General features: G+C 69.6%; 61 protein-coding genes, 2 tRNA genes and 1 pseudogene (1 of these 64 running past the window's edge). 17 read left to right on the top strand and 47 right to left on the bottom strand.

Translation table 11 applies throughout. From position 1 onward, the window contains the following. Positions 1–149 precede the first annotated feature (149 nt). Positions 150–557, bottom strand: a complete 408-nt coding sequence (locus RB628_RS07235; RefSeq protein WP_318319458.1) for a BlaI/MecI/CopY family transcriptional regulator — start codon at positions 555–557, stop codon at positions 150–152. A gap of 442 nt (positions 558–999) precedes the next feature. On the opposite strand from RB628_RS07235, the gene RB628_RS07230 reads away from it, so the two are divergent. The 4 genes from RB628_RS07230 (at position 1,000) to RB628_RS07215 (ending at position 3,947) form a co-directional block, all read left to right on the top strand. After that, entirely contained in the window at positions 1,000–1,575 is a 576-nt protein-coding gene (locus tag RB628_RS07230; protein ID WP_318319457.1) for a TerD family protein, read from the top strand. Positions 1,576–1,722: 147 nt separating this feature from the next. Beyond that, the gene (locus RB628_RS07225) at positions 1,723–2,469 is read left to right on the top strand and encodes a hypothetical protein (protein WP_318319456.1); all 747 of its coding nucleotides are present in this window, start codon (positions 1,723–1,725) and stop codon (positions 2,467–2,469) included. 172 nt (positions 2,470–2,641) lie between these two features. Further along, positions 2,642–3,223: a TerD family protein gene (locus tag RB628_RS07220; protein WP_318319455.1), complete on the top strand. Its 582-nt coding sequence runs from the start codon at positions 2,642–2,644 to the stop codon at positions 3,221–3,223. 259 nt (positions 3,224–3,482) lie between these two features. Further along, positions 3,483–3,947 (top strand): hypothetical protein, encoded by a 465-nt coding sequence (locus RB628_RS07215; protein WP_318319454.1) that lies wholly within the window; start codon positions 3,483–3,485, stop codon positions 3,945–3,947. 582 nt (positions 3,948–4,529) lie between these two features. Here RB628_RS07215 and RB628_RS07210 read toward each other — a convergent pair. The 8 genes from RB628_RS07210 to RB628_RS07175 all read right to left on the bottom strand — a co-directional run bounded on the left by RB628_RS07210 (position 4,530) and on the right by RB628_RS07175 (position 11,771). Further along, positions 4,530–4,955, bottom strand: coding sequence for a PIN domain-containing protein (locus RB628_RS07210; protein WP_318319453.1), 426 nt, complete (start codon positions 4,953–4,955; stop codon positions 4,530–4,532). Continuing rightward, positions 4,952–5,230 (bottom strand): CopG family transcriptional regulator, encoded by a 279-nt coding sequence (locus RB628_RS07205; protein ID WP_318319452.1) that lies wholly within the window; start codon positions 5,228–5,230, stop codon positions 4,952–4,954. The genes RB628_RS07210 and RB628_RS07205 overlap by 4 nt, the downstream gene beginning before the upstream one ends. A 62-nt stretch (positions 5,231–5,292) precedes the next feature. Beyond that, positions 5,293–6,189: a phosphorothioated DNA-binding restriction endonuclease gene (locus tag RB628_RS07200; RefSeq protein WP_318319472.1), complete on the bottom strand. Its 897-nt coding sequence runs from the start codon at positions 6,187–6,189 to the stop codon at positions 5,293–5,295. Between the two features lie 64 nt (positions 6,190–6,253). Continuing rightward, complete coding sequence (locus RB628_RS07195) at positions 6,254–8,926, bottom strand: ATP/GTP-binding protein (protein WP_318319451.1); 2,673 nt, start codon at positions 8,924–8,926, stop codon at positions 6,254–6,256. A 165-nt stretch (positions 8,927–9,091) separates the two neighbouring features. Then, complete coding sequence (locus RB628_RS07190) at positions 9,092–9,895, bottom strand: hypothetical protein (RefSeq protein WP_318319450.1); 804 nt, start codon at positions 9,893–9,895, stop codon at positions 9,092–9,094. 2 nt (positions 9,896–9,897) lie between these two features. Next, a tRNA-Pro gene (locus RB628_RS07185) sits at positions 9,898–9,971 on the bottom strand. A gap of 42 nt (positions 9,972–10,013) precedes the next feature. Further along, positions 10,014–10,790 carry a Pr6Pr family membrane protein gene (locus RB628_RS07180; RefSeq protein WP_318319449.1) on the bottom strand — a complete coding sequence of 259 codons (777 nt, stop codon included), beginning with the start codon at positions 10,788–10,790 and terminating at the stop codon, positions 10,014–10,016. Between the two features lie 54 nt (positions 10,791–10,844). Beyond that, entirely contained in the window at positions 10,845–11,771 is a 927-nt protein-coding gene (locus tag RB628_RS07175) for a metallophosphoesterase (protein ID WP_318319448.1), read from the bottom strand. A gap of 78 nt (positions 11,772–11,849) precedes the next feature. Here RB628_RS07175 and RB628_RS07170 point away from each other — a divergent pair, with 78 nt between their 5' ends. After that, positions 11,850–12,314 (top strand): GatB/YqeY domain-containing protein, encoded by a 465-nt coding sequence (locus RB628_RS07170; protein WP_318319447.1) that lies wholly within the window; start codon positions 11,850–11,852, stop codon positions 12,312–12,314. A 117-nt stretch (positions 12,315–12,431) separates the two neighbouring features. On the opposite strand, the gene RB628_RS07165 is transcribed toward RB628_RS07170, so the two are convergent. Further along, on the bottom strand, positions 12,432–14,711 hold the full coding sequence (locus RB628_RS07165) for a transglycosylase domain-containing protein (RefSeq protein ID WP_318319446.1): 2,280 nt from the start codon (positions 14,709–14,711) through the stop codon (positions 12,432–12,434). A 408-nt stretch (positions 14,712–15,119) separates the two neighbouring features. Here RB628_RS07165 and wblA point away from each other — a divergent pair, with 408 nt between their 5' ends. Next, positions 15,120–15,458 carry a transcriptional regulator WblA gene (gene wblA, locus RB628_RS07160; protein ID WP_318319445.1) on the top strand — a complete coding sequence of 113 codons (339 nt, stop codon included), beginning with the start codon at positions 15,120–15,122 and terminating at the stop codon, positions 15,456–15,458. A gap of 10 nt (positions 15,459–15,468) precedes the next feature. Here wblA and RB628_RS07155 read toward each other — a convergent pair whose 3' ends face one another. The 3 genes from RB628_RS07155 to RB628_RS07145 are packed head-to-tail and all read right to left on the bottom strand — an operon-like array spanning position 15,469 to position 18,260. Continuing rightward, complete coding sequence (locus tag RB628_RS07155; RefSeq protein WP_318319444.1) at positions 15,469–16,881, bottom strand: ArsA family ATPase; 1,413 nt, start codon at positions 16,879–16,881, stop codon at positions 15,469–15,471. Next, entirely contained in the window at positions 16,878–17,855 is a 978-nt protein-coding gene (locus tag RB628_RS07150) for an ArsA-related P-loop ATPase (RefSeq protein WP_318319443.1), read from the bottom strand. The genes RB628_RS07155 and RB628_RS07150 overlap by 4 nt, the downstream gene beginning before the upstream one ends. Positions 17,856–17,885: 30 nt before the next feature. Then, positions 17,886–18,260, bottom strand: a complete 375-nt coding sequence (locus RB628_RS07145; RefSeq protein WP_318319442.1) for a hypothetical protein — start codon at positions 18,258–18,260, stop codon at positions 17,886–17,888. Positions 18,261–18,481: 221 nt separating this feature from the next. Between RB628_RS07145 and RB628_RS07140 the strand changes: the two genes are divergently transcribed. The 3 genes from RB628_RS07140 (at position 18,482) to RB628_RS07130 (ending at position 20,394) form a co-directional block, all read left to right on the top strand. Then, positions 18,482–18,655 (top strand): DUF4177 domain-containing protein, encoded by a 174-nt coding sequence (locus RB628_RS07140; protein ID WP_318319471.1) that lies wholly within the window; start codon positions 18,482–18,484, stop codon positions 18,653–18,655. After that, on the top strand, positions 18,652–19,119 hold the full coding sequence (locus tag RB628_RS07135; protein WP_318319441.1) for a RidA family protein: 468 nt from the start codon (positions 18,652–18,654) through the stop codon (positions 19,117–19,119). The genes RB628_RS07140 and RB628_RS07135 overlap by 4 nt, the downstream gene beginning before the upstream one ends. 399 nt (positions 19,120–19,518) lie before the next feature. Then, the gene (locus RB628_RS07130) at positions 19,519–20,394 is read left to right on the top strand and encodes an NUDIX hydrolase (protein ID WP_318319440.1); all 876 of its coding nucleotides are present in this window, start codon (positions 19,519–19,521) and stop codon (positions 20,392–20,394) included. Here the strand turns inward: RB628_RS07130 and RB628_RS07125 are convergent. Further along, positions 20,357–20,608: a hypothetical protein gene (locus RB628_RS07125; protein ID WP_318319439.1), complete on the bottom strand. Its 252-nt coding sequence runs from the start codon at positions 20,606–20,608 to the stop codon at positions 20,357–20,359. The two genes, RB628_RS07130 and RB628_RS07125, sit on opposite strands and share 38 nt — an antisense overlap. Before the next feature lie 51 nt (positions 20,609–20,659). Between RB628_RS07125 and RB628_RS07120 the strand changes: the two genes are divergently transcribed. Further along, positions 20,660–21,490 (top strand): MBL fold metallo-hydrolase, encoded by an 831-nt coding sequence (locus RB628_RS07120; protein ID WP_318319438.1) that lies wholly within the window; start codon positions 20,660–20,662, stop codon positions 21,488–21,490. A gap of 77 nt (positions 21,491–21,567) precedes the next feature. On the opposite strand, the pseudogene RB628_RS07115 reads toward RB628_RS07120, so the two are convergent. The 3 genes and pseudogenes from RB628_RS07115 to RB628_RS07105 all read right to left on the bottom strand — a co-directional run. After that, a pseudogene (locus RB628_RS07115) lies at positions 21,568–21,826 on the bottom strand (nucleotidyltransferase); the annotation flags it as partial. 75 nt (positions 21,827–21,901) lie between these two features. Beyond that, positions 21,902–23,005, bottom strand: coding sequence for a PQQ-binding-like beta-propeller repeat protein (locus tag RB628_RS07110; protein ID WP_318319437.1), 1,104 nt, complete (start codon positions 23,003–23,005; stop codon positions 21,902–21,904). Positions 23,006–23,128: 123 nt separating this feature from the next. Next, positions 23,129–23,803, bottom strand: a complete 675-nt coding sequence (locus RB628_RS07105) for a Crp/Fnr family transcriptional regulator (RefSeq protein WP_006382668.1) — start codon at positions 23,801–23,803, stop codon at positions 23,129–23,131. 327 nt (positions 23,804–24,130) lie between these two features. Between RB628_RS07105 and nth the strand changes: the two genes are divergently transcribed. From nth to RB628_RS07090, 3 genes are all read left to right on the top strand, one after another. Next, a complete protein-coding gene (gene nth / locus RB628_RS07100; protein WP_412180604.1) occupies positions 24,131–25,321 on the top strand; it encodes an endonuclease III in 1,191 nt (396 codons plus the stop codon). Positions 25,322–25,415: 94 nt separating this feature from the next. Beyond that, positions 25,416–26,138, top strand: a complete 723-nt coding sequence (locus RB628_RS07095) for a CoA pyrophosphatase (RefSeq protein WP_318319435.1) — start codon at positions 25,416–25,418, stop codon at positions 26,136–26,138. A 94-nt stretch (positions 26,139–26,232) separates the two neighbouring features. Beyond that, positions 26,233–27,432: a MarP family serine protease gene (locus tag RB628_RS07090; RefSeq protein ID WP_318319434.1), complete on the top strand. Its 1,200-nt coding sequence runs from the start codon at positions 26,233–26,235 to the stop codon at positions 27,430–27,432. A 51-nt stretch (positions 27,433–27,483) separates the two neighbouring features. Here RB628_RS07090 and RB628_RS07085 read toward each other — a convergent pair whose 3' ends face one another. From RB628_RS07085 to acs, 5 genes are all read right to left on the bottom strand, one after another. Continuing rightward, a complete protein-coding gene (locus RB628_RS07085) occupies positions 27,484–27,663 on the bottom strand; it encodes a hypothetical protein (RefSeq protein WP_318319433.1) in 180 nt (59 codons plus the stop codon). 127 nt (positions 27,664–27,790) lie between these two features. Then, positions 27,791–28,756, bottom strand: a complete 966-nt coding sequence (locus RB628_RS07080) for an alpha/beta hydrolase (protein WP_318319432.1) — start codon at positions 28,754–28,756, stop codon at positions 27,791–27,793. Continuing rightward, positions 28,753–29,229: a phage holin family protein gene (locus RB628_RS07075; RefSeq protein ID WP_318319431.1), complete on the bottom strand. Its 477-nt coding sequence runs from the start codon at positions 29,227–29,229 to the stop codon at positions 28,753–28,755. The genes RB628_RS07080 and RB628_RS07075 overlap by 4 nt, the downstream gene beginning before the upstream one ends. Before the next feature lie 75 nt (positions 29,230–29,304). Beyond that, a complete protein-coding gene (gene nhaA / locus RB628_RS07070; RefSeq protein WP_318319430.1) occupies positions 29,305–30,756 on the bottom strand; it encodes a Na+/H+ antiporter NhaA in 1,452 nt (483 codons plus the stop codon). 177 nt (positions 30,757–30,933) lie between these two features. Next, entirely contained in the window at positions 30,934–32,898 is a 1,965-nt protein-coding gene (acs, locus tag RB628_RS07065) for an acetate--CoA ligase (RefSeq protein WP_318319429.1), read from the bottom strand. Between the two features lie 606 nt (positions 32,899–33,504). Here acs and RB628_RS07060 point away from each other — a divergent pair. Then, a complete protein-coding gene (locus RB628_RS07060; protein ID WP_318319428.1) occupies positions 33,505–33,909 on the top strand; it encodes a hypothetical protein in 405 nt (134 codons plus the stop codon). 3 nt (positions 33,910–33,912) lie between these two features. On the opposite strand, the gene RB628_RS07055 is transcribed toward RB628_RS07060, so the two are convergent. From RB628_RS07055 to RB628_RS07040, 3 genes are all read right to left on the bottom strand, one after another. Continuing rightward, the gene (locus tag RB628_RS07055) at positions 33,913–34,494 is read right to left on the bottom strand and encodes a hypothetical protein (protein ID WP_318319427.1); all 582 of its coding nucleotides are present in this window, start codon (positions 34,492–34,494) and stop codon (positions 33,913–33,915) included. Between the two features lie 77 nt (positions 34,495–34,571). Then, positions 34,572–34,672, bottom strand: a tRNA-OTHER gene (locus RB628_RS07050). Between the two features lie 937 nt (positions 34,673–35,609). Further along, positions 35,610–35,792, bottom strand: a complete 183-nt coding sequence (locus RB628_RS07040) for a hypothetical protein (RefSeq protein WP_318319425.1) — start codon at positions 35,790–35,792, stop codon at positions 35,610–35,612. A 132-nt stretch (positions 35,793–35,924) separates the two neighbouring features. Here RB628_RS07040 and RB628_RS07035 point away from each other — a divergent pair, with 132 nt between their 5' ends. After that, positions 35,925–36,746 (top strand): helix-turn-helix transcriptional regulator, encoded by an 822-nt coding sequence (locus RB628_RS07035; protein WP_318319424.1) that lies wholly within the window; start codon positions 35,925–35,927, stop codon positions 36,744–36,746. Beyond that, positions 36,743–36,955 carry a DUF397 domain-containing protein gene (locus RB628_RS07030; RefSeq protein ID WP_318319423.1) on the top strand — a complete coding sequence of 71 codons (213 nt, stop codon included), beginning with the start codon at positions 36,743–36,745 and terminating at the stop codon, positions 36,953–36,955. Before RB628_RS07035 ends, RB628_RS07030 begins: the two co-directional genes overlap by 4 nt. Positions 36,956–37,112: 157 nt before the next feature. On the opposite strand, the gene RB628_RS07025 is transcribed toward RB628_RS07030, so the two are convergent. From RB628_RS07025 to RB628_RS06925, 21 genes are all read right to left on the bottom strand, one after another. Beyond that, a complete protein-coding gene (locus tag RB628_RS07025; RefSeq protein ID WP_318319422.1) occupies positions 37,113–37,379 on the bottom strand; it encodes a hypothetical protein in 267 nt (88 codons plus the stop codon). After that, positions 37,376–37,633, bottom strand: coding sequence for a hypothetical protein (locus tag RB628_RS07020; RefSeq protein WP_318319421.1), 258 nt, complete (start codon positions 37,631–37,633; stop codon positions 37,376–37,378). Before RB628_RS07020 ends, RB628_RS07025 begins: the two co-directional genes overlap by 4 nt. A 66-nt stretch (positions 37,634–37,699) precedes the next feature. Beyond that, complete coding sequence (locus RB628_RS07015; RefSeq protein WP_318319420.1) at positions 37,700–38,776, bottom strand: peptidoglycan-binding protein; 1,077 nt, start codon at positions 38,774–38,776, stop codon at positions 37,700–37,702. Between the two features lie 77 nt (positions 38,777–38,853). Next, complete coding sequence (locus RB628_RS07010; protein ID WP_318319419.1) at positions 38,854–40,494, bottom strand: hypothetical protein; 1,641 nt, start codon at positions 40,492–40,494, stop codon at positions 38,854–38,856. Positions 40,495–40,497: 3 nt separating this feature from the next. Continuing rightward, positions 40,498–41,322, bottom strand: coding sequence for a hypothetical protein (locus RB628_RS07005; RefSeq protein WP_318319418.1), 825 nt, complete (start codon positions 41,320–41,322; stop codon positions 40,498–40,500). Continuing rightward, positions 41,322–42,419, bottom strand: a complete 1,098-nt coding sequence (locus tag RB628_RS07000) for a hypothetical protein (RefSeq protein WP_318319417.1) — start codon at positions 42,417–42,419, stop codon at positions 41,322–41,324. The genes RB628_RS07005 and RB628_RS07000 overlap by 1 nt, the downstream gene beginning before the upstream one ends. A gap of 11 nt (positions 42,420–42,430) precedes the next feature. Continuing rightward, a complete protein-coding gene (locus RB628_RS06995) occupies positions 42,431–43,438 on the bottom strand; it encodes a hypothetical protein (protein ID WP_318319416.1) in 1,008 nt (335 codons plus the stop codon). A gap of 14 nt (positions 43,439–43,452) precedes the next feature. Continuing rightward, positions 43,453–44,790 carry a phage distal tail protein gene (locus tag RB628_RS06990; protein ID WP_318319415.1) on the bottom strand — a complete coding sequence of 446 codons (1,338 nt, stop codon included), beginning with the start codon at positions 44,788–44,790 and terminating at the stop codon, positions 43,453–43,455. A gap of 2 nt (positions 44,791–44,792) precedes the next feature. After that, positions 44,793–47,021 carry a phage tail tape measure protein gene (locus RB628_RS06985; RefSeq protein ID WP_318319414.1) on the bottom strand — a complete coding sequence of 743 codons (2,229 nt, stop codon included), beginning with the start codon at positions 47,019–47,021 and terminating at the stop codon, positions 44,793–44,795. Between the two features lie 49 nt (positions 47,022–47,070). Beyond that, positions 47,071–47,208: a hypothetical protein gene (locus RB628_RS06980; protein WP_318319413.1), complete on the bottom strand. Its 138-nt coding sequence runs from the start codon at positions 47,206–47,208 to the stop codon at positions 47,071–47,073. Between the two features lie 71 nt (positions 47,209–47,279). Then, the gene (locus RB628_RS06975; RefSeq protein ID WP_318319412.1) at positions 47,280–47,765 is read right to left on the bottom strand and encodes a hypothetical protein; all 486 of its coding nucleotides are present in this window, start codon (positions 47,763–47,765) and stop codon (positions 47,280–47,282) included. Continuing rightward, a complete protein-coding gene (locus tag RB628_RS06970) occupies positions 47,765–48,235 on the bottom strand; it encodes a phage tail tube protein (RefSeq protein ID WP_318319411.1) in 471 nt (156 codons plus the stop codon). Before RB628_RS06970 ends, RB628_RS06975 begins: the two co-directional genes overlap by 1 nt. Before the next feature lie 12 nt (positions 48,236–48,247). Continuing rightward, positions 48,248–48,664, bottom strand: coding sequence for a minor capsid protein (locus RB628_RS06965; RefSeq protein ID WP_318319410.1), 417 nt, complete (start codon positions 48,662–48,664; stop codon positions 48,248–48,250). Beyond that, positions 48,657–49,010 carry a hypothetical protein gene (locus RB628_RS06960; protein WP_318319409.1) on the bottom strand — a complete coding sequence of 118 codons (354 nt, stop codon included), beginning with the start codon at positions 49,008–49,010 and terminating at the stop codon, positions 48,657–48,659. The genes RB628_RS06965 and RB628_RS06960 overlap by 8 nt, the downstream gene beginning before the upstream one ends. Next, positions 49,007–49,324: a hypothetical protein gene (locus tag RB628_RS06955; RefSeq protein WP_318319408.1), complete on the bottom strand. Its 318-nt coding sequence runs from the start codon at positions 49,322–49,324 to the stop codon at positions 49,007–49,009. The genes RB628_RS06960 and RB628_RS06955 overlap by 4 nt, the downstream gene beginning before the upstream one ends. After that, positions 49,321–49,710, bottom strand: coding sequence for a hypothetical protein (locus RB628_RS06950; protein WP_318319407.1), 390 nt, complete (start codon positions 49,708–49,710; stop codon positions 49,321–49,323). The genes RB628_RS06955 and RB628_RS06950 overlap by 4 nt, the downstream gene beginning before the upstream one ends. Positions 49,711–49,714: 4 nt before the next feature. Beyond that, positions 49,715–49,837, bottom strand: coding sequence for a hypothetical protein (locus RB628_RS06945; protein WP_318319406.1), 123 nt, complete (start codon positions 49,835–49,837; stop codon positions 49,715–49,717). A 20-nt stretch (positions 49,838–49,857) separates the two neighbouring features. After that, a complete protein-coding gene (locus RB628_RS06940; protein WP_318319405.1) occupies positions 49,858–50,715 on the bottom strand; it encodes a phage head protein in 858 nt (285 codons plus the stop codon). A 40-nt stretch (positions 50,716–50,755) separates the two neighbouring features. After that, on the bottom strand, positions 50,756–51,472 hold the full coding sequence (locus RB628_RS06935; protein ID WP_318319404.1) for a hypothetical protein: 717 nt from the start codon (positions 51,470–51,472) through the stop codon (positions 50,756–50,758). A 118-nt stretch (positions 51,473–51,590) separates the two neighbouring features. Then, complete coding sequence (locus RB628_RS06930) at positions 51,591–51,770, bottom strand: Rmf/CrpP fold protein (RefSeq protein ID WP_318319403.1); 180 nt, start codon at positions 51,768–51,770, stop codon at positions 51,591–51,593. A gap of 4 nt (positions 51,771–51,774) precedes the next feature. Next, positions 51,775–54,000: a phage minor capsid protein gene (locus RB628_RS06925; protein ID WP_412180605.1), complete on the bottom strand. Its 2,226-nt coding sequence runs from the start codon at positions 53,998–54,000 to the stop codon at positions 51,775–51,777. A gap of 282 nt (positions 54,001–54,282) precedes the next feature. Between RB628_RS06925 and RB628_RS06920 the strand changes: the two genes are divergently transcribed. Continuing rightward, on the top strand, positions 54,283–54,405 hold the full coding sequence (locus RB628_RS06920) for a hypothetical protein (protein ID WP_318319401.1): 123 nt from the start codon (positions 54,283–54,285) through the stop codon (positions 54,403–54,405). Between the two features lie 270 nt (positions 54,406–54,675). On the opposite strand, the gene RB628_RS06915 is transcribed toward RB628_RS06920, so the two are convergent. Then, positions 54,676–54,713, bottom strand: the 3' end of a protein-coding gene (locus RB628_RS06915) for a phage portal protein (RefSeq protein ID WP_318319400.1). The gene runs 1,432 nt beyond the window's last position; 38 of the gene's 1,470 nt are visible here — the last part of the coding sequence; its start codon lies off the right edge, out of view — the gene reads right to left on this strand; its stop codon occupies positions 54,676–54,678.

Below are 54,713 nucleotides of genomic sequence, written 5' to 3'. Positions count from 1 at the left end.
GCCAACCTCCCGTCTGTCGGCCCCGCCTGCCGCCGCGGGAGCGGTTCATCGTACTGAGCTCTGTCACCCGCCGGCCCGCCGCCGTTTCCACGATGTCCACGTCCCCGCGCCGGCCCCGGGGCCGGCCCGCCCCGACTGGGCGGGTCGGATCAACTGCCCGTGTCCGCCCTTGTGGTGGTGTTGAGTCTCAGGCACAGCGACCGTTCGTCGTCCGGAGACAGTCCGGCGACGAACCGGCTGAGCACGGCGCCCCGGTCGCTCTCTCCGTCGAGGATCTGGCGCATGCGCCGGGCGGCCAGCCCTGCTGCATCGAAGACGGCCCTCCAGACATAAGAGCGCCCCTCGCGGTGGCGCACGACGGCCTGCTTGCCGTGCAGCCGCGTCAGCGTCGTCACCACCGTGGTGTAGGCGAGAGAAGGGTCGATCTGCTCGCGCACCCAGCCGGCCGTCACCGGCCCCGGCGCGCTGCCCAGGGAGGTCAGCACACTGGCCTCCAGTTCGCCCGGCCCTCTGCGGGGGCGTGCGCGCGGCGGCGGCTCGTCCTGCTTGTCATCCACCTGCCACTCCTCTCCGTCGCTGCCGGGCACGAGGCGATGAAGCATGCCGTCGCACATGCTCAGGATGCCCTCTGCGTCCGTTATCTTCTACGCCGTTGTAGATTCTTGACTCCGTCGGCACGGAAGCAGGGCGCCGCAGGGTGGGACGTGACACGCCGCAGCGAACCGCCACGCCGGGCGGCGCGGGGAGGCGGACGTGTGGACAGGCGGTCTGGCGCATCCCGCGAACGCCGAGGGCCCCCGCGCGGTGACCCTTGCCGTCGGCCGCGGCTGCCCCGGGCTGCGAGGCTGACCGGCCACCTGCGTCACCGCGCTCCAGATCCGGTTGCGGTACGGACGGCCCCGGCAACCCCCAGTAATTTCTACAGTGCTGTAGATTTCGGATCATTCAACGGACCGGGCGCACTCGTCCGGTCCATGTGGCACGAGAGAGGGATGCGACATGGGTGTAAGCCTCGCCAAGGGCGGCAACGTCTCGCTCAGCAAGGAAGTTCCGGGGCTGACCGCGGTCCTGGTCGGCCTGGGCTGGGACATCCGGACCACGACCGGCACCGACTACGACCTCGACGCCTCCGCGCTGCTCGTCGACGCCGCCGGCAAGGTGCCCTCCGACCAGCACTTCATCTTCTACAACAACCTCAAAAGCCCCGACGGCTCCGTCGAGCACACCGGCGACAACCTTACCGGCGAGGGCGAGGGCGACGACGAGGTGGTCAAGGTGAACCTCACCACCGTGCCCGCCGAGATCGACCGCATCGTCTTCCCGGTCTCCATCCACGACGCCGAGAACCGCGGCCAGAGCTTCGGCCAGGTCCGCGGCGCCTTCATCCGCGTCGTCAACCAGGCCGGCGGCGCCGAGATCGCCCGCTACGACCTGTCCGAGGACGCCGCCACCGAGACCGCGATGGTCTTCGGCGAGCTGTACCGCAACGGCGCCGAGTGGAAGTTCCGCGCGGTCGGCCAGGGCTACGCCGCAGGCCTGGCGGGCATCGCCGCCGACTTCGGCGTCGGCGTCTGACCCGCCGCCACGCGTCTTCCGGCGGGCCGGACCCCGTATATGTCCGGCCCGCCCACGACGAGCACGTCCACTGCCGGACTCCCGACGCGGGTCCGTGCCACCGGAACGCCGGTGCCGACCCGCACCACACGATCCGGGGGGATCTTCATGAATGAGCCGGGCCGCCTCGAAACGGTCGACCGAGCCGACTTCGCACACACGCTTCACGAGGCGCTGGGCGCCCCTGACATCCGCGAAGCCCTGCAGCAGCCGACCGCGCGGGTCACCGAAGATCAGTTACGCGCCCGGGCGCTGACCGTGACCGACACCATCGCCGCCGAAGCCTCAGCCGAGTACGCCGCGCTGCTCCGGCTGCGGACCGCAGCCGCCACAGCCCGCACCGGCCGGCCCCGGCCGCCCGTACCCGCGACCGTCGGCGACGGGTTGCTGGCGGCACTGGCCGTACTCGCGCCGGTCCTGTCCGCCACGGCGGCGGCCATCTTCCTGCTCCTCGGCCACGGACTCCAGCTGGCCGGCGTCCAGCAGCCCCTCGCCATCACGCTGATCCGGGCCGGCTGGACCGCCGGGGCCACAGCGATGCTCGCCGCCGTGGCGGCGGGCACCGGACTCGTGATCACCGCAGCGCGGCACCGCACCCCACCCCACCGCCCGCAGCCGGACGCCGCCTCCCTCGCCCAGGCGCATGCGGTGTGGCGCCAGGCCCTGCTGGAGCGCGGACTGCTCCCGTTCCTGCGCCGCCAGCTGCACCAGCCGTCCACCCCCGCACCGCAGCCCCACCCCGCCTCACCTCCCGCACCGCAGCCCCACCCCGCCTCACCTCCCGTACAGCGGCGCACCCGCCCCGGCTACAGCAGCCCGGACTTCACCAGTCCCGCCCTCCCTTCCCGGGACTGACACTGTCCCCACGGGCGGGCGCGCACGCCGAGCGGGTGTCCCCGGACCGTGCCGCCCGCCGGGGCCGGGCGCGCCCCTGCCCACTTTCTCTACAGTGCTGTAGATTCATGGGGGCTGCTCCAACACGCCGCTGGGGCACCGCACTTCGCCCCCGAGCAACAGGAGGAATCCGGTGGGAGTCACGCTGACCAAGGGCCAGCAGATCAGCCTGGAGAAGACCGGCGGGCAACCGCTCAGCGTCGTACGGATGGGACTGGGCTGGCAGGCCGCCCCGCGCAAGGGCTTCCTCGCCAAACTGACCGCCCGCGAGATCGACCTCGACGCCTCCGCGGTGCTCTTCGCCGCCAACGAGCCGATCGATGTCGTCTTCTTCCAGCACCTGAGCAGCGACGACGGCTCGGTCCGCCACACCGGCGACAACCTCGTCGGCGGCGCCGGCCAGGGCGGCGACGACGAGTCGATCCTCGTGGACCTGCTGCGCCTGCCCGCACACGTCGACCAGATCGTCTTCACCGTCAACTCCTTCACCGGCCAGACCTTCGCCGAGGTGCAGAACGCCTTCTGCCGCCTCGTCGACGAGAACACCGGCGAGGAACTGGCCCGCTTCACCCTCTCCGGCGGCGGCCCCTACACCGCCCAGATCATGGCCAAGGTCCACCGCTCCGGCGGCACCTGGCACATGTCCGCCATCGGGGAGCCGGCCAACGGCCGCACCTTCCAGGACCTGATGCCCGCCATCGCCAGCCACCTCTAGCCCAGGCCTGGCGCGCGACGTGTGCGGCTCGGTGGTCCTGGTCCTGGTCCTGGTATGGCGTCGGCGGATCTCCCCGAATTGCCGGGACGGGGCTGGGCTGGGGCATATGCTGTGCATGGCAGATCGCGCCTGCCCGCTCCGAGTCATGGTGGCCCACGTCCATCGTGGCGGCGAAGACAAGGTTCCCCGAATCGCGCAGCAGCGTTCCGCCAGGTCATCCAAGTATCCGCGGCGGGGTGGACGTGGGGTGTCCCGTCCGATGGAGCACACGATGACCAGGAACCGTCGCAACAAGGCTGAGGTTCACGCCCACCAGGCAGCCACAGGAATGGCGTATCTGGTGGCCCGCCGACAGATCGCTGCCTTGGCCGAGGTGATGCAGCAGCATCCGCGGCTCACCTCCTTCGGCATCGGCGTCTTCGATCCCCTTCGCAAGACGGCCGAGCAGCGCCGGACCGACCTCGCCGTCGGCCGCGAGGAGTTGGCCGGAGGCGTGGCCATGGTGATGGAGACGGCCGAGTGGCTGCGCGAGAACGTCACGCCGATCAAGATCCCTGCCGCCAGCAGCTACAGCGTGAAACACGTGATGGAGCGGGCAACCGGCAGGTACGTCACCAATGGCGAGTTCATTGCCGCCGCTCTCGTCGCTGGCTACACCTTCAAGTACGCGCAGCCGAATGTGCTGTTCGGAATGAGCGCCCGGGACCTGAAGCGGATGAACTGAGCGCCCCGGCAGGGATCCCTCCGGCCGTCTGAACGGGCCTCAAAGGGGCTTGGTCTTCCATGGGGGCGTCGTTGTGTGCGCAGGACCTTCGAGATCCTGCGCACACGACAGCTTCAGCCAGGGCGCCGGTAGTAACGGCCGAAAGACCAACGGCATCTGACGGATGGTCCTCGGCCGTGCCGCGGCTCCCGTTCCCGGTGCCGGCTGGCGTACGGAGGCGGAAACAGATCACCAGGTTGTCCAGCAGGGAGATGAGCGCCTCGACCACCCGGCCGAACCTGCGACACGCCGGCGTGGTCGCCCTCTGGGCTCATAACGGTGCAGTCATCGCTGGTGTCTTGGCGGCGCTCTTCGGTTTCCTGGCCGTGAGCAGAAGGGCAGCAGACTGTGCGCAGGACGTACGGGAGCGCGCCGAGTCCGAGGTTGCGAAGGCTGTCGCGGCACCGCGTGATGAGAGCCCGGTCAGGTAGGGCGATTGGTGCGTCTGTCCTGGCCAGGATCCGGGGCTTGAAGCCGTGCGGGATGTCCCACTCCCGGGCTGGTGCCATCCCAGCTGCGGGCCCTTGAGGGGCGCGGGTCGGGTCACACCTTCTTGACGACGACCGTGTCCGGGACCAGTTTCTCCAGGTCGTCGACGTCCGAGGTGAAGACGGTGACCTGTCCCTTCTGCCGTCGTGCGATCACGGCGAGCACGGCGTCGATCGCGTACTTGTGGCCGTGCAACTTGGCGTCGGCCAGGAGCCGGCGTGCCTGGCGGGCCTCGTCCTTCCCGATGTCGGCGACCTGGAGCCGGGACAGTACCCAGTCCCAGCGCTGTTCGGTCGTTCTGCCGTCGTACGCCTCGACCAGGGTCATCGGCGACGTCACCACTTCGGCCTCCCCCCGCGCCGCGAGGTCGAGCCAGGCGATCATCTTCCGATCACCGCGCACGGCCAGGGACAGGGCTTCACAGTCCAGGACGAAGACACGGAGCGGCCTCTGCCCGTGCTCACCGACTAGCTTCTTCACGCAGCCTCTCCGGCGTTGTGCTGTCCGGAGGCGCGGCGCCGCTCGTGTTCGGCGTCGAGATCCTCCAGCTCGTCGAGCGCCGCCGAACGCTCGTCCTCAGTCACGGGGCCGTGCTCTTCCTGCAGCCAGTCGGCCAGTTCCCGGAGCCGGTCCCGGTCGCGTTTGGAGCGCAGCGCCTCGGCGACGTACGCCGACAGGCCCCGCTCTGCCGCGTCCGCGCGGATCTCGTCCAGGAGATCCTCGGGGATCGTCACGGTTACCTTCTTCGTCGCCATACAAGAGACCATACTCTTGGTATCGCACTCCTTACCAGCGGGGCACAGCCGACAATGCGAGGTCAGGCGGCCGTGGCAGGGCGCGGGCTGCCGTGGAAGACCTGGCTGGTGTGCCAGGAGCGGTGGATGGCGGCGACGGGGTGGGCGCCGGGCTGAGGTCCGATGAGTGGTCGGTCGGCGAGCGCGAGGACGTGTTCGCGGGCGGCGGGGCTGTGGCCGACGAAGCGCTGGGAGACCAGGATGCGGTGGCTCTCGCCGACACCGAGGACGCCCTTGTCGAAGAGCTTGTGGTGCAGGGAGCACAGGCACAACCCGTTGTCGACGTCGTCCGGTCCGTCGAACGCCCACCAGCGCACGTGTGCGGCCTCCAGCCCGACCGGCACCGCGCCGATCCTGCCGTCGTAGCCGCAGAAGGCACACCGATACTCGTAGGCCGTCAGGACCTGCTCCCGCATCCGCGGATCCCGCCGCCTCCGCACGGCGGCCGAGAGCTGTCCGGTCTGTGCCGGCTCCAGCTCCAGGCCGACGGCTTCGCACAGGTCGCCGTGGAGCGAAGGCGGGAAGTGCAGGTCGAGCAGGACGCGTGCCATCCGGCCGAGCAGCGCTGGTTCACGCCGCAGAGCCGCCCGCAGTTCCGGCGCCAGCCGCCCCGCGGCCCCCTCGGCCCGCAACTCCCGCACCCCGCTGCCGGGGCTGGCCGGTCCGCGATCGGTACGCACCTCCCACACGCCGTCGCTCACCAGGTGGTGGAACGGGTAGGCCGGAGTCGTCCTGTTCGGCGGACCGTACTCGGTCAGCAGCCGCTGCAGATCCTCCTCCACCGCGCTGTACCGTAGTTCGCTGGCGGCATCCTGCTGGAACCGACCGAGCGCGTACAGCAACAGCAACGGCTTGTGCGGAGCGCGGATCCCGCTTCTGGTCCACTGCCTCAGTTGCGCGGTGCGCTCCAGCCAGTCCATGACCGGCGATCGTAGTCGCGCCTCGTTGACCAGCGATCTGCGCATGTGTGGAAATGTGGAAAGCCTAACGAGTCGTGGCGCGGTGATTGCGACGTGTCGTAACCAGGTGGCGCCATTGTTCGCGGGTCTGTTGTTCGCCGTCGATCCACCGTGCTCGCGCGGTGTGCTCGGGAAGCGGAAGGCCGGCCATGAAGTGGGCGATTTCGACGTAGTAGGAGTAGTCGCCGCTCTGCGTGAGTTCGCGCAGGCGGGTGATCGCGGTGGCGAGGTCGTCCTGGGTGTCGAGGACGGCGTGGTGGAAGCACAGGGCCAGTTGCAGTTTCGCCGCGGCGTAGGCAATGCCGGAGACACCGATTTCGGCGAGCAGTACGGCCGCCCGGCCGGGCAGGTCGGCGGCGAACCCGGCGTCGCGTACGAGCACGGCGATGCGAGCGGTCATCTCGCTGGAGCGCAGGCTGAGGTGGGACAACAGCCGTTCCGCCAGATCGAGTTCGTCATCGGCCCGAAGCGGATCGGAGAAGGAGACGGCGAAGGCGAGATGCGCCTGCACCATGGCGGTCTCGCCGACCCCACCGTGCTCCTCGGCTTCGCTCCGGCCTGCCAGGTAGGCGGCTACCGCCCTCTCCATGTCGCCCTGCACCCACCACACGTCTCCCAGCACCCGATGGTGCCGCCCCTCCCAACCCAGCATCCCCGCGGCTTCGACCGCGGTCGGGAAGTCTCCGGACAGTCGGCTCAGGTGTGCCAGGCCGCGCCGAGCCGCGGAAGCGAGCCGACCGTCGGCGGAGGCGACGCGCTGCATCCCGCGACGCGAATCACCGGTCAGACCGAGGTCTCGCTGCACCTTCGCCAGGTAGTACGTGGCCAGTTCGACCAGGTCATCGGGGAGCAGCTCCGAGGCGAGGACGGCCGAGAGTCGACTGGCCGTGCGTTCACGGTGCTCGTGCTGGCGCCGGGCGATGGCGCTGAGCGTTTCCACCAGGGCGTCCGCCGCAGTCTGCAGGCCGCCCGACGACATGGCATCGGCGGCGGGAAGTGCCAGCGGTTCCCAGATGGAGTCCCCTACGTACTGGAATGCGGCATCGGCGAGCCAGCCGAGACCGAGACGGAAGTCCCGTGCGAGGAGCAGCCCTTGCTGGAGACAGCCGACCAGCACGGCGCGGTCGCGTCGCAGGTCCTGGCGCCACTGCGATTCCAGGGCGCCGAAGGCGCGCTGGGCCGCGCGCTGCCAGTCCTGCTCCGACCAGCGGTCGTCACTGCCGTCGTCCGCGTTGCGAATAGCGGCGCGGATCAAGTCGTGGACATGGAAGGGCCACACACCGGAGGAGGACTCCCGGATGAAGGGGCGCTCGGTCAGGCGTAGGGCGGGCGCGTCGTGGTCCATGCCGGCGACCTGGGTGGCCAGAGGAACAGAGAACGCGTTGAGCAGGCTGACCGAGCGGAGCACGTGGCGTTCCTCGGCGGTCAGGTCGCTGAGGGTACGGGCGATCAGGGCGGGGAAGTCGTGGTCGAAGTCGGTGACCTGTGGCTGCCTGCCACTGCGCCGAAGTTCCAGGTAGCGCATGACCGACAGGTCCAGGTACAGGGGTAGCCCGTGGGAGCGCTCGGCGATGATCCGGCGGACTGGCTCGTCGATCAGCGGGTGCCCGTCGCGGCTGAGCCTGCGGGCCAGATAGTCCTCGCAGTCTTCGAAGGAGAAGTCGCCGATCAGGATCTGGCGGCCGGACACGCCTGACCCGCTATTTGCCGTGTCGGAGACGAGGCTGGGCCAGGCGTTCGGCCCGGTCCAGTCGAGTTGCCCTTCCAGGCTCGTTTCCGCCCACTGGAGGCGGTTGCGCCCGGTGACGACGAAGAACGCGTTCGGCATCAGCCACACGATGCGCTGGAGCAGGCGCTCGAAGTCACGGTGGGTACGGTCGCCGGTGTCCTCGAAGGTGTCCAGCAGGATCACGGGTAGCGCGCTCTTGTCGGCCGGAAGTTGGGCCAGGTCCCAGGCGAGCAAGTGCGGGTAGAAGCTGAGGGCTTCCAGGTCGGGCTCGGCCTCCAGGAGGTCGGCCAGGCGCGAACAGCCGGCGAGGGCACGTACGGACTGACGCCGCTCGCGTAACGCCTTGATGAGCGCTCCGGCCCCATGGCCGAGTGCGCCCCCGACGGTGCCGGGCAGGAGCAGCGCCTGGGCCACGTCGCTGAGGGCGGACTGCATCTGCTGCGGCAGGGCGGCAGCGGCGCTGAAGCGGCTCAGCAGCCCGCCCCGGCGCAGGTAGTCCTCGATCGTTTCGCCCGGGTGGTTGTGCTCCCAGAAGCGGCGCAGGGCAAGGTCGAAGGCGGGCATCGGCCGGCCGAGCGCGGCGACGGCAAGACGGACGGTGAGGATGACGCGTTCGAAGTCCATGCCCGCAGCGCGCGCGAGATCGATACGGACCGGCAGAGTCCGCTCCTCGGGGTGGGACGGCGACTCCCATTGCGCCGGGCGGTGCTCGCTGCGGGCTAGCGACGCCTCGATCTTGCGGGAGAGCGTGGACTTGCCGATCCCGCCCACACCGTGGAACACCAGGATGTTGCGGCGGGGAGCCTCCAGGTCCTCCACGTCGAAGTCCGCACGGGTCACGTGCCGTATGCGCTCAGCGAGGCCGGCGGTCACCGCTTGCCACTGTGCCTGCCGGTTCGTGAACGCCTCACTGGCGGCGATGCTCCGGTCGTTCGAGCTGAACAGCGTTCGAAGGTCCCGCCCTGCCACAGCTCCCCCTGACGGTCAACTGGAGCCAAGCCAAGCTCCGTTGACGACAGCATGGCACGCCCGCATTCAGGCAGGTCCGCAGACCGCATCCGGCACGCGGCAGTTCAGCCGACGGCCTCGGTCAGGGGACGGTGGCCACGGGTTCCCCGTCCTGCGTACTCACCCTCACAGGTCGAACAGGCTCTCCTGGAAGTTCTCGACGACATCCCGTCGTGGGTAGAACAGGCCCAGCAGCAGGAATGTTCTGGGGCGGGCCGCGACGTTCCCGACGAAGCAGTGCACGGCCTTCTCCGGAGTGACCATCCGATCGAACCAGCGCTCGCGAAGCTTCTCCTCCACGCAGTCCTTCCCGTAGTGGCGAACGAACTTGCGGTACGACATGCCCGCCTCCCAGTCCCTCAGCCCCATGTCGTGACCACCGCACTCCTGGTCCGCGCATCGGAAGCTGTACCGGAACTCAAGTGGCACCCACTCCAGTTGGCGAAGATCCTGCGCGAGTAGATCCAACTGATCTGCCAGGGCCGCCTTCGAAGCTGGCCAGGGCTCGGCAGGGGCGAAGCGGAAGCCAGTGAACTCCGCTGGTCGGAAGATGCCGAGCGACGTACCCCGCACCTCTTGGTCGCGCTTGATGGCGCATAGGGACGGAGCCACGAGGGGCCGGACATGTGAGAAGCGTTCGCGCCAGCCGTCCGCTGACCCGAGGCGCTCGATGACCTTGAGCGTCTCCATGTTGGGGCGCAAGCTCTCGGGGCGACGGTCCCCGTGGTGCCGGTACACGTGGACCTCAACGATCGAGTACTTGGCGAACTGGCTCTCTTCATTCAGCGGCCGGAAAGGGACCGGGAAGAGCCGGACTGCTCTGGGAGAAGCCGACCAAGATCTTCTCTCAGACTTCTCCCAAGCGATCTCCAGGAACCACTCAGGGGCCTGATCCATCAACTGGATCAGGCCCCTGACCTGGTACTTCACTGTCGGGGTGGCGGGATTTGAACCCACGACCTCTTCGTCCCGAACGAAGCGCGCTGCCAAGCTGCGCTACACCCCGATGTCGCTGCTTGACCTGCTTGTCGCGGCGACGTCGTTTACTTTAGCCCACCGTCGGCCCCAGGCGAAATCCGGTTTTCGCGCGGTGGCGGACCGGGTTCGGGCGGATGTGGTCGAGGGTTACGAGGAGGACGGCGAGGGCGTAGAAGGCGAGGCCGAGGAGGAGGGCGTTGCCCAGGACGCTCTTGTAGCCGTGCTCGGCCACGTCGAGGAAGCCGTACAGGTAGCGGTTCGGTGTGCCCGGGAGGATCAGTTCGCCTCGGGCCAGAGTGAAGGTCAGATAGGCCAGCGGGTACAGGAGCCAGGGCGCCGCTTGGCGCAGGTGCAGTTGGCCGGAGGCGGTCAGGAACAGCCAGTTGACGAGTGCCGCGATCGGGATCGCCGTATGCAGGACCAGGTTCGTCGTGGCGTGCCAGCCGGTTGGTGGGGTGGGCGTGGCGAACGGGCTCGACGGGTTTGCCAGCAGTCCGTGGTGGACCAGGGCCGCGATCACCACGTACAGGAGCGCGGCGCCCGTCAGGCCGCTGGGCAGGGGCCGGCGGGCCGTCCAGGCGCGGCGGGCCGAGACGGTCATGACCAGGGTCAGCAGGATGCCGCTCTGGATCGTGAACTGGCTCAGGACCTGGAACGGGCTGCCCAGGAGCAGTTCGCCCGTCACGGCCGTGGCCGCCGTGGCGGCGGTGAGGAGGCGGAAGATCGCCGTCATGGGGCGGCGTACCGGAGTCACCACCGCCGTGGCGGGGACGGGGGAGGGGAAGAGTGCCGGTCCGCCCGGGAGCGCGGGGAGGTCCGGTAGGTCGCTGGGTATCGGGGCGGTCATGCCCTCACGCTAGGGCGAGCGGGCATATCGGGCGATCCGGGCGGGCTGTGTGGGTTACGCCCGCTCGGTCAACGTCAGCAGTGTCGCCTCCGGCGGGCAGGCGAACCGTACCGGCGTGTAGCGGTTCGCGCCGCAGCCCGCCGAGACGTGGAGGTACGACGTCCGGCCCTCCGCCGTGTGTGTCGACAGGCCCTTCACGCGGTCCGTGTCCAGGTCGCAGTTGGTGACCAGCGCGCCGTAGAAGGGGATGCACAGCTGGCCGCCGTGCGTGTGGCCCGCCAGGGTCAGCGGGTACGCGTCCGCCGTGAACGCGTCCAGGACCCGGAGGTAGGGGGCGTGGACCACGGCCATCGAGAAGTCCGCCGTCTTCGAGGGGCCGCCGGCCACGTGGGCGTACCGGTCCCGCTTGATGTGCGGGTCGTCCAGGCCCGTCAGTTCCACCGACATGCCGTCGATCTTCAGCGTGCCGCGCGTGTTCGTGAGGTTGAGCCAGCCCGCCGTGTCGAAGCCGTCGCGCAGTTCCTCCCACGGGTTGTGGACCACGTCGACCGCCGGCGCGTTGCCGTTGAGCCCGTGCTTGCCCTGGGCCTTCTCGACCAGGTAGCGGGCGGGGTTACGGGGTTTGGGGCCGTAGTAGTCGTTCGAGCCGAAGACGTACGCGCCAGGGAACCGCATCAGCGGGCCGAGCGCGTCCAGCACCTCGGGCACGCCCTCCGGGTCGGACAGGTTGTCGCCCGTGTTGATCACGAAGTCGGGGCGCAGAGCGGCCAGGGAGCGGAGCCAGCGCTGCTTCTTGTACTGCCCGCCGACCATGTGGATGTCGGAGACCTGGAGTACGCGCAAGGGGCGCATACCGGCGGGCAGCACCGGCACCGTCACTCGTCGAAGGCGGAAGGAGCGGGTCTCGAAACCCGCCGAGTAGACGAGGCCGGCGGCGGCAACCGCCGTGATTCCCAGGGGTACTGCGTATCGCGCGCGCATGCTCCCATGGTGTCAGGCGGGGAGGGACGGTGGAAATCCACGGGCGTTCCGCTTCCCGCACCTGCGACAATCGATCCCATGACCACGCTCAAGTCGAAGCTCAGGGAAGACCTCAACGCCGCCATCAAGGAGCGCGACGAGCTCCGCTCCTCGACGCTCCGGCTGACCCTCACCGCGATCACTCAGGAAGAGGTCTCCGGCAAGGAGAAGCGCGAGCTCTCCGACGAGGAGGTCACCAAGGTGATCACCCGCGAGGCGAAGAAACGCCGCGAGGCGGCCGAGGCCTTCGCCCAGGGCGACCGCCCCGAGCAGGCCGAGCGCGAGAAGGCGGAGGGCGAGATCCTCGCCGCCTACCTGCCCAAGCAGCTCGACGACGACGAACTGAACCGGATCGTCGCCCAGGCCGTCGAGGAGGCGAAGGCGGCCGGCGCCGAGGGACCGCGCGCCATGGGCCAGGTCATGAAGATCGTGAACCCGAAGGTCGCCGGCCTCGCCGAGGGCGGCCGGGTCGCCGCCGCGGTCAGGAAGCTCCTCGCCGGCTGACCCGCCACAGACACCGACGCGCCTGTACGTCGATGGGGGCGCCCTTCTCAAGAAGGGCGCCCCCATCGACGTCCTGCGGACTACCAGGACCACTGCTCACCTCGACGCGCGGACCCTCTACGGGAATCCTCCGTTGTTGTTCCCGTTGTTCCCGTTGTTGCCGCCGTTGTCGTTGCCCTGGATGAAGCCCTCGGGGAGGGAGAAGGACGGCGTCGGGAACGTCGTGTTCCCGTCCGTGGTGCTGCCGTCCGTCGTGCCGCCGTTGTTGCCGTTGTTGTCCCCGTTGTCTCCGTCCTCGTCACCGTTGTCCGGCTGCTGGACGGGCGGTTCGACGATGGGGACGAGGTTGAACTGCCCGGATTCCTTGCCTTCGAGGGCGCCGGTCATGGCGTCCTTCCAGATGGGGCCCGGGACCGCGCCGCCGAAGACGAGTTCGTGGTACTCGCCGCCGATCCTGATGTTGCGCATCTTCACGTTCTGCATGGCGCTGCCGACCCAGACGGCACCGGACAGCGTCGGCGTGTAGCCGACGAACCAGGCGTTCCTGCGCTCGTCCGTCGTACCCGTCTTACCGGCGTTGTCGCGGCCGTCGGTGAGGCCGGCCTCCTGGCCGGTGCCGGAGTCGACCACGCCCCGGAGCAGGGTGTTGACGGTGTCCGCGGTCGTCTCCGACATCGCGCGCGAGCACGTCGACTTCGGGACCTCCAGCGACTTCTCCTGGCCGTTGGCCTTCTGCGTGATCGACTCGATGGCGACCGGCGTGCAGTACATGCCCCGGGAGGCGAAGGCCGCGTACGCGCTCGCCATCGTCAGCGGGGAGATGCCCTTGGAACCGAGGGCGATGGCGGGAACCTCGGGCAGCTTGTCGCCGTTGCCCTGTGTCACGTGCAGCGCGTCGGTCATCTTGACCACCGGGCAGAGGCCGATGTCGGAGATCATCTGCACGAAGTAGGTGTTGACCGACAGTTCCATCGCCTTTCGCAGGCGGTACGGGCCCTTCTCCGACTCGCTCTCGTTCTCGAGCTTCTCGCCCTTCAGGTTGACCCACGGCTTGCCACTGCAGGTCTGGACCGGGCTCGGGTACTCCATCTCGTACGGCGACGAGTACTCCTGGATCGCCGGGCGCCCCTCCTCAAGGGCCGCCGCCGCCACGAACGGCTTGAACGTCGAACCGGTCGGGAAGCCGAAGTTGGAGCCGCCCCTGTCGTTGCCGACCGAGTAGTTGATCTCGGTCTCGTTCTTGCCGTAGCCGTACGGCTTCGACTGGCCCATGCCGAGGATCTTGCCGGTGCCCGGCTCGACCAGCGTGACCGCCGTCGCGACCGAGTCCGACTTGTACACATGCTCCTTGATCGACGCCTGCACGGACGCCTGCGACTGCGGGTCCAGCGTCGTACGGATGGTCAGTCCGCCCTGGTTCCAGATCTTCGTGCGGGCCTCGCGGGTCTTGCCGAAGACCGGGTTGCCGAGGAACTCCTGCTCGACGTACTTGCAGAAGAAGCCCGCGCCCTTGACCGCCGCGATGCAGCCGTTCTTCGGCTGGCTGACCTTCAGGCCGAGCGGTTTCTCCTGGGCGGCGTCGGCCTCCTGCGGGGAGATGTCACCGACCTCCGCCATGCGCTGGAGCACGGTGTTGCGGCGCTTGGTGGCCTCCGCCGGGTCGTTCACCGGGTCGTACCGGGTCGGCGACTGGACGATGCCGGCCAGGAGGGCCGCCTCGGCGAGGGTGAGGTCCTTCGAGGACTTGGAGAAGTAGCGCCGGGAGCCGGCCTCGACGCCGTAGGCCTGCTGGCCGAAGAACGTGATGTTCAGGTAGTTCTCGAGGATCTTCTTCTTGCCCAGCTCCTCCTCGACCTGGATCGCGAACTTCAGCTCCTTGACCTTGCGGCCGATGGTCTGCTGAGTGGCCTGCGCGACCTTCGTCGGGTCGTCGCCCGCCTCCTCGACGAACACGTTCTTCACGTACTGCTGCGTGAGCGTGGAGGCGCCCTCCGCGACGCCGCCGCTCTGCGCGTTTCTGTTGAGGGCGCGCAGGACGCCCTTGAGGTCGATCGCGCCGTGCTCGTAGAACCGTGAGTCCTCGATCGCGACGATCGCCTTCTGCATGTACGGCGAGATGTTCTTGAGCTCGACGACCGTGCGGTCGCGCGAGTAGACCGTGGCGAGCTGGCCGCCCTTGGCGTCCAGGATCGTGGTGCGCTGGCTCAGCGGCGGGCGCTTGAGATTGGCCGGGATCTCGTCGAACCCCTCGACCGAACCCTTGGCCGCGAGACCGAGCGCGCCGGCGGCGGGCAGGGCGATGCCCGCCATGACGGCTCCCGCGAGCACGCTGACACCGAGAAACTTGGCGGCCTGCTGCGTTACCGACAGACCACCACCCGAGCGCTTGTTTGGCATGAGGGCAGCCTACGTTCTCATTCGCCGGACACGCGTACAGGCCTTGGCCTAAGCTGCTCACAACTGTCACAGCAGTGAGGTCACGTATCAATACGTCCGCGAACCCCGAAACGTTTCGGATGTAGTCCAACTTTTTTGTGGAGCACGTGCCCGGATCCGCCTTGTGTGTCACGAGGTGTCCGTTGTGGCCCAGCTGAACTGTCCCGCTTTGTCGGGATAGTCACGCATGTCGGTCGCTCACTCCCCCGGGTGATCTGCCGCTTACCCATAGTCCGTTCGGGCCATTCAAGATTGGGCCCGAAGGGGGTGTTGCGCCGTGCCCGCCTTCCGTAACGTCCTCAACTGGCGGCGGTGAATATGCCGCTGCCGCCGTGGGGGAGCCTCGATTCGGGAGAGGACGGCGCCGGTATGGGCTGGGTTACCGACTGGAGTGCGCAGGCGGCCTGCCGCACTACCGATCCGGATGAACTGTTCGTTCAAGGAGCAGCGCAGAACAGGGCCAAGGCGGTGTGCACCGGATGTCCGGTACGCACGGAATGCCTGGCCGACGCGCTCGACAACCGCGTCGAGTTCGGCGTGTGGGGAGGAATGACGGAGCGGGAGCGCCGCGCACTGCTGCGCAGGCGTCCCACCGTCACCTCGTGGCGTCGGCTGCTTGAGACAGCGCGTACGGAGTACGAACGTGGGGTGGGAATCCTGCCCCTCGACGAGGAAGAGGTGTACGAGAACTACTTGGCGGTGGGTTGAGCCGTCTAGGTCAGTCGCTCGTCTCCGGCAGCTCCGGCCGGTCGGTCGCGAGCCGGTTGCCGATGTCCCGCAGTCCAGCGAGGTCATGTACATCGCCGGGCAGCGCGGCGACCTCGGTCACAGCCACCTCCGGGTGGAGCGCGGTGAAGCGGTCGCGTGTGTGCTGCTCGCGGGAGAGCATCTGCATACGATCGGCGTGCAGCCGGAGCAGGCCTGCGGTGAGTTGTTCGACGGTCGGGTCACTGTCGGTGGCGGCGGGGGAGCCTTCGACGTGTTCTTCGACGTCTGCCTCAGGTGCTGGTACCTCAGGAACCGGTGTCGCAGAAGCTGCTGTTTCGGGAGCTGGTGTCTCGGAAACCGAGGATTCTGAACTGCCGTACGTGTCGGGAGAGTTACGAAGTCCAGCTTTCCCGTCCTCCTGATCGACAATGCGGAGCTCTTCAAGATTTTCCGCGGCGGCGAGCGCCCGCTCGGCCGACAGCTGGGTGGCGCCGCTGCCGTGGACCCGGTTGAGCACCAGTCCGGCGAGCGGCATGTCCTCCGCGGCCAGCCGCTCCACGAAGTACGCGGCCTCGCGCAGCGCGTCGCGCTCCGGGGCCGCCACCACCAGGAACGCCGTTCCGGGCGCCTGAAGCAACTGGTACGTGGCATCGGCGCGGGTACGGAAACCACCGAAGGTGGTGTCCATCGCGGCCACGAACGTCTGGACGTCCCTGAGGAGTTGGCCGCCCAGCAGCTTGCCCAGGGTGCCGGTCATCATCGACATCCCGACGTTCAGGAACTTCATTCCCGCGCGCCCGCCCAGTTTCGCCGGCGCGGTCAGCAGCCGGATCAGCCGGCCGTCGAGAAACGAACCGAGCCGCTTCGGAGCGTCCAGGAAGTCCAGCGCGGACCGGGAGGGCGGTGTGTCGACGACGATGAGATCCCACTCGTCGCGCGACCGCAGCTGCCCCAGCTTCTCCATCGCCATGTACTCCTGCGTGCCCGCGAAGCCCGCCGAGAGTGACTGGTAGAAGGGGTTGGCGAGGATCGCGGCGGCCCGCTCACGGTCGGCGTGCGCCTCGACGATCTCGTCGAACGTACGCTTCATGTCGAGCATCATGGCGTGCAGTTCGCCACTGCCCTCCACGCCCTTGACCCGCCGAGGGACGTTGTCGAGCGAGTCGATGCCCATGGACTGGGCGAGCCTGCGCGCCGGGTCGATGGTCAGCACGACCACCTTCCGCCCCCGCTCGGCGGCCCGCAGCCCGAGCGCCGCCGCGGTGGTCGTCTTGCCGACCCCGCCGGCCCCGCAGCAGACCACGATCCGGGTCTCGGGATCGTCGAGCAGCGGATCCACTGCGAGCAAGCGCGCGGGGGGCAGGTGGTGGCGGACGGTGCTGTCGTGCCCGTGCGGAGAGGCAGGGGTCGGGTCCGGACTCATGACATCCCCTGCTTCCGCAGCTCGGTGGCCAGTTCGTACAGACCTGCCAGGTCCATTCCCTCGGTGAACAGCGGCAGTTCATGCAACGGTAGGTGCAATTCGCCGAGCACAGCGCGCTGTTCGTGCTCCAGCGTGTACCGCTCGGCGTACTCCTCGGCCTGAGCCAGCAGCGGGTCCACCAGCTTCTCGGCGTTCCCGCCGCGCCGCGCCCCGCCGAGCCCGGCGGCCGACAGCGACTGCGCGAGCGCGCTGCGAGGAGCCGCTCGTACGAGTTCCAGCTCGGCCTCGTCCAAAACCTCGGGCCGCACCATGTTGACGATGATCCGCCCTACCGGCAGTTTCGCCGCCCGCAGCTCGGCGATACCGTCCGCGGTCTCCTGGACCGGCATCTCCTCCAGCAGCGTCACCAGATGCACCGCCGTCTCGGGCGACTTGAGTACGCGCATCACGGCCTGCGCCTGATTGTGTATGGGGCCGATCTTCGCCAGCCCCGCCACCTCGTCGTTGACGTTCAGGAAACGGGTGACACGACCCGTCGGCGGGGCGTCCATCACGACGTGGTCGTAGACGAATCGCCCGCTCTTGCCCTTGCGCCGGACCGCCTCGCACGCCTTGCCGGTCAGCAGGACGTCCCTGATGCCCGGGGCGACGGTGGTGGCGAAGTCGATGGCGCCGAGTTTTTTCAGGGCGCGGCCCGCGCTCCCGAGTTTGTAGAACATCTGGAGGTAGTCCAGCAGCGCCTGCTCGGGGTCGATGGCGAGGGCATACACCTCCCCGCCCCCGGGAGCGACGGCGATCTTCCGCTCCTCATAAGGCAGCACTTCTGTCTCGAAGAGCTGCGCGATGCCCTGCCTGCCCTCGACCTCGACGAGAAGCGTGCGCTTCCCCTCGGTCGCGAGGGCGAGCGCGAGCGATGCGGCGACCGTGGTCTTTCCGGTCCCGCCCTTACCGCTGACGACCTGGAACCTGCTCACGTATTCGAGGTTAACCAGTCCGGCCCGGACCTACGCAGGTGGCTGTGGACAACGTGCGTACCCTCTCTGATCGCTCGCCATCCACTCGCCCAGCGGAAGCACCAGCGAGCCGGCCTGACCCAGTGCTTCCAGCCTGTTGCCGGCGGCGCGCAGGCGCTCCTGTCGGGTCCGCGCATCTGCCTGCCGGCGCCGTCGGCCGATGGGGTCGCCTTCATACAGCTTCCGTTCCTCGTACAGCTGGTCCAGGGCGCGCAGCGCGTCGGCCCGGTCATGGGGCACCGCGCTTCGCTCCTGCGCTGTCCCGGGCATCTCACTGACCTCTGCGTGGTGGGCAGCCTCTCGCTCCGGGATGCTGCGCGATTCGCTGTCCCGCTCAGCGGCAGGCATCAGGGCGAAGATGTTCACGACCACGTGGTCATCAAGGGCGGTGCGCGAGATGTAGCTGGGTCACACGAGGTGGCGTCACGGGCCTGTCGTGCCGACTCGGCAGCGAATGACCCGAAGCGTGCCTGGTTTCGTTCCGCTGGCTGGCGGAGCACGCCTCACTCCCGTTGACCCGTCCGTAGGACTGGCGCGTATAGCCTGCAACGTGAAGATTCATGCCGCTGACCACCTGGGGTGTTGCCATGTCGGAAAGTAACCGTCGTTCGTGGGAATATGCGACTGTGCCGCTGCTTGTTCATGCCACGAAGCAGATCCTGGACACGTGGGGCGAGGACGGCTGGGAGCTCGTCCAGGTCGTGCCCGGGCCGAACAACCCCGAGCAGCTCGTGGCCTACCTGAAGCGGGAGAAGGCGTGAGCGCGGTGGAGTCCCGGCTCGCCGAACTGGGTCTGACCCTGCCGGCGGTCGTGCCGCCGCTCGCCGCGTACCAGCCGGCCGTGCAGTCGGGGGTGTACGTGTACACCTCGGGCCAGCTGCCCATGGTGGACGGCAAGCTCCCGGTCACCGGCAAGGTGGGCGCGGAGGTCACGCCCGAGGAGGCCAGGCAACTGGCCCGCACGTGTGCGCTGAACGCGCTCGCCGCGGTCAAGTCGGTCGCCGGTGACCTCGACCGCGTGGCGCGGGTCGTGAAGGTCGTCGGTTTCGTCGCCTCGGCCCCCGACTTCACGGGGCAGCCCGCTGTCATCAACGGTGCCAGCGAACTCCTCGGTGAGGTGCTGGGCGACAAGGGCGTCCACGCCCGCAGCGCGGTCGGCGTGGCGGTACTGCCGCTGGACGCGCCGGTCGAGGTCGAGGTCCAGGTGGAGCTGACGGGGGTGTAGGCGAGGCGGGGTTTGCTCGGGATTCCTTCCCACCCACCCCGTCTCGGCCCGATTGCCGGGCGCCCTCGAACCTCTCGGCGCCGGCCGGCGTTCGCGGGCGGCCTGCCCAGGCTTCTTTCCCGCCCCGCCGCCCCCGCCGCTTTTCAGCCCACGCCCAGTTGCATCCGGCGCGTCCGGTGTTTCAGAGGGTGAGGCCGGTCCGGCTCAGGCTCCTTGGCGCCGGCCGGCACCATCCAGCCCGTCTGGGGGTCCCCCTCTGGGGGAGTTTGAGGACAAGGCCCGTTCAGGGCCGAAGCGGGGGTCTGGGGGCGCAGCCCTCAGGGATGGGACGGGTAAGGGCGGCGGGGCGGACACCCTCGGAGCCTCGAACATGCGCCCACCACCGGATAGCCTCCGCCCATGGCAAACGGGCAGTGGTATCCACCGGAGTGGCCGGACCTCATCCGCGGGCTCGCCGAAGGCACCCTCACCCCGGTCACCCCGAAGCGCGCGGCCACCGTCATGCTCCTGAAGGACACCGACGCCGGCCTCGTCGTCCACATGCTGCGCAGGCGCGCCTCCATGGCCTTCGCCGGGGGCGCGTACGCGTATCCGGGCGGCGGAGTCGACCCGCGCGACGACGACCACCTGATCCGCTGGGCGGGCCCCACGCGCGCGTGGTGGGCGTCCCGGCTGGGCCTGGGCACCGACGAGACGTCCGCACAGGCGGTCGTCTGCGCCGCCGTACGCGAGACGTACGAGGAGGCGGGTGTCCTGCTCGCGGGCCAGGCCGCCGACACCGTGGTCGGAGACACCACGGGCGACGACTGGGAGGCGGACCGCGCGGCCCTCGTCGCCCGGGAGCTGTCCTTCGCCGAGTTCCTGTACCGCCGCGGGCTGGTGCTCCGATCCGATCTCCTCGGGGCGTGGGCCCGCTGGATCACCCCGGAGTTCGAGGCTCGCCGCTACGACACCTGGTTCTTCGTGGCGGCTCTCCCGGCGGGCCAGCGCACCCGGAACGCCTCCACGGAGGCGGACCGCACGGTGTGGATCAAACCGGCCGACGCGGCAGCCTCGTACGACAGGGGCGAGCTGCTGATGATGCCGCCCACGATCGCGACGCTGCGCGCACTGGCCCCGTACGACAGCGCGTCCGGCGCCCTCACCGGGGCCCTGGAGCGCGACCTGGCCCCTGTCCTGGCCAGGGCCACCCTGGAGGACGACGAGATCGTGCTCGCCTGGCCCGGGCACGACGAGTTCACCAAGCACATCCGGATCGGGGGAACCCCCGCATGACCGCGTCCGCGATGGTGCCCGTGCTCGCGATGCCGCCCACGTCCGCGATGCCGCCCACGCCTGCGATGGTGCCCCCGTCCGCGATGGTGCCCGCGCCCGGCAGCCCAACCGCGATGCCGCCCCCGTCCGCGATGGTGCCCGCGCCCGGCAGCCCAACCGCGATGCCGCCCGCGCCCGTGATGGTGCCCGCGCCCGCGAACACCCTCACCCCCACGACCCCACCCCCACCCCCACCCCCGCCTCACCCCCTGACAGGTGCCCCCGCATGACTGAAGCCGCCGCTCTCCCCGGCCAGCCCCGCGGCGGGGTTCTTTCGGGCCCCGCCACCGCGCGCGCGGTCAACGTCCTCGCGCCCAACGCCTCCGCGATGACCCTCGACGGCACGAACACCTGGATCGTCTCCGAGCCGGATTCCGAACTGGCCGTCGTCGTAGACCCGGGGCCCCTGGACGACCTGCACCTCCGGCATGTCGTCGACACCGCGGAGAGGGCCGGCAAGCGGGTCGCGCTGACGCTGCTCACGCACGGGCATCCGGACCACGCCGAGGGTGCCGGACGGTTCGCCGAGCTGACGGGGACGCCTGTGCGGGCGCTCGACCCGGCGCTGCGGCTGGGGGACGAGGGCCTCAAGCACGGGGACGTCGTGTCCGTCGGCGGGCTGGAGCTGAGGGTCGTACCGACGCCGGGGCACACCGCGGACTCGCTCTGCTTCCATCTCCCGGCCGATCGGGCCGTCCTGACCGGTGACACCGTCCTGGGGCGTGGAACGTCCGTGGTGGCCCATCCTGACGGCCGTCTGGGGGACTATCTGGACTCGCTGCGGCGGCTGAGGTCCCTGACGGTGGACGACGGCGTGGACATCGTCCTGCCGGGCCACGGACCCGTCCTGGACGACGCCCAGGGCGCCGTCGAGTTCTATCTCGCCCACCGCGCCCACCGGCTCGCCCAGGTCGAGACAGCGGTCGAGAACGGCTACACCGGTCCCGCGGAGGTCGTCGCCCACGTGTACGCGGATGTGGACCGCTCCCTGTGGCCGGCCGCCGAACTGTCCGTACGGGCCCAGCTGGAGTACCTCCGCGACCACGGCCTCATCTAGGGCCTGCCCGGCGACCGGGCCCTCGGTCGGGCTTGGGCGCCTTGACGCCGTGCCTCGCGCGCGTACTCCTCGACTACCCGCGAGACCAGCGGCGTGCCGGCGCCCTCGATCTGCTCGAACTTCCTGTCGAGCGCCGCGTCCGTCGCACCGGCCGCCGCCCGGTCCCCCTCCGCGGGCTCATCGCGCAGCGCGAGCAGGAGGTCCAGGTCGCTGCGGCCCACGCGCGCGACCGCGCGGAATCGATCCGTAGAGGTACGCGCTGGGCAGCCGTTCCCCGAAGACGTCGAGGAGTTGGCCGCGGGCGGTACCTACGGCGGGCCGGAAGGCGTACGGCACGCGCGCGAGGGAGCCCTCGCGTGCGATGAACCCCGCTCGTCCAGCCCAGGGCGCGCCGTCACTTCGTACGTCACGTCACTTCCAGCGGAACACGCGCAGGCGGCGGGTCTCACTCACCGCATGGCACACCACGGCCAGGCGGTCGCCCCAGGCGGCGTACCTCGCCCGGTAGCTGAAGCCGGGCAGTCTGCGCTCCGCGACAACCCGACCGTCGGCGGGGTCGAGGACGGTCACCCGGCTGCCGTAGCCGTTGCCCACCATGAAGTACCCGCGGTGGGCCAGCGGATGGAGCGTACGGCCGTGATCAACGCGCCACTCCCAGAGTTGCTCGCCGGTGCGGACGGAGTAGGCGCGCAGGAGGGTGTCGGCGCTCTTCTCGCTGTCGCCGGCGGGGTCGTCCGGTTCCAGTCCGACGGCGATCGTGTCGCCGACGACGGCGACCGCGGGTCCGAAGTCCTGGTAACCGTCGGGGAGTTCGATGTGCCACTGCCCGTCCTCGCGCACCACGTACAGCCGTGGGCGGGAGCGCTTGCCGCGGTTGCGGACGGACAGGACCGGCGGGTCGGCAGCCAGGGCGGAGAACCAGTCGCCCCAGTGGTCCGGGAGCGACCGCTCCCACTGGACGGAGCCGGTGCGCGCGTCGAGAGACCGGACCACCGGAGGTTCTTTGCCCTTCCGGCCCTGGCTGTTCGCTATCCAGACGGGGGCGGTCGCTATCCGGCCGCCGCCGATCGACACATGGCGTGCGCGGTCGGCGCCGATGTCGCCCAGCTGGTCCTTCGGCTGCTCGCGCGACCAGGCAACGTCTCCGGAGCCGAGGTCGAGCGCGGTGAGGCGGACCTTCTCGTCGACCCGCCCGCCGTCGTCGTAGTGCAGGACGACGCCCAGGCCGTCCGCGGTGTCCTCGGCCACCCGGACGATCACGTCCTGGCCCGGCGGCTGCCAGGTCCAGCGGGGCTCACCGGTCGCCGGTGCGTACGCGGTCACGCGGTCGAAGCGCACCAGGGCCACCACCTCGTCCGTCGCCCACACCCCGAGCGGCTCGCCCAGGTCCTGCTGCTCGAACTCGGACTGCCACAGCGTCTGCGCCTCCGGGTCCCGGCGGAACAGTCGCAGCCGGCGCTTCGCGGGCTCCGGCGCCGCCGCCCAGACCGACTCCGGCGCTCTGTCCTGGTGCATCTCCACCCACCCCTTGATCCTGTTCTCGCCACCGCGCGGTCCGCGTGGCCCCCCACTCCGGTGAACGCGAGAGGGGCCCCGCCGTTCGGCAGGGCCCCTCTCGCACGTATGGACGACTCCCGGCTACCTCGAACGCTTCGCGAGGCGCTCCACGTCCAGCAGGATCACGGCCCGCGCCTCCAGGCGCAGCCAGCCGCGGCCCGCGAAGTCGGCGAGCGCCTTGTTGACCGTCTCCCGGGAGGCGCCGACGAGCTGCGCCAGCTCCTCCTGGGTCAGGTCGTGCACGACGTGGATGCCCTCCTCCGACTGCACGCCGAAGCGGCGCGAGAGGTCGAGCAGGGCGCGCGCGACACGGCCCGGCACATCGGAGAAGACCAGGTCGGACATCTGGTCGTTGGTCTTGCGCAGTCGCCGGGCGACTGCGCGCAGGAGCGCGGCGGCCACCTCGGGGCGGGCGTTCAGCCAGGGCTGGAGGTCGCCGTGGCCGAGGCCGAGCAGCTTGACCTCGGTCAGCGCGGTGGCCGTGGCGGTGCGCGGGCCCGGGTCGAACAGCGACAGCTCGCCGATCAGTTCGCCGGGGCCGAGGACGGCCAGCATGTTCTCGCGCCCGTCCGGGGACGTGCGGTGCAGCTTGACCTTGCCCTCGGTGACCACGTAGAGGCGGTCTCCTGGGTCGCCCTCATGGAACAGGGCGTCACCGCGCGCGAGGGTCACCTCACTCATGGAGGCGCGGAGCTCCGCGGCCTGCTCGTCATCGAGCGCCGCGAAGAGCGGGGCGCGCCGCAGAACGTCGTCCACGAGTTCTCTCCTTGTCGACCTGCTCAGGGGATCTTGCTCCCCGGTTAACGGGGACCGTGTTCCCCATCTTGCCGGACGGTCCAAACAGTGTGATCTGTCACAAGGATGCCGCACGGGTGTCCCGAGCAGTGCGGCAGGGGGCCAATTGGGCGCCGATCTCCAGGGTCCGGGGCGGATGTCAGTGCCGGGCTCTAGGCTGGCCGGGTGTCCAAATCGCCGGTGAGAGCACAGGCCAAGGGGGCTGAGCGGGTGACCGCCCGGCGCGATTCCGCTGTGGGCGAACAGGGTGCGGGTGGGGGCCGGAATGCGTGGAAAGCGGCAGAGGTGATGTCGGTGGAGAAAGCCGCCAAGAAGGTGACCGGGGGGACGGAGATGGCTGGAACGGCCGGAAGTGGCGCCCCGGAGGAAGAGTCCGCCGGGCCGGTCGACCCGGTGAAGAAGGCCGCGCGCGTGAAGAGGGCGGCGCCTGTGCAGAAGGCCGCGTCCGCGGCGGCGCAGAAGGCGACCGCGACCAAGACGGCCGCGCCTGCGAAGCCGGCCGCCCCCAAGCCCGCGTCCAAGGCCGCTGCCCCCAAGGCCGCCGCCACCAAGGCCGCCGCTACGAAGGCTGTTGCCTCCAGGTTCGCTGTCTCCGAGGCCGCCGCCGTCGATACCGCTGCCCCGAAACCCGCGTCCAAGGCCGCTGCCCCCAAAACCGCCGCCCCCAAGCCCGCGTCCAAGGCCGCCACGTCCAAGCCGCCCCGCGACGAGTCGCGTACCGCGCTTGTCCGTCGTGCCCGCCGGATCGACCGCGAGCTCGCCGAGATCTATCCGTACGCGCATCCCGAGCTGGACTTCGAGAACTCCTTCCAACTGCTCGTCGCCACGGTCCTGTCCGCCCAGACCACCGACCTGAGGGTCAACCAGACGACCCCCGCCCTCTTCGCCAAGTACCCCACCCCCGAGGACCTGGCCGCCGCCAACCCCGAGGAGGTCGAGGAGATCCTGCGACCGACCGGCTTCTTCCGTGCCAAGACCAGATCTGTCATAGGGCTGTCCAAGGCTCTGTCGGAGGACTTCGGCGGCGAGGTGCCAGGCCGGCTCGAAGACCTCGTCAAACTGCCCGGCGTGGGCCGCAAGACCGCCTTTGTCGTGCTCGGCAACGCCTTCGGGCGCCCCGGCATCACCGTGGACACGCACTTCCAGCGGCTCGTGCACCGCTGGCAGTGGACGGCGGAAAAGGACCCGGACAAGATCGAGACCGCCGTCGGCGCGCTCTTCCCCAAGAGCGACTGGACGATGCTCTCGCACCACGTGATCTTCCACGGCCGCCGTATCTGCCACGCCCGCAAGCCCGCCTGCGGTGCCTGCCCGCTCGCCCCGCTCTGCCCGGCGTACGGTGAGGGCGAGACGGACCCGGAGAAGGCGCGGAAGCTCCTGAAGTACGAGAAGGGCGGCTTCCCGGGCCAGCGGCTCAGCCCGCCGCAGGCGTACCTCGACGCTGGTGGCATCCCGGCGCCCCCGCTGGGGGCCGGATGAGGCCCGGGATGATGCCTGGGAGTCGTACGGCATCGTCCGGGACGGAACCAACAGGGCAGCCGCAGGCGTTGGAAGCAGCAGAACGGGGGTGGCGGTGACTCGCGCGAGCAACACACAGGGCGGCGAGGCGACGCTCAGCAAGGACGGCCTGCCCGGCTGGCTCGATCCGGTGGCGCACGCCGTCGAGACGGTCGAGCCGCTCCAGCTGAGCCGCTTCCTGCCGCCCGCGGACGGCGCCGGCCGCCAGTCCGCCGTACTGATCCTCTTCGGCGAGGGCGAGGGGAAGACCGAAAGCCTTGAGGGCGACGGCGGGCCCGAGCTGCTGCTCATGGAGCGCGCCACCTCGCTGCGCTCCCACGCCGGCCAGCCCTCCTTCCCGGGCGGCGCCCTCGACCCCGAGGACGGCGATCCGCAGGGCGACGGTCCGCTGCGGGCCGCGTTGCGGGAGGCCGAGGAGGAGACCGGGCTCGATCCGGCCGGCGTCCAGCTCTTCGGCGTGCTGCCCAAGCTCTACATCCCGGTGAGCGGCTTCGTCGTCACGCCCGTGCTGGGCTGGTGGCGCGAGCCGACGCCGGTCGGGGTCGTCGACCCGAACGAGACGGCCCGCGTCTTCACGGTCCCCGTGGCGGATCTCACGGATCCGGCCAACCGTGCGACCGCCGTGCACCCAAGTGGCCACAAAGGTCCGGCATTTCTGGTCGAATCGATCTTGGTGTGGGGCTTCACGGCCGGGATCATCGACCGCCTGCTGCACTACTCGGGGTGGGAGCGGCCCTGGGACAGAAACAAGCAGGTCCCGCTGGACTGGCGCGCGTGACAGGGTGGCCCTCGTGCTGTGATCTCCGGGGGACATCCCCCGGACCCCCGGCCGAGCTCAAGGCGACCGGAATGACGAGGCGAGGCTTGAAACGGTGAACGTGCTGGACATCTTGTTGCTGGTCGCCGCCGTGTGGTTCGCGATCGTCGGTTACCGCCAGGGGTTCGTCGTCGGCATCCTGTCGGTGATCGGCTTTCTGGGCGGTGGTCTCGTCGCGGTCTATCTGCTGCCCGTCGTCTGGGACGGTGTGACGGACGAGGCCGAGGTGAACACGACCGCCGCGATCGTCGCGGTCGTCATCGTGATCGTCTGCGCCTCCGTGGGCCAGGCCCTGACCACCCATCTCGGCAGCAAGCTGCGCCGGTACATCACCTGGTCGCCCGCGCGCGCTCTGGACGCGACCGGCGGAGCCCTCGTCAACGTCGTCGCGATGCTCCTGGTCGCCTGGCTGATCGGCGCCGCCCTCGCGCAGACCACGATGCCCACGGTGGGCAAGGAGGTCCGAGGCTCCAAGGTGCTGGCAGGGGTGCAGCAGGTGCTGCCCTCCGACGCCGACACCTGGTTCAAGGACTTCACCTCGGTCCTCGCGCAGAACGGCTTCCCACAGGTCTTCAGCCCGTTCGCCGACGAGCCCATCAAGGACGTCGACCCGCCCGACCCGGCGCTCGCCAACAGCGCGGTCGCCGTCCGTGCCCAGCGGTCCATCGTCAAGGTCATGGGCACCGCCCAGAGCTGCGGCAAGGTCCTGGAGGGCACCGGCTTCGTCTTCGACAAACGCCGTGTGATGACCAACGCGCACGTGGTCGGCGGCGTCGACGAGCCCACCGTCCAGATAGGCGGCGAGGGCCGGAAGTACGACGCGACGGTCGTCCTCTACGACTGGAAGCGCGACATCGCCGTACTCGACGTACCCGATCTGAGCGCGCCCGCGCTGGAGTTCACGACCGAGGACGCGAGCAGCGGCAAGAGCGCGATCGTCGCCGGCTTCCCGGAGAACGGGTCGTACGACGTCCGTCCCGCGCGCGTGCGTGGTCGCATCACGGCCAACGGACCGGACATCTACCACCGCGGCACGGTCCGCCGCGATGTCTACTCCCTGTTCGCGACCGTCCGCCAGGGCAACTCCGGCGGCCCGCTGCTCACGCCCGAAGGCAAGGTGTACGGCGTGGTCTTCGCGAAGTCCCTCGACGACCCGGACACCGGTTACGCGCTCACCGCGGACGAGATCCAGTCGGACATCGCCCAGGGGCGTACCGCCAACCAGCAGGTGGACAGCGACAGCTGCGCGCTCTGAGCCGGTTCGGACCGCTTGAAAAGTCCCCTACGGGCTGGTCCCGTACGGGCCTCAGGGGCGGGGGTGGCGCAGGCGCACCGTGACCCAGCGGGCTCGGCGGCGCAGGATGCGCGGAATGCCCACCTTCAGGTCCGTCCCCGCGATGTGCGGGGAACCTCCTCGGTGAGAGCTCAGGCCGTGGCCCGAGCGGCGATTGCGTGCTGCGTCACTGTAGTCGTGCGTCCAGCCCATACCCCGACGTCTGCCCCTGGCCCAAGGTCGATAACCGCCCCATGGGCCCCCAATTGGCCTATGCGCCGGGCAATTGGCCGTTCGTAGGACAGATGTTCCAGTCCTCGAATGCCGGGCGCACCGGCGGTCACCGGTCGGGCTCGGGATCCTTCAGCCAGTTGACCAGCTCCGTCGAGAAAGCGACCGGATCCTCCTCGTGCGGGAAGTGCCCCAGACCGTCGAACAGACGCCAGCGGTACGGCGCTTCGACGTACTCCCCGGAGCCGGCCGCGCTGCGCGTGCGCAGCACCGGATCGAGCGAGCCGTGCAGGTGCAGCGTCGGCACCTGCACCGGCCGCTTCATGCGCCGGTTGAACTGGATGCCGTCCGGACGGGCCATCGAGCGGACCATCCAGCGGTACGGCTCGATCGCACAGTGCGCGGTCGACGGGATGCACATGGCCGCGCGGTACGTCTCCACCGCCTCGTCGTCCGGCAGTCGCGGCCCCGACCAGTCCCGGATCAGCCGTCCGACGAGCGCGCTGTCGTCCGCGACGAGCTGACGCTCCGGGATCCAGGGCCGCTGGAACCCCCAGATGTATGAACCGGCGGCCGTCTGCCTGACGTCGGAGAGCATCGCCGACCGCCAGCGCCTGGGGTGGGGCATCGAGGACACCACGAGCCGCCGTACCAGCTTGGGGCGCATCACCGCGGCCGTCCAGGCCAGGTATCCGCCCAGGTCGTGGCCGACCAGCGCGGCGTCGGGCTCGCCCAGGGACCGGACGACGCCCGTGATGTCGAGGGCGAGGTTCGCGGGGTCGTAACCCCGGGGCGTGCGGTCGCTGCCGCCCACGCCCCGCAGGTCCATGGCGACGGCCCGGAACCCGGCGTCGGCAAGGGCGGCCAGCTGGTGGCGCCAGGTCCACCAGAACTGTGGGAACCCGTGCACGAGCAGGACCAGCGGCCCGTCGCCCAGTTCGGCGATGTGGAACCGGGCGCCGTTGGCGGCGACATCCCGGTGCATCACCTCGCCCCCGCCGGGCAGGTCGAGCCGTACGACCGAGGCGGGCTGCGTGGATGAGGGGTGCGCCGGGGGTGTGGCGGGGTCCGTCATGAGGACGAGCGTGCCACAACCTCGACCGTGTCACTCACCGGGGCGGGGCGGGGGTGCGGCTTGGCGTTCTGGAGTACGCCCGCTGTCTCCTTCATGGAGGCGGCGACCTTCTGCGGGCCCTTGCTCTTCTTGGCCTTCTTCGCGAAGACGACGCCGATCATCACCAGGAGTACGGCGACCAGGACGTTCGCGGCGAACGACAGCAGGAAGCAGACCGCGAGGTTCCAGTCGCTCCAGGTCCGGATGGCGTACGCCAGTGCGAAGTTGAGCATCGGCAGGGAGAACAAAAGGACGGCGCCGGCCACCGTGAACGCGCCGCCGCTCGTCGCGCCGCGCTTCACGTCCTGCTTGAGCTGCGCTTTCGCCAGCGCGATCTCGTCGTGCACCAGCGCGGACATCTCGGTCGTCGCCGAGGCGAACAACTGGCCGATGCTGCGTTCGGCGCCGACCGGGTTGCCGTCGGGTGCGCTCATCGAGGTCTCCCTGTTGTTTGCTCGGGTGTCTGACGTACGCGCCTGGCGTACCTGTCTGACTGTTTACGTGTCAGATCATGCCGGACCGTTGCCCTTGTCGCCCGCCCCGCCCGCCACTTCGGCAAGCCGGTCCCGTTCTGCGGCCTCGATTTCTGCGGCCTTGAGGTCGGCGATGCGCCGGTGTTCTGCCGCCTTCCCTTCGTAGATGTCGGCCATGCGCAGGTGGTACGCCGGATCGTGCTCCTCGTAGATGTCGGGGATGCCGTCGAGGTCGTCGTCGCGCTCCTCCGCCTCCCACATCCGGCGGTATCGGGCGTTCCGTATCTTCAGCAGCACGGTCGCGGTGAGCGCGGCGATGAGCGAGCCGACCAGGACGGCGGCCTTGACCTCGTCGGTGAGCGCGGCATCGCCGTCGAACGCGAGTTCGCCGATCAGTAGCGAGACGGTGAAGCCGATCCCGGCGAGCGAGGCGACGGCGAACACGTCGGCCCAGGCCAGGTCGTCGCTGAGTGAGGCGCGGGTGAAACGTGCCGTCAGCCAGGTCCCGCCGAAGATCCCGAGTGTCTTCCCGACGACGAGCCCGAGCACGACCCCGAGCGTCTCCGGCTGCGTGAACACCTCCCCCAGCGCCCCGCCGGACACCGAGACACCTGCGCTGAACAGGGCGAACAGCGGCACGGCGAGCCCGGCCGAAAGGGGTCGTACCAGATGCTCGACGTGCTCCCCGGGCGAGTGCTCCTCCCCGTCCTCCGTACGGGTCGTGCACCGCAGCATCAGGCCCATCGAGACACCGGCGATGGTGGCGTGGATGCCGCTGTTGTACATCAGCGCCCAGATGACGAGCGCGAGCGGGACGTACACGTACCACCCGCGCACGCCCTTCCGCAGCAACAACCAGAAGACGGCGAGGCCGACGACCGCGCCGCCGAGCGCGGGGAGGTTCAGGTCGTCGGTGAAGAAGACCGCGATGATCAGGATGGCGAAGAGGTCGTCGACCACGGCCAGGGTGAGCAGGAACGCGCGCAGGGCGTTCGGCAGGGACGTACCGATGACGGCGAGCACGGCGAGCGCGAAGGCGATGTCGGTGGCCGTGGGTACGGCCCACCCGGCCAGTGAGCCGCCGCCGGTGACGCTGGTGAGGGTGTAGACGAGCGCCGGTACGGCCATTCCGCACAGGGCGGCGACGACGGGCAGCGCGGCGGCCCTCGGGTCGCGCAGATCCCCGGCGACGAGTTCGCGCTTGAGTTCGATGCCGGCGACGAAGAAGAAGATCGCGAGCAGCCCGTCGGCGGCCCAGTGCTGGAGGGAGAGGTCGAGCCCGAGGGCGGCGGGGCCGACGTGGAAGTCGAGGACGGCCTGGTAGCTGTCCTTGATCGGCGTGTTGGCCCAGATCAGCGCGGCGATCGCGGCGAGGAGCAGCAGCACCCCGCCGACGGTCTCCGTCCGCAGTGCGTTCGCGACGAAGGTCCGCTCGGGCAGCGAGAGCTGTCCGAGGAGCTTGCGGCTGGGGGAAGAGGGGGCGGCCACGGGGAGACCTCCGGTCGATGGGCAGCACGGAACGTATGCCGACCAGACTTCCCGGCGCACCTTGGCGATCCTCGCGGATCTTGTCGCGTTGTTGACGCGATCTTCAGCTTACCCAAGGTGCGCGGGGATACGCGGCCCGGAGGAAACCCCCTGGTGGTCTAGTCCATCTCCAGCCCTCTAGTCCTCGCTGCCCGCCGCGGGCAGCTTCGTCTGGATGAGGTCCATGACGGTGGAGTCGGTCAAAGTGGTCACGTCGCCCAGCTCCCGGTTCTCGGCCACGTCGCGCAGCAGTCGGCGCATGATCTTTCCGGAGCGGGTCTTGGGAAGTTCCGCGACAGGCAGGATGCGCTTGGGCTTGGCGATCGGGCCGAGGGCCTCGCTGACGTGGTTGCGCAGTTCGGCGACGAGGGTGTCGGTCTCGGAGGCGGTGCCGCGCAGGATGACGAAGGCGACGATGGCCTGCCCGGTGGTCTCGTCCGCGGCGCCGACGACGGCCGCTTCGGCGACGGAGGGGTGCGAGACGAGCGCGGACTCGACCTCGGTGGTGGAGATGTTGTGCCCGGAGACGAGCATGACGTCGTCCACCCGGCCCAGGAGCCAGATGTCGCCGTCGTCGTCCTTCTTGGCGCCGTCACCGGCGAAGTACTTGCCCTCGAAGCGGGACCAGTACGTGTCGAGGAACCGCTGGTCGTCGCCCCAGATGGTGCGCAGCATGGACGGCCACGGCTCGGTCAGCACGAGGTAGCCGCCGCCCCCGTTGGGCACTTCGCGCGCCTCGTCGTCGACGACGGTGGCGGCGATGCCGGGCAGCGCCCGCTGGGCGGACCCCGGCTTGGTCTCGGTCACGCCGGGCAGCGGGGAGATCATCATGGCGCCGGTCTCGGTCTGCCACCAGGTGTCGACGATGGGCGTCACGTCGGAGCCGATGTGCTTGCGGTACCAGATCCACGCCTCGGGGTTGATCGGCTCGCCCACGGACCCCAGCACCCGGAGGGAGGAGAGGTCGAACTTGGCGGGGATGTCGTCGCCCCACTTCATGAACGTACGAATGGCGGTGGGCGCCGTGTAGAGGATCGTGACCCCGTACTTCTGGATGATCTCCCAGAAACGGCCCTGGTGCGGGGTGTCCGGAGTCCCCTCGTACATCACCTGCGTCGCACCGTTGGCCAGCGGCCCGTACACGATGTACGAGTGCCCGGTGACCCAGCCGACGTCGGCGGTGCACCAGTAGACGTCGGTCTCCGGCTTGAGGTCGAAGACGGCGTGGTGGGTGTAGGCGGCCTGGGTGAGGTAGCCGCCGGAGGTGTGCAGGATGCCCTTGGGCTTGCCCGTCGTACCGGAGGTGTAGAGGATGAACAGCGGCTGCTCGGCCTCGAACCCCTCGGGTGTGTGCTCGGCGCTCTGCCGCTCGACGACATCGTGCCACCACACGTCCCTGCCCTCGTGCCAGTCGACGTCCTGGCCGGTACGGCGGACGACGAGCACGTGCTCCACGTTGTCGACGCGCTCGACGGCGGCATCGACGGCGGGCTTGAGCGCGGACGGCTTGCCGCGGCGGTAGCCGCCGTCGGTGGTGATGACGATCTTGGCGTCGGCGTCCTGGATGCGGGTCGCGAGCGCGTCCGCGGAGAACCCGCCGAAGACGACACTGTGCGCGGCGCCGATACGGGCACACGCCAGCATCGCGATCGCCGTCTCCGGGATCATCGGCATGTAGACGGCGACCCGGTCGCCCTTCTCGACCCCCAGCTCCAGCAGGGCGTTGGCCGCCTTGGACACCTCGTCCTTGAGTTCGGCGTAGGTGATCGCGCGGCTGTCGCCGGGCTCCCCCTCGAAGTGGATGGCGACCCGGTCGCCGTTCCCGGCCTCGACATGCCGGTCGACGCAGTTGTACGCGACGTTGAGGCTGCCGTCCTTGAACCACTTGGCGAACGGCGGGTTCGACCAGTCCAGCGTCTCGGTCGGCTCGGTGGCCCAGGTCAGCCGGCGGGCCTGCGCGGCCCAGAAGCCGAGCCGGTCAGCCTTGGCCTGTTCGTACGCCTCCGCCGTGACGTTGGCGTGTGCGGCCAGCTCGGCGGGTGGCGCGAACCTGCGCTCTTCCTTCAGCAGGTTGGAGAGTGAAGAACGCTCGTTGTCTGCCATTCCGGTACACCGTCCCAATTGGTTTAGACCAGTCAACCCCTCAATTCTCGAAGGGGTGCCGGGGCGGGTCAACCCCTGCACGAGCCGGGTCGCCCACCAACGATCACGCGCAACAGCCCCCAGGGGTTCACCCTAGGGGCTGTGCACTTCCCAGCGCCTACGGCTCGCAACCGGGGGCCGGGAGTTCAGTGGGTCACATAACTATCACTGCGCCCAGAAGATTGCCTCTGTCATATCCCGTACCCTTCGCCTCGCCTTATCGAACCTTCGTGCGAATGAAGTGTTGGTGAAGGAACGGCCCCGGTACCTCACGGTAGGTACCGGGGCCGTCGTCCGTCCGCAGGACCGCGCCGCCCCCTCGGGGGAAGGCGGCGCGGCCAGCTCAGTGCGGGATGCCCTCGATGATGTCGCGTCCCCCTTGGTGCATAAGAAACCCCGCCCATCCGCCACGGGGGTAACGGACGGACGGGGCTTCCTCATCCTCTCAAGCGCGCTCCCTATGGCCGCGTGAGAGGGCCCTACACCCCTTCTGGCCGCTCGACCTGCCCAGGTTGGGGACGGCCGGAAGGGGGGTCTTGTGGCCCCTGGTGGGGCTAGGCTCGCTCTATGGCTGAGCCCTTCGTAAACGGTGACGTTCTGCACCTTGCTTGCGGTATCTGCCCGTCGCGCCGTCTCCCCGTTGGGGAGTTCGACGTATTCGAACGGCCCACAAGGGAATGCCCGTTCAACCCTGCGGATGGTCACCGGTACACGGCCGACGGAACGCCGGTCTGTGTTCATCCGGAAAAGGTCGGGCTGCCGGTCGCCCGGTACAAGAGCGAGAATGCACCGCTGACCATGGAATTACATTTGCCGCCCGACCCTTCCGAATTGGTGCCGTACTTGCATGACGTGCTCTACAGTGCAGCACCGGTCTTGCTCGACCAACTCATTGCCCAAGCATCAGCAGAGATCCGGCGTAAGTTCCCGGACCTTGACCCGCTTACGGTGCTGCGCCGCGCGATGAGCTAGCGACTACGCGGCAGCGAAGTCGATTTGGTGCGCCTTGCCGGACCGCAGGAATCCCGCCTTCGCGTACATGGCGTCCAGAATTTCGAGCCGCCGGTTCGCTTCAGCGTGGCCGACCCAATAGCGCTCGTTCGGCTCACCCCACGCGGCCACGTACGCCGTGTGCGTGTAGTCGCCGGGCACGTAGTCGTGGTGTTCCTTGTCGGTCTGGTGAATTACCGAGACACCGACGCGCTCAGCGATGCGGGCGAGAAGCTGCGGTTGCGCGATCATCGCGTGCATCATCTCGTCCACGGGAACGGCGACGGGGATTTCCGTCATGTCCTCGTCCTGGCCACCCATTTCGTACACGGCAGCCTTGAGGGAAAGGGTGCGAAGCCCCTCCGTGAGAAGCGGACGCTTGTCGGCGTCCAAGTCCCAGTTGGCGATGACGGGAAAGCCCGTAAAGCAGGTCCATGCTTCGTCGTACTTGAGCGCGGCAGCCGTGAAGGCGTCGAACTCCGGGTCAGCCTCAATGGCCGACATGATCTCTTTCGCTCGCTCCGCCACGCTTTCAGCGGAGGGAAGCGCGTAAGTCGAAATACTCACTCCTGCACTCTCCTTGTCGGTTGCGTGCACTTGCTGACCCGTCCGGCTGCCACCGTCTACAGACAGCCGGACGAGAGTCCCCTTGCCCGGACTCGAACCGGAGTCTCTGGCTAGTACGTGGCCGTTCGACTAAAAGCGATCACCTAGCCGGTGTTGTGCCTGACTCAACTACAAGGGGGAGTCAATGCCCGCCCCTGCCGAGAATTCCGATAAGAAGCGGGGGAGCATCTTTCCGGATACGTTCGGCAGGGGCGGAGTTTATAGAGTTACTCGAACCGTTCCCATGAATGCCCGCCCCTGTGTTGCTCATGCAACCAACAAGCGTCTTCTCTCGACGGGCATTTTGAAGAGCAGTACGGTTTGCGCTGAACTTTGATGTCGCTGCCGTCTGCACACCATGTGACCCATGCGGCCCCGTCTTCTTCGCGTGGCCCCAGGTCGAGCAGTAGGGCAACGTGATCGACGTACGGGTGTTTGTCGAGTTCGCACGTTACGGTGTCCGGCACGGTGTCTTCGCGGCTTCGGGTGTTGGGGAATTCAAGAGCCGCTTCACGCATGCCGTCTGGCACGTCGAGCGTGTTCCCGCATTCCGACACCATCGTTAATGCCCTCACGTCGTCACCCGCGTTACCTGAGCCGGTTGAAGGTCGGTCGGCATTCCGCTGACGGTCAGTTCCGCGAAGTCCACGAACGAGCGCCGGAAGTACAAGTGCCCGGTCACTTTCATGTGGTCGCGCATCCAGTCGTCAACGTCAGTCGGGTTGTTGTGCGTCCCTGACTCAGCCCCGCAAGCTTCTTCGGCACCGGCTACGCATGACGCGGAGTATTCGGGCTCAACCATCGGGTCTTGCCGAGTCTCATAAGGAACCCAGCGGAGAATTTTCCCGACAGCCATCAAAGCCCCCCATGGCTACGCTCGTTCAGATCAGCAACGGGGCCGCTCAAAGCACTCGACAAGGAAAGGGGCTCGATGTGGTTCGGGTGAACGTCCCACTCGCGTCCGCCTTCAAGGGGCCGAAGTTGCGCGTACGGACCTTCGTAGCCCATGACCTTGCCGACTCGGTCTGTCCTGGTGTCTCGGGCCATGGTGCCGACGGGGGCACGGTCAAGAGGCTTCATGGGATCAACCGCCGGAGTCCGGTCTTCATGCGGCGAAGGTCAACGGTGTGCGGGTCGGCGTAGCCGTCACGCGGAACCCACGTCGGCGCGAGTCGCCAGAAGCCCCCCACTCTGATCAGTTCCGCCAACTCCGCCACGTCGTCCGGCGTGCTGGTGGTTGGTCTGGTCGTGCTGGTCATGGTCGGTTGCCGTGCCCTTCGCGTCTCTGCTGCTCTCTGTGACTTCCCACTCACACCATGGACCGCTGACGCGTAGGCTCGACAGGGTAAATCGGTTTCCAACGAACTTGGAAAGACGGGTGAGTTGAACAAGTGAGCGAAGTGTCAGAGCCCGCGAATGGCCTTGAGTGGTTCGGGAGGGAGCTACAGGCAGCCTTAGAGCACAAGGGAGCCACGCAACAAGAGTTGGCCGATGCCACCGGCTACAAGGCTCCGTATGTGTCGAAGGTCAAGAACGGCAAGGCAATGCCGTCGCTGCACTTCGCACAAGGCTGTGACCGGTTCTTCAACACGAGTGGGTACTTCGCGCGGTTGCTCGTCAAGATCTCGCAGCAGGGACACCCTGAGTGGTTCGTGCCGTACCTCGAACTTGAGGAGAAGGCCGCTCAGGTTCTCGACTTCTCGTCGTTCCTCCTCATGGGCGTACTTCAGACGCCGGAGTACGCGGAAGCGCTCTTCCGGGCGGCCCACCCCCGGGACACGGACGACGTGATCAAGCGGAAGGTTGACCTTCGTCTTCAGCGTCGGTCTGTGTTGGAACGGCCGAACCCGCCCTTGTTGTGGGTGGTGCTGGACGAGTCGTGCCTACGCCGGGAAGTCGGTGGTCGTGACGTCATGCGGGGGCAGATGGAACACCTAGTGATCGACGCTCAGAGTCCGCACATCACGGTGCAAGTACTTCCATACGACTCCGGCGCCCCTCCTGCTGCCGAAGCCTTTACGCTTCTGACGTTTGATGACGACGACACGGCACCGGTTCTCTACTCGGAGGCTCAGGGGGTGGGTCGCGTGATCGACTCAGCGTCTGTCGTGAGTACCGGCACCGACCGTTACGAGCGTCTGCGCGCTGACGCACTGTCCCCAGGGAAGTCCCTCCGCGCACTGCACGAAGCGATCAAGGAGTACGCACGATGAGCAACACGACGGACGGGCCCATGCATTGGGTCAAGTCCACTTACAGCAGTGGCGACGGCGGGCAGTGCGTCGAGTGGTCCCCCGCTTACGCGATAGCTCACGGTGTCGTTCCCGTGCGGGACAGCAAGGTTCCCAACGGCCCGACGCTCATGCTCTCGCCGACCGGCTTCGCCGGACTGATCGCCTTCGCCCGAAGCGTCGACGTGTAGTCCTCCCACGCAGAAGCCCCGACTTTCCTGAGGCGTAGGAAAGTCGGGGGTTCCTTGCTGTCTGTCGGGGCTCTGGTGGTTGGGTTGGGATCTGCTGCGCAGAGACGACAGAACGCCCCCTGTACGGCCAAGGCGTGGCCGTACAGGGGGCATTCCTCTATCGGGCGGTGGCGAACTGCCATATGGACAGGGCGAGGCCGAGCAGGGCGACCAGGGCGGCGAGTGACGGCAGGGGCCACCTGTTGCGTTCGAGGGCGTCGAGGCGGGACTCGTGGTCAGTGAGCTGCCGGTCGGTCTGGTCGCCTCGCTGAACGAGCAGGGCGAGGCTTCCGTCGACACGGGCGAATCCGGTCTCCATCGTTCCTCGTAGCTTCTCCAGCTCGACGGCGACCGCGGCCGGGTCGGACGGGGTGGGGATCGTCACTGCGCGCCCCCGTCGGCGTCGTCGACCAGGCCGAGCCCGAACCGGTCGAGCAGGGTCTCGACGGTGGGCGAGGCCATGACGCGGGCCACGATGCCGGCGACGCCCGCGGCGGACACGGCGGCGCCGACGATCCACGGGGCGGCGACGGCGAGGTCGGAGTCGGCGAGTAGGGCGGCGAGGGCGGGCAGGACGGCGGCGACCGCGGCGAGGGTCTGGAGCGCGGTACGGATGGCGCGCTTGTTCTTGGCGTTCATGGGGGGCCTTCCGGAAGTGAGGGGCCCGCCCGGCGAGGTGCGCGCGGGCGGGCGGGGCGGGGATGATCAGGCGAGCAGGCGGGCCCACGTCTGTGGGCCGGGGTAGCCGTCGGCGTCGGTGCCGGTCCACCCCTGGGCCTTTTGGAACGCGCGGGTCGCGTTGCGGTCGGCGTCCGACCACTTCGGGCCGGGACCCACGCTGTAGAACCGGCCGTAGCCGCGGGCGACCAGGCGCTCGCCGAGCAGGGTCACGTATTTGTTCGACTTGCCGGCGCCGAACTTGGCGCGGCCGGGGAACGGGGTCTTCGCCGTCGTGGTGCTCTTGCCGGGCAGGGTGCCGAGCAGGGTCCGCAGTGAGGATTCCCCGGGCACTCCGTCGGCGTCGGTCCCGGAGTAGTCGAGGGAGCGCTGATAGGCCGTGTACGCCTCGGTGTCGGCGTCCGACCATGTCGGGCCGGGGCCCACCTTGTAGTAGCTGCCGAATCCCCTCTTCACCAAGGCCTCGCCGACGCGGGTCACGTGACGGCCCTTGGCGCCGTAGCCGTAGGTCAGGCCGTTGATGGTGACCTGGTAGCGGGCGACGCTCGGCACGGTGCCGGACGTGCCGCCCTGCGGCGTGGTGCCGCCCTTGGGCGGCTCGTAGCCTGCCGCGGGCATGCCGGCCTGCACCCATGCGTACAGCTTGGTTCCGGGGCACTGTGTCGCGATGCCGTCGCGGTGCCCGCGCTTGGCGAGGGTGCGGCCGGTCTTGCGGCACGCCTCGTCGTACAGCGCGCGGCATGCGGCGAGGGCGGCCTGGCTCGGCTCCTGGTCGCCACCGACGGCGATCTGTACGCCGATGCCGGACACGTTGTGTCCGGGGCAGTGCGCGCCCTGCCGGTTCCATCCGCGGCCCTCGAAGATCTCGCCGGTCTGCGAGACGACGAAGTTGTATCCGATGCCGGCCCATCCGTTGCCGAAGTGCTCGGCCTCGATGGCGCGCGGGATGGCGTAGCCGGTGCGGGTGATGTGGGACGCGCCGTCGTAGTGAACGAAGAACTCGGTTCGGCTGCTGAGCGCGACGGTTGCGGGGCCGTTGCTGTTGGGGTCGTTGTCCCACGGCTTGGCGCCCCACGTGGCGCGGCTGATGATCGAAACGGACACGGGCTGTCTCCAGACATGAAAAAACGCCCGCGGCGCGGTGCCGGGGCGTGCGGGTGGGGTGGGGTGGGGTGGGGTGATCAGGCGGCGAGGGCAAGAATCGGGATGTCGTGGTCGGCGAGGGCGGTCGACGCGGTCGGGCTCACGGTGGTGGGTAGCGTGCTCTGTGCTGCGATGTACCAGGCACGCGCGAAGAAGCTCGCCCCCATGGCGAAGTTGGCCGTGGCGACGGGGGCCTCGTTCTGCACGTGGTAGAACGAGAAATCAGCGGTGCCGCCCACGGTCATCAGCCACGCGACCCAGTACCGGCCGGGGGTGAGCGTCGTCGAGGCGAACGTGAGCGGCACGGCTCCGATGTGGCTGGACACCATGGCGGGGAGCGACCCGGATTCCTGGCCGGCCATGGTGAGCGCGACCGCGGACGACGCGACGACGCGGGTTCCGTTCTCGCGGTAGATCCCGGCCATGTACCGGTTGGTGGTCACTCCGCCGTACCCGCGCGCGAACATGACGGCCTTGGTCACGGTGGTGTCTTCCGTGATGTTGAAGCCAGTCAGGTAGAGGCGCTGCGGGGTGAGGTACTTCGCGGTGGGGTTGGCCACTCCTCCGGGGTCGAGCGACCAGGCGGCGAAACCGAGTGCCTGCGGCGTCCAGACGTTCCGCGGCGCGGTGGCCGGGGCCTGCGCGACGGGGATACGGCCGGTGCTGTCGAGGCCGGCGACGCCGTTCGCTGCACCCCGCGCGGTGGTGGCGAGTGCGCCCACCTGGGCGGCGGTGTAGGTCGGGCGCTGGCCGGTGGCGAGGATGCCGTCGGTCCCCAGGGTGGCGACGCCGGACGCGGCGCCCTTCTCCGCCGTGGCGACGGCTGCGACGTCGGCGGCGACCAGGTCGACGTTTCCGTTCGCGTCGGGGCTCTGGCCGTTGACGGTGGCGACCTCGCCCCCGCCGCTGATCTCGGGGAGCTGGGCGGCCGGGACCTTGCCGGTCGCGTCGAGTTGGGCGATGCCCCCGGGGGAGCCTGGCGCGGTGTCCGGCACGGCGTTGACGGCCACGGCGTCGAGGACGACGTCGGCTTCGCTGATGCCGTTGACGGACTGCACGACGCCCGGGGCGCCGGCCTCGCCCTGGTCTCCCATATCGCCTTGGTCTCCCCTGTCGCCCTTCGGGCCGACCAGGGAAGCGAGCCACTGCGCGCGGGTGCCGCTGTAGCCGGTGGCGACGGCGACCTCGTACGCGTCGTCGCCCTCGGGCCCCTGCTCGCCGGTCTCGCCCTGGGGGCCGACCAGCGAGGCGAGCCACTGGGCGACGGTCCCGACGAATCCGGCCTCGACGGCGACCTCGTACGCACTGTCGCCGCGTACGGCGACGTAGTTCGGCGTCGAGGGGTCGGTCGGCGCGATGTCGGCGAGGTCGACCTCGGGCGTCTCGGCGGGCAAGAGAACCTGATAGACGCGGTTCATCGCGACGCCGGCGAGTTGTTCGGCCACGCTGTACGACCAGTCGGCGGGGTTCATGCCTGGGGCGTCGGTGGCCGGTAGCGTCACCTCGAACGCGCCGGTCGCGTCCAGCGAGGCCGTGACGGGCCCGCCGAGGATGACGTCGAACTCGCCGAAGGTGACCATGCCGGGGGCCCGGAAGATCACTTGCCCGGTGAGGGGTTGGCCGCTGGGGGTGAGGAACCGGCCGGTCACGCGGACGGTGGGGATTCCCTCGGGGAGCATCGGTCATACCTCCTCGGTGGCTGCGGCGGTGGCCGGCTCGGCGGACGCGGCGTGCGCCGCGGTGGTGGCGTCGACGGGGGTGTCGGGCCGCTCGTCCTCGGTGAAGGTGTTCCGGGTGTAGGCGCTGTACAGCCTGGTTTCGACGTTCTGACTCGCGGACTTGGCGCGGTGGTCGACGCGCAGCGTGAAGTACGACAGGAACCGCAGGCCGTCGAGGGGGTACTCGACGGTGTGTCCCGTCCATGCGCCGGCCGCACAGTCCCATTCGTCGAGGGTGGTCTCGGTGCCGTCGTGGGTGAGGACGACGCGGGCCTGTCCCCCGCCGGTGTTGGCGTACGTCGACGTGCGCACGTACAGCACGGCGTTGTGGGCGGGCGTGGTGCCCACCCATGCCGAGTCGTAGCCGGTGCCGGTGTAGGACTGCCGTTCGGTGGGATGGAGTTGCACGGGCATCCACGGGCGGCCGAGGAATTCGTCGCTGTAGTAGTCGTCCATCACGATGACGTTCCGGTTGCGGTCCCACATGCGGACCATCTGTCGCGGGGCGTCGTCGTCCGGGTAGGAGTTGGCGCCGATGGCGAACGCGACCTGTCCGGAGTCGCGCCGCATGGCGGTGTAGTAGTCACCGACGCTCGCCGACTGGCCGGTCTCGAACACGGCCGTTCCGTCGGGGTCGCGCAGGATGAGCCGGCCACCCTCGCCGATCACGACGTCGCCGTTCAGTACCTCATTGAGGGCGGGGCGCATCTGCGCGCGCCCGCGCAGGGTGCGCACCTCGCGTTCGAGGGCGGCGAGTCGGTCGAGGACGTCTTGCGGGACGTACGCCATCAGGCGGGTACCTCCAGGTAGAGCTTTGCCGTTTCGGGGCGGCCTCGCTCGGGCGGGTTGATGGACAGGCCGACGACGCGGTATCGGGCGTCGAGGACGTCGGGGTGCCACAGGTCGCGGATGCGGACGCGGACGGTCGCGCCGAGCAGGGCGGGGGTCACGTTGCTGCCGAGCAACACCTCGACCTCGGGTATCTGCACGGGGCGCCGGGCGGCGGTCCAGTCGGCGCGCGCGTGGTCGTCGAGGGTGGCCTGTTGCTGCACGGTGGTGTAGTCGGACGATCCGTCGAGGCGCGGCCACCCGGCGGCTATGTCGTCGTCGGCGACCAGGCGCTCGGACATGAGCGGCACGGAGTCGGCGGCCTGGTTGGTGTTCACGGTCGCGCCGCGGGACTGCCACCCGTTGGCGAGGCCCGACGCGTCGTGCGGCCACGCATACGACAGGATCGGGCCGGGGTGGTCGAGCACAATCTCGGTGGTCCCGGTACGGATGACGGGGTGCCCCAGGACGAGCCGCTTGACGTGGCGGCCGTCGCCGTCGCGGTAGCTGGCGATCCGCCACTCGAAACCGCGCTCGACGGCGGCGAGCTGGTCGACAAGGTCACCGACCCACGGCAGATCGAACCGTGAGAACTCACGGTCGCGGGTCACGCCGGACGGCTCACCGTCGTACGTGATCCCGATGTTCCCGCCGGGGGTCGACTGCACGTAGTCGAGCAGGCCGCGCACGATGTCGAACTGGTCGACGCCCTGGGCGACCTGGGTGTCGAGCAACAGCCGGCGGTACAGGTAGCTTTCCCACCCGCCGCACTGAATGCCGGCGGTGAGGAATCCGCGCGAGGAACTGGACAGGGACAGCGTCCACAGGATGCCGCCCCACCAGATCTCGCGCCCGCGCTCGACCCATACGCCGGTACGGCCAGGCAGCAGGGCGCGGCGGGCGCGCTCGGCGATCGCCCGGTTCGGTATGGGGATGTTGCCGGTCAGCCGGCCTGTCTTGCCGATGAAGTCGTCGAGGCTGACACCCTGCACGGGCAGAGCGTCGACGACCTGGTCGGACCGTAGGTCGGTGAACAGGAACCGGTACGGGGTCTGCACGCGCGCCCCCTTCACTGCACGAACGTCGCGGAGATCCGCAGGCCCGTGTCTTTTTCGAGGGCGTTGTCGGTGCGGGACGGCCCGCCCCCGGCCCATGTCCGGATGGTCATCCGGCCGTCGCCTCCGATGGCGCACGCACCGCTGCCGTACCCGTTCGAGGCGGTCGCCTCGACCAGCAGCGCGGGGCGCCACCCGTCGGGCAGCGTGGCGACCAGGGTGTCGGCGAGGTTGTTGTTCGCGAGCAGGGTCGCCCCCGTGCGCGACCAGTAACCGAGGATCTGCACGACTCCGCCGCGGCGGCGGGCGCTGAAGCTGCTCAGCGACCAGCCGGACGCGGTGGTCAGTCCGCCGCTGGTCGTCTCGACGGCGCGCTCGGGCGGCCGGTAGGTGTCCCATACGCTCGTGGTGGCGTTCCAGCGTTCGAGGGTGCCGTCGGCGTCGCGGTACTGCCCTTCGTACGCGCCGTCGAAGCTGAGTCCCCATCCCTGCGGGATGATTCCGCCCACGGCGGCGGTGTACCGGCGCCGGTCGGCGAGGGCGGACGACCAGTCGATACCGCCCACGCCCGCGGACGCGCCCGCGGGAATGGTGACGTCCCACAGGCGCAGCGAGCAGGCGGGCAGCGTGGGCGCGGTCGGGGTGGCGGTGGCCTCGCCCTCGACGACCTCGATACGGGCGAGGGCGTTGTCGCTCTCGTCGAACAGGCCGTCGTACACGCGCAGGATCACGGAGTCGATACGCGCGAACTGGGCGTTCCCGTCGGCGAATGTGACGGTCTCGGGCGCGTCGACGGCGACCGGATACGCGCCCTGCGCGGTGGTGCCCTGCACGGCGGCGCGGCCGATACCGAGTTGCAGTGTCATGGCGCCGGCGCCGGTCGCGGCGAACGGGTTCCCGCCGGGGATCGCTCCGTCACGGGTGCGTGTCTCGTCCTCGGGCGACCAGGTGCCGACGGGCGCGAGCCGCGTGTCTTCTCTCGTCTGCCCCAGGGGCAGCAGCCATGCGGGGCGCACGGTCACGGTGGGGTGTCTCCTTACCAGTAGGCGGCGCGGTAGCGCACGACGGCGGACGCGGCCGGGTCGGTGCTGCCGGGTGCGGCGCGGAACATCAGGGGGGTGGTGCCGGGCCCAAACGTGAACGTCTGCTCGGGGACCGACCTGGTCGTCGCGGTGTAGAGCCGCGAGGCGGTGGAGTTGAGGACGACGGTCCCGGCGAGGGTGTCGACGACCAGGACGTCGCCGGCCGCGAGGGGGAGGTCGTATTCGAGGACGTCGCCGGTCGTGATGTTCGTCAGGCTCGGCGCGGTGACCGGGCCCCGGAACTCGATCACGGGATGCGTGTCCGCGCTGCCGGTGTTGACGACCGACAGGCGGCCGGTGCTGCCCGGGGTGCCGAAGTCGAGCGGCCACGCGAGCACGCCCGCGGTGGTGCTGATCCGCAGCGAGGACGTGCCGACCGTGACCGGTGCGGCGAGGGCGGCGGGGAAGGTGACGACGGGCTGTACGAACGCGGCGCCGGCCGGGGCTGTCGCGGTGAACGAGGCGGCCCCGGTTTCGCTGGTCGAGTCGGCGACGTGCTGGCCGGCCGCATCCCACCACCGGAGCGTGACCAGGGCGGCCGTCCGGGCGGCGAGGTCGGCGCCGAACGTGACCTCTTGACCGGCGGTGGCCGTCCATCCGTGGTCGCTGGACTCGGCGGCCCACACAAGCTCGCCGAACGCGGTGAGCGGCTGCACGGACACGGGGCCGGTGTCGTCCCCGGTGATGACCGGATCGCCGTCCGTCCACCAGCGCCAGACCTCGCCGACGCCCGCGGCCTGGTCGGCGGGCAGTACCTCGACCGCGGCGGCCTCCCACTTCAGACCGTCCTCGGACACGGGCAGCATGGCCCGTACGGACTGCTCGGCGAGGGCGTACCGGCGCGGGTCGGTGGCGACCCACTCGATTGCGGCGTCGGTGATCGTCCCGACGCGGTATCCGAGCGTCGTAGGGATGGCCCGGCGGGTTGCTCGGGCGTAGGCGAGCAGGGGCCCGCGCTCGTCGAGCCACGCAACGAGGGGGATCTCGTCGACGCGCGGCGAGGTCGCCGCGGACAGCCGGCCGACAACCTCGCCGATCTGCGCGCGCGGGGCGCGCACGACCAGGCCGTCGACTCCGACCGTGCGGGACTGGGCGAGCAGTTGGCCGGGGAACGCACCGTGCGCGTCGGCGCGCTCGACCGTGCCCGAGTCGAGGGGCGGGAGGTCTTCCCACCCGGTGAGGGTCTTCCACCGGTACGGCGTGCCGGGGCCGAGCAGCAGGTCGCCGTACTGGACATGACCGGGGCGGGTGACCAGGGCGCCCGCGGCGCTGAACGTCGCAAGATCAACCATGGTCACCCCCTCGCCTTGGCCAGCCACGCGAGCGCGCGGGCGTTGTCGTCCGGTGTCCCGTTCTCCGCGGCGTGCCAGTGCTCGATGTGCACTCCGCTCGACGACGCGGCGAGGGCGCCCGACGGGATGCCGGCGACGGCCGGGACAGCCGGCGGGGCGACCAGGTTGGACATGGCGCGGTCGAGGGCGCCCTGTCCGGCCCGGATGCCCTTGACGACACCCGCGGGAATCCAGCGGCCAACGCTCTTGGCCATGACTCGCGAGGGCGAGTTGATTCCGAGTGCTTTCGCAATCGGGCCCGGTATCAGATCCTTTGCCCAACTGATCAGCGTGGATTTCAACCATGAGCCCATGGACCTGATGCCGTTCCACAGGCCGCGCACGACGTCGGTTCCCTTGCCGTACAGCAGTTGCTTCAGGGAGCCGATACCGTCAGAGATTCGCTTCGGTAGGCTGCGGACCCACGCGACCATTTCGCCGGCCTTGTTGACCGTTGCCGTTTTGATGTTCTGCCAATGGCTGACGATCAGGCCGAGTAGAGTCCACTTGAGGAATGCGTTATGCAGCATTCTGGGGATGCCCTTGACCCAATTTACGACGGCATTCCATCCCGCTACGGCGCCTGATTTGATGGTTGCCCAATGCTTGATCAGCAGGCCGATAAGCGTAAAGTTCGAGAATGCGGCAATGGCCATGTCCTTAGCCCATACGATCTTTTCGACGAACCAATTCCAGAGGGCTAGGGTCCACTTTTTGACGTCATCCCAGTATGCGATGATCAGGACGACGAGTGCGCCGATGGCGAGGCCGATCCAGCCGATCGGGCCCATACCGATGATCCATGCTTTGGCCATCTGTGCGCCCGTAATGAGGGACTGAACTCCGAGCGCGGTAATCGTCGGGATCACTACGGCGGCGATGACCGCGGCGAGGGCGGTAAAAACCTCCGAGTGCTCGCTCACGAAAGAGAAAAGGGACGACAGGACAGGCAGGACGGTGTTACCGATGAACTCGGTGAGCGTCTGCATCGCGCCGCGTTTGAACGCCTCGATCTTGGCGCCGGCGTTGTCGCGCAGACTGTCGCCCATCTGCGAGGCTGCGCCTCCGACCTGCCCCAGGGTGTCGACGGCCTTGGACGGGTCCAGCGCGTACAGCGCTGCTTGCATGTCCTCGGACTTGGTCTTGAAAAGCGAGACGGCGAGGGCGTTGCGTTCGGCAGGGTCCTTGATCTGCCGCATGGCGTCAAAGACCTTGTCCAGTGCGGCCGACGCCTTCGGGCCACCCTCCGTAAAGGCGGCCTGCATTTCCTTTCCGTTCAGGCCGATGGACGCGAAAGCCTTGTCGACTTCCGGCCCGCCACCCTGCACGGTGAGCAGGAACTCTTTAAGGGAATCCGCGACGACGTCAGTGTCTCGGGCGCCTGCCTGTAGACCCTGCGACATAAGGCCCGTGGCCGTGGTCGCGTCAAGGCCGACATTGCGAAAAATCGTCGAATACTCGTTGAACGTATCCGCGATGTCGTCGGCCCGCGGGCCCATGTTTTGCAGACCCTTGGTCAGTACGTCAAGGGCCTCCGTGCCGTTCTTCGCAAGTCCCGTCTTGAGCATCTGCCCGACCGCATTCGCCGTCTGGCCGAGATCCAGTTCGAACGTTGACGAAAGGTCGCTGACCTTCGTTGCGATGCTCTGGATCTGCGCATTGGTCGCGTCCGGCGGGGCGATACCCGCGCGCATGGTCGCCGATATCGCGTCGGCCGCACCCTGGAAATCTGCGGTGACGGCGTCGGCGTACATGGCGCCGGCTATCTCGCCGTACTTCTTGGCCTCCGCCGGCGTCGCGCCGAGCTGGGCGCCGAGCTTGCCCGTGATCTGCCCCTGTTCGAGGGCCTGACCGAAGCCGGTCATGAGCAGGGCGCCCGCGGCTACGCCGATTCCGGCGAGGCCGATTTTCAGACTCGACGACAGGCGATCGCGGAGACTTCCGCCGGTCGCCTCGCCGATACCGGCACCGGTCGATTGGAACTGCCCGCGGGCGTTGCGGATACGGCCGTCTGCGCCCTGGGTGAGTCCGTCGCCGAGCGCGGTCCCGGCCTGGCGGCCGGCGCGGTCGGCGTCCGATGCGATGGTCGTCCCGGCCGCGCGTACGGCCTGCTCGGCGCGGGAGAGTCCGGCACCGACGCCGGACTCGTCAACGGTGATCGTGGCGAGCAGTTCGCCCACGGTCAGCGCCACGGCCTCACCTCCTTGGGTGGGTCCGGCCGTGGTGCCGGGCGTGCGGGTGCTACTGGGCCGGTAGGCCCGTGATCCGGGCTATGTCCTCGGGGGAGTCGGCGCGGCGCGGTGTGCGGCGCCATGCGCGGGCGAACCGCGAGTCAGGGGACAGGGCGCCGACCAGGGCGACGAACCGGCGGGTCGTCATGGCGGCCAACTCCGCCGGTTTCACGTGGTGTTCGCGGGACAGGTCGCCCTCGATGGCGCCCCAATGGCGGACTACCGCTTGCCAGAACTCCGCCGCTTCCCGTTCTTCGGCTTCGCCCTGCGCGCCGCTCGGTTCGGCGCCGGGGCTTTTCCCGCGGCGCGGGCGCGCTCCTGGTCGTCGTGCAGCTCGGCGGCGCGCTTCATGGTGACGCTGCCCGGGGTGCGCACGTTGGCGGCAGAGTAGATGAGCACGATCCCGAACTGTCGGTCGGTCATGCCGGCCTCGGCCCACACGTCGAGGGTGTCGCCCCCGAACAGGGTTGCCAGCATCTTGCGGACGTCCGCGGGGTCGTTGCTGTCCTGCACACGCTCGGCCTGAAGTGTGAACATCAGGGGCAGGGAGTCGGGCAGCAGGTAGAGGGTGCCGTACAGGGTGAATGACTCGCGGGGGCGGCTGGTGTCCTGCTCGGCGAAGAACGCGTCGAAGTCGGCGGGGTCGCCGACGGCGGGCGCCTGGTCGTCGAGGTCGTCGTCGTACGCCGTGGTGTCGGTCGTCATCAGGCGGTCACCGCCGTGGACGTCGGGGCGCCGCAACGGGTGATGGTCGCCGACCAACTGGTCTTCTCGTTGGTGCCTCCGCCCTGCTCGCCGGGCGTGACGGTGGCCTCCCACACAACCCACTGGGTCTGTGTGACGTGCCGCCACCGGACCATGTTCCGCGACTCGATGCCGAGACGCTGCGACCAGTCGGTGTCGACGTACGCCTGTCCGACGTCCTGCGTCTTGGTCGTCTTGTCGATGCGGAACTGACCTTCCAGTTCGAGTGTCGCGCCGCGCTGCATGACGTCCTGCTCGTAGTGGCCTTCCGAGTCGAAAGCCGTCGTGTCGGCGGTCTCCTCGTTCTCGCCGGGGTTGTGGGTGAACGTGGTCAGTCCGGCGATCGGAAGCCACGTCTCCTCGGTCGCGTTGATGTCCTCGACCTGGAAAATCCAGCCTCGGGCGTCGATCGGCCTGCTGCTGCCTGCCATGGGCGGGCCTCCTTACGGGGTGTCGGTGGGGCCGGACACGTCGAGGTCGAAATTCACGACGTGCTCGTGTCGGCCGGTGCTGTCGGTCCCCATCGGGGCCGGTGTGCCGCGGGCGGCGGCGAGGATCAGGTGAGTGCCGTCGGGCAGCTCGACGCCGGCGAGGCCGTGCAGCGCGCGGTACAGGGCCGTACAGCGGGCGCGGGACAGACGGGGGTCGGCGGTGCCGCGTACGCGCACCTGTAGGCGGGGGGTGTCGGCGTCGTCGCGGGCCTGCGGCGGGGCGCCGTCGTACAGGGCGAGGGCGACGGCCTGGTCGGGGCCGGGCGGCATCGTCTCGACGAACGTGTCGCCGACCAGGCCGGCCGGGTCGTAGGTGAGCAGGCCGCGCGCGTGCAGATAGCGGGCGAGGCCGTCGAGCAGGTCAGCCACGCAGCGACCTGCGCACCTGTGCCGCGATGATCTCCTCGACCGTGCCGGCCTCCTCCTGCAAGGGGCCTTCGAGGTACTTCGCGGTGCGGCCGTCGTCGTGCCGAAGGGCCATGTCCTCGTGCTGGCGTACGGCGTACGGCTGATCGAAGCTGACGCCGGCCGTCAGGGACGTCTCGTCGACGGACGCGACCCCGGACCGTTCGAGGGTGCCCTCTTCGATCGGGACGCGGGCGCGGGCGCGTTCGAGCACGTGCTCGGCGGCCAGACGTAGGCCGCGGACGGCTCCGCGGCGGGTGCCGCGCACGGCGGCGGCGCTGTTCCATGTGAGGCGGGCGCGGGCGGTCACTCGCAACTCACCTCCGTACAGGCGGGTACCGGTAGGCCCGGAGCGGTGTGGCCGGCCGTGCTGATCGCCGTGGTCGTCCGTCCGCCGGGCAGCGTGAGCCGTGATCCGGGCGGGCAGTTCAGGCCCGGTGCGGCAATGACGGTGGTCGTGCTGAGCACTTCGCGGCCGTCGGCGGCTCGCTGCATGCGGTTGGCGGCGGCGACCAGGGCGGGCACGTCGGCGACGGGCGGTCCGTACTGCGGGCCGTACGCGCCGTCGCCGAGATACGCCTCGACGGTGACCCGGTGACGGAGCAGATAGGCGGGGACCCTCACCAGATCACCCCCGGGAGCAGGCCGGCGCGGCGTAGCGCGCGGTGTGCGCGGGGGGCGAGGTCGAGGTCGCCGACGGCGGCCGGGGCGTCCCGGCGGTCGCCGAGCGACACGGGGCCGATAGAGACGCTGCCCCATCGGCCGGCCGCTCCGGTGCCGTCGTCGCCCGTGGCGAGCTGGTACTCGACCTGCGCACACGTCGCGTCCGCGAGGGCCAGGACGACGGCCGGGTCGGTCGGCATCCCTGCCGCGTCCGTGACGTACACGGCGCACAACAGGGCATCCTCGACGTCCTCGGACGCGCGGGCGAGCAGGCGCTCGGCGCCGTCCGGTGCCGGCTGCCCGGTCCACGCGCTCAGTTGCTCGGGCGTCGCGTAGATCCGGGGCACGGGATTACTCCTCCTTCTTGGTCCGGGAACGGGAACGCCCCGCGGGCTTGTCTGCCTGCGGGGCGTCGGGCTCGGTCTCTGTGCCGTCCGGATCGTCGTCCGGCGGCTTGTGGTAGCGGCGCAGCATCACAGCGGCGCCCTCCTCTCTTACGCGGCGGCGAGTTCGCCGACGCACACGCCCTTGTCGTCCAGGCGCTTGACGGCGTAGTGCAGGGTGGTGGTCACGACGGTGGAACGGGCGAGGATGTCGCGGTCGGACTCGACCAGCGGCCGGCGCTTGTAGAGCAGGCCGAGCGCGCCCCGCTTCATGAGCAGGAACTTTCCGGCGGTGACGCGGTTCGTCAGGAAGACGGACACGCCACCGATGCGGCCGATGCTGCCGGACACAGCCGCGGACGGACCGTTTCCGAGCTTGGACGCGTCGACGAACTGCTCGTCGGCGAGGGCGTCGGCGTACTGCGCGCTGTTCAGGTACAGGCCAGCGAAGTCGTCCGGCTCCCACTCGTCGCCGAACGTGGCGATCGTGGGGACCATCGCGCCGAGCCACGAGAACTTGGTGACGCCGGCCCCGGCGGTGAACATGAGCGGGTTCGCTCCGCCGAGCACGCTCTCGTCGGCCTGCGCCTGGGTGATCAGGTCGGCGTCGACCTTGCGCGCGGCCAGTACGCCGAACTGCCGGCGGGCTTCGGCCTCCGGGTCCCCCAGGGACACAAGCTTGGCCTTGTCGGTGATCTCGACGGCCTTGCCGGCTTCCTTGATCACGGCCTTGGCCGAGCTGGTCGACATGGCCACGGGGGTCATGGGGGTGGACTCGTCGAGTTCGTCGAGGTCGCCGAGTGCACCCCACTTCGGAAACTCGATCTCCTCGCCGGGGGCACCCTCAAGGGTGTTGTCCTCGACGACGGCGGACGATCCGCCGACGCGGACCTTCCCGACGAACGCGGCCTGCGCCATGTCGCCCCACACCTCGGGGACGATCATCGCTGCACTGGTGGTCTTGGGCATGAGTCACTGCTCACTTTCTCCGGCGCGGTCGCCGGGCGGGTCAGGAACCGGCGAGGCGCCGGTACGTCTCGGGGTCGGACTGGTGCAGGTCGACGCGCTCGGCGTAGGACATGGCGGCGAACTGCTCGGCGGTGACGGCTCCGGGGCCCGGGGTGCCGAAGTCGGCGCCGCCCTTCGGCGCGGTCTGCGGGATCGCGGCGAGGTGCTGGTGAGTGGCCAGAACGGATGTGATCGCCTGCGTCACCGCGGCGGCGTCGGCCGGGTTGACGGTGGACAGTGCGCGCATGGCGGCCTGCGAGTCGAGCAGGCGGGAGACGTCGGCGCCCGCGGCCGGGGCGGCGGCGATCACGGCCGTCTGCAAGGCGAGCTGCTGCGCCGCGCCCTGTCCGTCGGTCATGGCGCGCTGTGCCCACTGCGGGAGTCGGGCGACGTCGCCGTCGGCCGGCGGCGCCGGCTGCTGCGGAACGGGCGCGGGGGCGGCCGGCGGCTGGGGCGCGGCGGCCTGGAAGCGGGTGCGGTAGTCCGCGGCTTCGGCGCGGGTGTCCCGGATGAGTTTCTGCGCCCAATCGGGCAGCGCCGCGACGTCCTGCGGCTCGCCCGGCGCGGGCGGGATCTGCGGCGCGGGCTGCTGCGGGGCCGTCTGGGGCGTCTGGGGCTGCTGTGGGGCCTGCGGCTGCTGGGGCGTCTGCGGGGCGCCCTGGGGGGCGTTCTGCGGGGCCTGGCCGGTGGTCGTGGTGGTCTCGGTCGGGGTCGACACGGGGTCCTCCTGGGACGGTGTCCGGGGCCGGTTGCGCCTGGCGTCCGGCCGGATGCGGGCAAACGAAAAGGGGGCCCGCTCCTGGCGGGCCCCCTCCGGGGTGGTGCTCGGTGTTCAGTCAGTCGGCGACGTCCTGGTCGACCTCGTCGGCGACGGGTCGCGCGCGGGCGTATCCGCGTATCCACGCGGTCCGCAGCGTCGACGTTCCGGGGTACGGGCACACGGTCGGCGGGTCGCCCCGCTCGCCGGCCTCGCGGCCGTCGGTGGTGGCCTTCACGATGTCCTCGCGCGCGCCCATGGGGTCACCTCTTGTTCTGCTGGTCGGACTCGTTCTTGCGGGCGCTCTCGGCCCATCGCTGGGTCTTGCCGGTCACCTGCTCGATGAACTCGGCCTGTGTCAGGCGCCCGTGTTCGGCCCACCACTCTTTCAGCTCGTCCGACGCGCGGGCGTACGCGACGCGGGCCGGACCGGAGAACAGCAACGCGGGGGAGTGCCCGGCGGCCTGGGCCTGCTTGTTGAGCAGGTACCCGTTTGTGGCGTCCTCGGCGGCGAGGTACTGCCGATACACGTACTCGTCGTACAGGGCGCGTGCCTCGCGGCGGGTGATCCGGTGCCGCTCGTCCTGGTCCTCGCCGTCGTCGCGGTACAGGCGGGCGGCGGCCCGTTTCAGGTCGTCCCAAAACCCTGTGTCGGCGGCCGGCGGCGGGGTGTCGTCGAGGGCGCCCCACGCGTCCGGGTCCGGGGTGCGCTCGCCCATGGTCTCGGCGAGGGCGTCGCGGTCGGCGAGCAGGTCGTCGGCGGCGTTCCCGGTCGCGGCCGGGGCCGGTAACTCGACGCGGTCGCGGCGGTCCATCTCGCCGGCGATGCGCAACAGTTCGCGCTCGTCGGCGTACTGCATGGCCCATGCGAGGTCGTCGTCGCCGGCGGCGGCGAGGTCGTCGAGCAGGTTCCCGCCGGGGAACATGCGGCCGAGCAGGTCGCGGCGCGCGGCCTCCGCGGCGATCGCTGCGCCCTCCGGTCCGTCGCCGGCGGCGCGGTAGCGGGCGGCGAGTTGCGCGTCGGACAGGCCGACCAGGTCGGGCCGGACGTCGGGGAGACGGCCGGCGCGGTCGCGGCGGTCGGTCTCCGCCATGATCCGCACGCGGTCGCGGTCGTCGACGTGGGACCACACGCGGGCGAGGTCGTCGTCGGACAGGCCGAGCAGGTCGTCGACCAGGCGCCCGCCGGGGGCGGCGCGGTCGAGCAGGGCCTCGATGTCGCGGCGGTCTGCCTCGGCCTCGATCCGGCGGCGGGCCCGGTCGTCGAGCGGCGTCCGGAGTGCGGCGGCGAGCTGGTCGTCGTCCATCTCGCGCAACGTCCGTTCGTCGCCGGACCACACGCGGGCGCGCTCGACCTGATCGGGCGCGGGCGGGCGGGGCGAGGCGGGGAGGTTCCCCGCTCCCTCCTGCTCGCGGTGCCTGAGCCGGCGCAAGTCGGGATGGTCGGCGAGGTGCCGGCGCATGTTGCCCTGCCACGCCCGCACCTTGGCGGCGGCGGCGCGCTTCTCCGCCGGGCTGGTGGCGACGGCCTCGCGGCGCTTCCACTTGCGTATGTTCCGCTCGATGGCGCGCTGTCGCTGCCCTGCCTCGTACCCGTCCGGGTCCGGCTCGGCGTCCTCCACCGTGGTCAGCCCCGGGGTGTACGCGCTCACGGAGTGTCGGCAGTTGGGATGCTGCAAGCCTGCGGAGCGCGCTTCGTCGAGGCTTCCGGCGACGCGCACGGGGATCATGCGGCCGTCGTCGGTGGCGTGCTCGACCTCGACCGTACGTGCGCCCGACGGTCCCCCGATCGTCAGTACCTTGCGCTCCCACGGGCGGCAGAGTGGGCACTCGCGCGGGGCGTTGGAGACGACGACCAGGTCGACGCCGTGCTCGGCGAGCGTGCGCATGTGGGCTTCCGTCGCGGCCCGCCCGGTCGCCGTCCGTACTGCCATCTCGGCGTACGACGGGAGCGACCAGCGGCGGCCGGCCTTGTCGACGAACGCCCGGATACCGGCGTCGGCGAACTGTCGCAGCGCGTCTTGCACGGCTTGCCGGCGGGTGCCGGTGCCGAGCAGGGGGGTTGCGGCGACGCGGGAGACGACGGCCCGGAAGGTGTCGACGACGGCCCGCAGGATGCCGCGGTGCGTCGCGGTGACGACGTCGACGGCTTCCTGTGCGAGGCGGTCGACGGCCTGCGCGTTCGGTATGCGGTCGTCGACCAGGCGGCGGGCGTCGTCGGACAGGGCGCCCAACTCGGCGACCGCGGACCGGTGCCCGACGTTGTACGCCTCGGTGACCGCGTCGAACACGTCGAGGCTGGTCGCCTTGGCCAACTCGTCGACGACGGCCTGTGCGCTGCGGCGCACCTGCTGCACGGCGGCGAGCTTGGCCTCGACCCATCCGGGCGCTTCGAGGCCGGCGGCGAGTTGGCGCGCGATGATGCCCAACAGCCGTTCCTCGGCCTGTGCGTAGAGGTCGCGCGTACCGGCCGCGAGGTCTTCGACCATGCCCGGATGGATTGGCACACCCACCCCCAGTGTGGTCTATCTCACCAACGCCCGGGTCAGAGGCAAGGAAGTCAAGCCAAGGAAGCTAAGGTGAAATTGCCACATAACGGACGCGGAGAGCCTGGGCGCTCTGTCCCCGCGTGCATTCGCGGACCCTCAATTTCCCCTGGACCACTTATGCTTGTGGCTGCCACCGCACGTGACCCTTCACATGCTTCGCCGGGACCACCGGTGAGGGCCCTGGACTCCAGGGCGCCTTGGGGTCACTGGAGGTGGTGAACGATGGCGCGTCGCGATGTACGCGGCAGGCGGAACGGGAAGCGGAAGCCGGACAAGCGGCTGTCGCTGGTCGACTGGCTGCCGATCATCAGGCTCATCATCGAATGGCTGCTGCGGCAGGGCTAACGGCCCTGACGTGACCCCGGACGTAAGGTACGGACTCAGCAATGAGCCCGACCGAATGTCACACGGCCGGGCTCACTAGCTGCACTCCATGGCAAGGGCCTGAGGCTCCGGCGGCAACCGGGTCTCGGGCCCTTCGCTGTGCTGGGCACAGTCAAAGCATGGTGAGTAATGCTCAGACAGAATACATTGACCGGGCCGGTTAATACAGTCGAACACAGGCAACATAGAGATGACATAGCTGAACACGGTGATCGTGCGAAAGATCCGAGATCAGACAGGAAACGTACCAACGGGGTCCGGAACCACAG

Source organism: Streptomyces sp. ADMS, assembly GCF_033441795.1.
Classification (GTDB): Bacteria; Actinomycetota; Actinomycetes; order Streptomycetales; family Streptomycetaceae; genus Streptomyces.
This window is presented reverse-complemented; position numbering and strand designations above follow the sequence as displayed.

Bases quoted from the DNA above. Each gene is read 5' to 3' on its own strand.
- RB628_RS07205 (WP_318319452.1), bottom strand. From the start codon at position 5,230: ATGGCGACGAAGAAGGTAACCGTGACGATCCCCGAGGATCTCCTGGAC.
- RB628_RS07110 (WP_318319437.1), bottom strand. From the start codon at position 23,005: ATGCACCAGGACAGAGCGCCGGAGTCGGTCTGGGCGGCGGCGCCGGAG.
- RB628_RS06990 (WP_318319415.1), bottom strand. From the start codon at position 44,790: ATGGTTGATCTTGCGACGTTCAGCGCCGCGGGCGCCCTGGTCACCCGC.
- RB628_RS07165 (WP_318319446.1), bottom strand. From the start codon at position 14,711: ATGCCAAACAAGCGCTCGGGTGGTGGTCTGTCGGTAACGCAGCAGGCC.
- RB628_RS07120 (WP_318319438.1), top strand. From the start codon at position 20,660: ATGACTGAAGCCGCCGCTCTCCCCGGCCAGCCCCGCGGCGGGGTTCTT.
- RB628_RS06975 (WP_318319412.1), bottom strand. From the start codon at position 47,765: ATGACGACCGACACCACGGCGTACGACGACGACCTCGACGACCAGGCG.
- RB628_RS07180 (WP_318319449.1), bottom strand. From the start codon at position 10,790: ATGACCGCCCCGATACCCAGCGACCTACCGGACCTCCCCGCGCTCCCG.
- RB628_RS06940 (WP_318319405.1), bottom strand. From the start codon at position 50,715: ATGCCCAAGACCACCAGTGCAGCGATGATCGTCCCCGAGGTGTGGGGC.
- RB628_RS07215 (WP_318319454.1), top strand. From the start codon at position 3,483: ATGGAGCACACGATGACCAGGAACCGTCGCAACAAGGCTGAGGTTCAC.
- RB628_RS07155 (WP_318319444.1), bottom strand. From the start codon at position 16,881: ATGAGTCCGGACCCGACCCCTGCCTCTCCGCACGGGCACGACAGCACC.
- RB628_RS07225 (WP_318319456.1), top strand. From the start codon at position 1,723: ATGAATGAGCCGGGCCGCCTCGAAACGGTCGACCGAGCCGACTTCGCA.
- RB628_RS07075 (WP_318319431.1), bottom strand. From the start codon at position 29,229: ATGAGCGCACCCGACGGCAACCCGGTCGGCGCCGAACGCAGCATCGGC.
- RB628_RS06925 (WP_412180605.1), bottom strand. From the start codon at position 54,000: ATGGTCGAAGACCTCGCGGCCGGTACGCGCGACCTCTACGCACAGGCC.
- nth (WP_412180604.1), top strand. From the start codon at position 24,131: ATGTCGGTGGAGAAAGCCGCCAAGAAGGTGACCGGGGGGACGGAGATG.
- wblA (WP_318319445.1), top strand. From the start codon at position 15,120: ATGGGCTGGGTTACCGACTGGAGTGCGCAGGCGGCCTGCCGCACTACC.
- RB628_RS07175 (WP_318319448.1), bottom strand. From the start codon at position 11,771: ATGCGCGCGCGATACGCAGTACCCCTGGGAATCACGGCGGTTGCCGCC.
- RB628_RS06945 (WP_318319406.1), bottom strand. From the start codon at position 49,837: ATGCTGCGCCGCTACCACAAGCCGCCGGACGACGATCCGGACGGCACA.
- RB628_RS06970 (WP_318319411.1), bottom strand. From the start codon at position 48,235: ATGGCAGGCAGCAGCAGGCCGATCGACGCCCGAGGCTGGATTTTCCAG.
- RB628_RS07230 (WP_318319457.1), top strand. From the start codon at position 1,000: ATGGGTGTAAGCCTCGCCAAGGGCGGCAACGTCTCGCTCAGCAAGGAA.
- RB628_RS07030 (WP_318319423.1), top strand. From the start codon at position 36,743: ATGAGCAACACGACGGACGGGCCCATGCATTGGGTCAAGTCCACTTAC.
- RB628_RS07200 (WP_318319472.1), bottom strand. From the start codon at position 6,189: ATGGACTGGCTGGAGCGCACCGCGCAACTGAGGCAGTGGACCAGAAGC.
- RB628_RS07020 (WP_318319421.1), bottom strand. From the start codon at position 37,633: ATGAACGCCAAGAACAAGCGCGCCATCCGTACCGCGCTCCAGACCCTC.
- RB628_RS06980 (WP_318319413.1), bottom strand. From the start codon at position 47,208: ATGACGACCCGCCGGTTCGTCGCCCTGGTCGGCGCCCTGTCCCCTGAC.
- RB628_RS07005 (WP_318319418.1), bottom strand. From the start codon at position 41,322: ATGGCGTACGTCCCGCAAGACGTCCTCGACCGACTCGCCGCCCTCGAA.
- RB628_RS07010 (WP_318319419.1), bottom strand. From the start codon at position 40,494: ATGCTCCCCGAGGGAATCCCCACCGTCCGCGTGACCGGCCGGTTCCTC.
- RB628_RS07130 (WP_318319440.1), top strand. From the start codon at position 19,519: ATGGCAAACGGGCAGTGGTATCCACCGGAGTGGCCGGACCTCATCCGC.
- RB628_RS06930 (WP_318319403.1), bottom strand. From the start codon at position 51,770: ATGGGCGCGCGCGAGGACATCGTGAAGGCCACCACCGACGGCCGCGAG.
- RB628_RS07140 (WP_318319471.1), top strand. From the start codon at position 18,482: ATGTCGGAAAGTAACCGTCGTTCGTGGGAATATGCGACTGTGCCGCTG.
- RB628_RS07060 (WP_318319428.1), top strand. From the start codon at position 33,505: ATGGCTGAGCCCTTCGTAAACGGTGACGTTCTGCACCTTGCTTGCGGT.
- RB628_RS07085 (WP_318319433.1), bottom strand. From the start codon at position 27,663: ATGGGCTGGACGCACGACTACAGTGACGCAGCACGCAATCGCCGCTCG.
- RB628_RS07040 (WP_318319425.1), bottom strand. From the start codon at position 35,792: ATGACCAGCACGACCAGACCAACCACCAGCACGCCGGACGACGTGGCG.
- RB628_RS06920 (WP_318319401.1), top strand. From the start codon at position 54,283: ATGGCGCGTCGCGATGTACGCGGCAGGCGGAACGGGAAGCGGAAGCCG.
- RB628_RS07170 (WP_318319447.1), top strand. From the start codon at position 11,850: ATGACCACGCTCAAGTCGAAGCTCAGGGAAGACCTCAACGCCGCCATC.
- RB628_RS07080 (WP_318319432.1), bottom strand. From the start codon at position 28,756: ATGACGGACCCCGCCACACCCCCGGCGCACCCCTCATCCACGCAGCCC.
- acs (WP_318319429.1), bottom strand. From the start codon at position 32,898: ATGGCAGACAACGAGCGTTCTTCACTCTCCAACCTGCTGAAGGAAGAG.